Source organism: Aeromonas sp. 62-46, from assembly GCF_001898585.1.
Lineage (GTDB): Bacteria > Pseudomonadota > Gammaproteobacteria > Enterobacterales > Aeromonadaceae > Aeromonas > Aeromonas caviae.
Genome location: NZ_MKUI01000058.1, coordinates 573,872 through 618,297 on the forward strand (window position 1 = coordinate 573,872; position 44,426 = coordinate 618,297).

The following is a 44,426-nucleotide window of genomic DNA, read 5'->3' on the forward strand; positions in this document are numbered from 1 at the left end:
TGAAGCACCCAGCGAGTCGCTGCTCGGCAGCCCGCAGCACGAACTCGGCACAGTCGCGTACATCCAGGTATTGCAGCCTGTCTTCCCCCAGCCCCGGCAAGAGCCAGGGCCCGCCCCGCTGCACCCGCCTCACCCACCAGGCAAGACGAGCGGTCGGGTCAAAGGGGCCGCAGAGCACGCCGGGGCGCAGGGTGCACAGGCGATCTCCCCAGCGGGCGCGATACACCGACTCGCACAGCACCTTGAGGGGGCCGTAGTCGGTGGGCGTTCCTGCCATCTCGTGCAAGGGGGCCGACTCATCCATGCCGGGTTGGGAAAAATCGCGATAGACACTGATGGTGGAGATGAAGATGAGCCGATCGCAGCGCCCCAGCAGGGCGTCAGAGAGTCCTTCAGCCTGTTCGGGGCGATAGCAGCAGGTGTCGATGACCAGATCCCAGTGCCGCCCCTCGCCCCGCAAGGGGGCCAGGTCCCCGTCTCTGTCCCCGTGAAGCTGGGTCAGCTCCCGCCAATCCGGGTGCTGGCGGTGGCCGCGATTGAACAGCGTCACCTCGTGCCCCCAATCCAGGGCCAGCGTGGTCAGGTGGCGACCCAGAAAGCCGGTGCCGCCGATAATCAACAATTTCATCCCTGTCTCTCCTCTATGGCGCCCTCTCCTTGCAGCCCCTCCACGGGCAGCCGAAACGGCCATGGCCTGGCATGGTGAGCACACGCCCTGATGCCGCCAGGCATATCGTCATGGTGCGGGCAGCAGATTCCTTGTCCGCTCCCCCGCCACCCCTTTTGCCGCCCCACCCTACGCAAGTTGGCACCAGGACACAGCCCCCGGGCACCGGGTCTGGGATCGGGATCACAGGGGCTGCGTCCTGGTACTCCCCCTGCGTTTTCGGCGTGCCTGTGCTACATTGCCCGGGTTTTCAGCCAGGATCCGCCATGAAGTTCGATATCGATACCCTAGGGATCATCCGCTCTCCCTACAAGGAGAAGTTCGCCATACCCCGCCAGCCAGGCCTGGTCAGCGCGGCTCGCGCTCGCCTCGAACTGCTTCCTCCCTATGATCAGCCCGATGTGCTGCGCGGCATCGAGCAATTCTCCCATCTCTGGATCAGCTTCGTGTTTCACCAGACCATGGATCAGGGCTGGCACCCGACGGTGCGCCCGCCGCGCCTCGGCGGCAACGAGAGGGTCGGGGTCTTTGCCACCCGCTCCACCTTCCGCCCCAACCCCCTTGGCCTCTCCGTGGTCGAGCTGCACGGGGTGGGACGTGAGCGCGGCAAGCTCTGGCTCGAGCTGGGCGCCGTGGACTTGCTCGACGGCACCCCCGTCGTCGACATCAAGCCCTATGTCCCCTATGCCGACAGCCTGCCCCACGCCCGTGGCGGTTTCGCCCCCGATGCCCCCACCCCGCCGCTGGCGGTGAGCTTCAGCGCCCAGGCCGAGCAGCAGCTCGCCCCCTGGCTCAAGGCCCACCCGGAGCTGCGTGAACTGGTGAGGGAGGTGCTGGCTCAGGATCCCCGCCCTGCTTACAAGAAGGGCAAGCCGGATGACAAGGTGTACGGTGTCAGATTGTTCGATGTGAACGTGCGATTTCAGATAAAAGAACCGCAATGTCAGGTGCTGACCATCGAACCTGCTTGAAAAATGCCACCCTCCCGGGTGGCTTTTTTATGGGCAAAACAGGGTGCTCAGCGCCGCTGCAGCAGCAGGCTGCCGATGGAGTAACCGGCCCCAAAGGAGCAGAGCACCCCGCGAGCCCCGCTCGGCAGATCCTGGTTGAAGAGGTGGAAGGCGATGATGGAACCCGCCGAGCTGGTGTTGCCGTAGCGATCGAGGATGACAGGCGCCTCCTGCTGGCTGGCGTCATGGCCCAGCAACTTGCGGCCGATGAACTGGTTCATGGTGAGGTTGGCCTGATGGAGCCAGAGCCGGCTCAAGCCATCGGCCGCCCATCCCTGCTCCGCCAGCTGGGAGGCTATCTGCTCGCACACCAGAGGCAGCACCTCCTTGAACACCTTGCGCCCCTGCTGGCGAAACAGCTTGTCGTCGCCGTAGCGGGTGCGCGGGCTGAGCCGGTTCAGGAAGCCGAAGTTGTTGCGGATGTTGTTGGAATACTGGGTCACAAGCTTGCTGGCCACCAGTTGCCAGGGGTTGGCCACCTGGCAATCGGTCTCCCGCTCCAGCAGCACGGCGGTACAGGCGTCACCGAAGATGAAGTGACTGTCCCGATCGCGGAAGTTGAGGTGACCCGAGCAGATCTCCGGATTGACCACCAGCGCCAGCCGGGCGGTGCCTGCCGCCAGCATGTCTGCGGCGGTCTTGATCCCGAAGGTGGCGGAAGAGCAGGCCACGTTCATGTCGAATGCCAGGCCGCTGGCGCCGAGATAGTGCTGCAATTCAATGGCCAGCGCCGGGTAGGGGCGCGGCATGTTGGAGGCGGCGACGATGACAAGATCGATCTCCCCCGGTTCACGACCGGCGGCGATCAGCGCCTGCTCGGCGGCCGCCACCGCCATCTCCACCATGATGGAGGGCTGATCGTCCGGGCGCTCCGCCATGAGCGGTTGCATGATGTCGGGATCCAGCACCCCCTCGCTGCTCACCAGATAGCGGCTCTTGATGCCGGAGGCCTTCTCGATGAACTCGCAGCTCGAGTGCTGCTTGGCAGGCAGCTGCCCTGCATCGATGGCGGAGGCGTTCTCCTCGTTGTAGAGATCCACGTACTGGTTGAAGGCCGCCACCAGCGCTTCATTGCTGACGGCAAAGGGAGGGGTATAGAGGCCTGAGCCACTGATTACGATAGAGGTCATCTTTGCTCCTGGCCGGGTGCAATCCCGGCTTGTCTGTTTTTTAGGGTTCAGAGGGTCACAGCTGGTCGATGGCCGCAGCCAGACCCGCCAGGGTCAGCGGGTGCATCCGCCCGCCGATCAATTCGTTCATCAACTTGATGGAGGGGTGCCACAGCCACTCCTGCCTTGGCAGCGGATTGACCCACACCATCTTGGGGAAATGTTGTTGCAGGCGCCCGAGCCACACCTGGCCGGGCTCCTCGTTCCAGTACTCTACGCTGCCACCTGGCCAGGTGATTTCATAGGGGCCCATCTTCGCATCCCCCACCACCATCACCCTGTAGTCGCTGCCGTAGGTGCGCAGCAGCCGCAGGGTATCGAACCGATCATCAAGGCGCCTGGCATTGTCCTGCCAGACGAAGTCGTAGAGGCAGTTGTGAAAATAGAAGAACACCAGGTGCTTGAACTCGTGGCGCAGGGCCGAAAAGAGGCGCTGCACCTCGGCCACATGGGCATCCATGGAGCCCCCTACGTCGAAGAAGACCAGCAGTTTGACCCCGTTGTGGCGCTCGGGCCGCAGCTTCACATCGAGCCAGCCTTGCCTGGCCGAGCTTTGGATGGTGTCGTCGAGATCCAGCTCGTCGGGATTGCCCCGGCGCACCCAGCGTCTGAGCTTGCGCAGGGCGAGCTGGATGGCGCGCTGCCCCAGGGGCGAGTCGTCACTGAAGTTGCGAAAGTGGCGCGCTTCCCACACCTTGGTCGCCCGCCCGTGCTGGCCCTCTCCCCCCATGCGGATCCCTTCCGGGTGATAGCCGCCGTGACCGAACGGGCTGCTGCCCCCGGTGCCGACCCACTTGTTGCCGCCGGCGTGACGCTCCTTCTGCTCGCTTAGCCGCTGATTGAGGGTCTCCAGCAGCTTGTCCAACCCGCCAAGGGATTGGAGCAACGCCTTCTCCTCGGGGCTTAACAGTCGCTCGAACTCCTTGCGCAGCCACTCCTCGGGCAGGCTCTCCGGCAACAGGGGGATGGCGGCCAACCCCTCGTAATACTCGGCGAAGGCGCGATCGAAGCGATCGTAGTGCGCCTCGTCTTTCACCAGCAGGCAGCGGGATAGCTGGTAGAACTCGTCCATGTCGAGGCTGGCCAGTCTGGCTGCCAGCGCCGCGTGCAGGTCGAGCAGCTCCCGCAGGCTGCAAGGAAGCTTGTGGCGGCGCAGGTGAAGGAAGAAGTCGATGAGCATTCAGCCGCCGCGTCTGGCCAGAAAAGCGAGCTTCTCGAACAGATGCAGGTCCTGCTCGGTCTTGAGCAGGGCGCCGTAGAGGGCAGGCACCAGTTTGCCCGGCTCGCGGGTGCGCAGGGCTTCGGGGGCGATGTCGTCGGCCAACAACAGCCGGATCCAGTCCAGCAGCTCCGAGGTGGACGGCTTCTTGCGCAGCCCCTCTACCTCGCGCAGCTCGAAGAAGAGCTCCATCGCCTCACCAAGCAGGCTCTCCTTGAGGTTTGGGTAGTGGAGCTTGACGATGGTCTGCATCTCGGCCTTGTCGGGGAAGCGGATGTAGTGGAAGAAGCAGCGGCGCAGGAAGGCATCCGGCAGCTCTTTTTCGTTGTTGGAGGTGATGATGACCACCGGCCGCTGGCGGGCCTTGACTCGCTCGCCGGTCTCGTAGACATCGAACTCCATCCGATCCAGCTCCAGCAGCAGATCGTTGGGAAACTCGATGTCCGCCTTGTCGATTTCATCGATGAGCAGCACTGGCCGCTGCTCTGCCCTGAAGGCCTGCCACAGCTTACCCCGGCGGATGTAGTGGCCTATCTCCCCTACCCTGGGGTCGCCAAGCTGGGAGTCTCGCAGCCGGGCGACGGCATCATATTCGTAGAGCCCCTGCTGGGCCTTGGTGGTGGACTTGATGTGCCAGCTGATGAGCTCGGCGCCCAGGGATTCGGCCACCGCCTCCGCCAGCACTGTCTTGCCCGTACCGGGCTCACCCTTGATGAGCAGCGGCTTCTCCAGCACGATGGCGGCATCGACGGCCATCTTCAGTGCCTGTGATGCGAGATAGCGGTCGCTTCCTGCAAATCCCATGAGATCCCTTCCATTGGATGCCCAGGCAGCGGGAGCCCCCTCGGCAAGAGAGAATAAGTTCTATATGTTGTAATAACATATTGTTATAACGATTCGTCACTTCTCATTCAGAAACCACAGGGTAATCTTGTTTCATCGCCTTAACAAACACAGGGATAGCACCATGAGCAAAATTTTTGAGGACAACAGCCAGACCATAGGCAACACCCCGCTTGTTCGTCTCAACCGTGTTACCAAGGGCCGCGTGCTGGCCAAGATCGAGAGCCGCAACCCAAGCTTCAGCGTCAAGTGCCGGATCGGTGCCAACCTCATCTGGGATGCCGAGAAACGCGGCGTGCTGACCAAGGGCAAGGAGATCATCGAGCCCACCAGCGGCAACACGGGCATTGCCCTGGCATTCGTGGCTGCGGCCCGCGGCTATCCCATCACCCTGACCATGCCGGCCACCATGAGCCTGGAGCGCCGCAAGCTGCTCAAGGCCCTGGGTGCCAACCTGGTGCTGACCGAAGGTCCCCTCGGCATGAAGGGCGCCATCGCCAAGGCCAACGAGATCCTCGAATCCGAGCCGGGCAAGTACGTGCTGCTGCAACAGTTTGAAAACCCGGCCAACCCGGAAATCCACGAGCAGACCACTGGACCCGAGATCTGGGACGCCACCGATGGCGAGGTGGATGTGTTCGTGGCGGGCGTCGGCACCGGCGGCACCATCACCGGGGTCTCCCGCTACATCAAGAAGACCAAAGGCAAGGCCATCGTCTCCGTGGCGGTCGAGCCCAGCGAATCCCCCGTCATCAGCCAGAAACTGGCGGGTGAAGAGATAAAGCCCGGTCCCCACAAGATCCAGGGCATCGGCGCCGGCTTCATCCCGGGCAACCTGGATTTGAGCCTGCTGGACCGCGTCGAGCAGGTGAGCAGTGACGAAGCCATCGAGATGGCCCGCCGCCTGATGGAAGAGGAAGGGATCCTGGCCGGTATCAGCTCCGGCGCTGCCGTGGTCGCTGCCAACCGTCTGGCCGAGCAGCCGGAGTTCGAAGGGAAAACGATTGTCGTCATCCTGCCGAGCGCCGCCGAGCGTTACCTCTCCAGCGCCCTCTTCGCCGGTGTGTTCAGCGAGCAGGAATTGCAGCAGTAGTTGATCAGCCAACACCAAAACGACGGCGCTCCTCGGAGCGCCGTTTTCATTATGCGCTAAACTCTCTAGCCACCAGTGCCACTCGGCCCCTTATTTTTTGGGGTAAAATAACAAAATTGGATATGACAAAAAAAGCAGACATTCTGTGATAAATCTCATATCCTGTGCGGCGTCACGAGGTGTTTGCTGGCAAGGTATCACAAGGTAACAAAGTGTTATTTTTCGTTATAAAATAATTTCAGGCCAGTCCTGACGCGGCTTACAGCCTGATAGCGAAAAAATACCTGGCCACGACGCCGAATACTGCACAGAAAATTGACCTGGATTAAACCATTGCAGGTCTGATTTCGTTACTTTACAACATATCCATACTGACACGGTGAGACAGGAAGCCTCATTAGCGACCATCTCTCCAAACAATATCAATAATATGGGGTGAAACCATGTACGAGAAGTCTGTTGTTATTACTGCTGAAAACGGCCTGCACACCCGTCCTGCAGCTCAGTTCGTGAAAGAAGCCAAAGAATTCCAAAGCGAGATCACTGTGGTCTCCGGTGGCAAATCCGCCAGCGCCAAGAGCCTGTTCAAGCTCCAGACCCTGGGTCTGACCAAAGGCACCAACGTGACCATCCAGGCTGACGGCCCGGACGCTCAGAAAGCCGTTGAGAAGCTGGTTGCCCTGATGGACGAGCTGGAGTAATCCAGCTTTATTCCTCCCCCACAGTCGTTTTAATAGGAAGGATTATGATATCTGGCATTCTTGCGTCCCCCGGTATCGCATTCGGCAAGGCGCTTCTTCTGAAAGAAGATGAAATCGTTATCAATCAGGGCAAGATTCCCGCCGAACAGATTGATGCCGAGATCAACCGCTTCCTCGAAGCCCGCACCAAGTCAGCCGCACAGCTGGAAGCCATCAAAGAGATGGCCGGTCGCACCTTCGGTGAAGAAAAAGAGGCCATCTTCGAAGGCCACATCATGCTGCTCGAAGATGAAGAGCTGGAAGGGGATATCAGATCCTTCATCAAAGAACACAAAGCCTCTGCCGACAGAGCCGTTCACGAGGTGATCGAACAGTACGCCAAGATGATGGCCGATCTGGATGACCCCTATCTGCGTGAGCGCGCCACCGACTTCCGTGACATCGGCACCCGTCTGGTCAAGAACGTACTGGGCATCGCCGTTGTCAACCTGAGCACCATCGACGAAGAGGTCATCCTGGTCGCCAAAGACCTGACCCCGTCTGAAACCGCTCAGATCAACCTGAAATACGTGCTGGGTTTCGTCACCGACATCGGTGGCCGTACCTCCCACACCTCCATCATGGCCCGCTCCCTGGAGCTGCCGGCCGTCGTGGGCACCAACGACATCACCGAGCGCGTCAAGAACGGTGACATGCTGGTGCTGGATGCGATCAACAACCAGGTCATCATCAACCCGACCGCCGACCAGTTGAACGAAGCCAAGAAGTTCCAGGCCCAGTTCCAGGCAGAGAAGGACGAGCTGGCCAAGCTCAAAGACCTGCCTGCCATCACTCTGGATGGCCACCAGGTCGAAGTGTGCGCCAACATCGGGACCGTCAAGGATACCGAAGGTGCCATCCGCAACGGCGCCGAAGGCGTGGGTCTGTACCGTACCGAATTCCTGTTCATGGACCGTGACGCGCTGCCGACCGAAGACGAGCAGTTCAAGGCTTACAAGGAAGTGGCCGAAGCCATGCCGGATCAACCGATCATTGTCCGTACCATGGACATCGGCGGCGACAAAGAACTGCCCTACATGAATTTCCCGAAAGAGATGAACCCCTTCCTGGGCTGGCGTGCCGTGCGTATCTTCTTCGATCGCACCGACATCATGCACGCCCAGCTGCGGGCCATCCTGCGTGCGTCTGCCTTCGGCAAACTGCGCATCATGTTCCCGATGATCATCTCCGTCGAAGAGTTCCGCAGCCTGAAGGCTACCGTGGAGACGCTGAAAGCCGAACTGCGTGCCGAAGGCAAAGCCTTTGATGAATCCATCGAAGTGGGTATCATGATCGAGACCCCGGCCGCGGCCGTGATGGCTCATCATCTGGCCAAGGAAGTGGATTTCTTCAGTATCGGTACCAACGACCTGACCCAGTACACCCTGGCTGTCGACCGTGGTAACGAGATGATTTCCGCCATGTACAACCCGCTGTCACCCTCCGTCCTGACCCTGATCAAGATGGTGATCGACGCTTCCCATGACAATGGCAAGTGGACCGGTATGTGCGGTGAACTGGCTGGTGACGAACGCGCCACCCTGCTGCTGCTGGGTATGGGTCTGGATGAGTTCTCCATGAGCGCCATCTCTGTACCGCGTATCAAGAAGCTTATCCGCAACACCAACTTCGAAGATGTGAAGGCCATGGCCGACCAGGCGCTGAGCTTTGCCACCGCCGCCGAAATCGAAGCGTGCGTAGATAACTTTATTAAGCAGAAGGCAGTCTGCTAAGATCGGCTGCAAACAGCGACAATCATCTCTAGGAGCTTTTACTATGGGTCTGTTCGACAAACTGAAGAAACTGGTTTCCGACGACAGTTCTGACACTGGCGGCATCGAAATCTTTGCTCCGCTGTCCGGCGAAATCGTCCCCATCGAAGATGTGCCTGACGTCGTCTTCGCCGAGAAGATCGTCGGCGACGGCATCGCCATCAAGCCGGCCGGCAACAAGATGGTTGCTCCGTGCGACGGCACCATCGGCAAAATCTTCGAGACCAACCACGCGTTCTCTCTGGAGTCCGACTCTGGTATCGAGCTGTTCGTTCACTTCGGTATCGACACCGTCGAGCTGAAGGGTGAAGGTTTCACCCGTATCGCTCAGGAAGGTCAACAGGTCAAGCGCGGTGACACCATCATCGAGTTCGATCTGGCCGTTCTGGAAGCCAAAGCCAAGTCTACCCTGACGCCTGTGGTCATCTCCAACATGGACGAGATCAAAGAGCTGGTGAAAATGACTGGCGCCGTGACCGTGGGCGAAACCCCGGTGATCCGCATCAAGAAATAATGCGCCCTGGCCTGACGCCAGCGACCGCCAAAAACCGAAGCCTGGTGCTTCGGTTTTTTTTTGCCCCTTCCATCTCCTGATACTCCATGGGCTCCCGCACAGGTCAGCATGATGGCAAACAGGCAGAAATGTTATCGAGATCAACACGGGCATAAGCAAGCCGAGTACCCTCAAGAGGGATACCTGCGGGTCCTTTGGCTCGATACGAGACGGGATGAAAAGAGATAAGCCGCTTAAGTGGCGAGGAGACAACGATGCTGAGAAATACCGAACAACGTTATGGCAGCCTGAGCATAGGGCTGCACTGGTTGACCCTGCTGCTGATGATCGCCGTCTATGCGCTGATGGAGTTCAGGGACATCTTCCCCAAAGGGTCGGCCGGCCGCGACCTGATGAAGGAGTTTCACTTCATGGTGGGTCTGCTGATCCTGGCGCTGGTGGTCGTGCGCCTGCTGGTGCGCGTGGGTAGCCCTTCACCGCGTATCGTGCCCGATCTCTCCCCCCTGATGCTCACGCTGGCCAAGCTCGCCCACCTGGCGCTCTATGGCTTCTTGATCCTCACTCCGCTGCTGGGCTGGCTGCTGCTGAGTGCGGGCGGCAAGCCCATCCCCTTCTTCGGCCTGGCGCTCCCAGCCCTCATCGCCCCCGATGACGGCCTGAAGGGTACCATCAAGGAGCTGCACGAGACGCTGGCCAACATTGGCTATACCCTGATTGCCCTGCACGCGGCGGCAGCCATCTACCACCACCATGTGCTCAAGGACAACACCCTGACCAATATGCTGCCCGAGCGCAAATAACCAGCAACGAGTTGCACGCCAACAAAAAGGCCCCTGTGACAGGGGCCTTTTTGTTCATGGAGGGTCATGGGCGACACGTCGTCAGCAGGGCAACACCACCCGGCTTTCGCCGCCGCCGAGGGCCTCCACCCGCACCTGCACGCCGATCCGCTCCACCAGGGTCTGCACGTGGGAGATGACCCCGATCTGGCGACCGGCCGCCTGCAGGGAGTCGAGGCTGGCGAGCGCCAGATCCAGGCTGTCGGGATCCAGGGTGCCAAACCCTTCGTCGATAAACAGCGACTCGACCTGGGTCTGGCGTGATGACAGGCTGGAGAGGGCCAGCGCCAGCGCCAGCGACACCAGGAAGCTCTCGCCGCCGGAGAGGGAGTCCACCGAGCGCACCTCGTCCCCCATGTCGAGATCCACCACCTGCAGCGCCAGATCGGTACCGGGCACCCGCTCCAGCCGATAGCGGGGGGAGAGCTCGGCGAGCTGGGCGTTGGCCTCCAGCAGCAGCCGCTCCAGCGTGAGGCTCTGGGCGAAGGTACGCAGCTTGGCGCCGCTGGCCGAGCCGATAAGGTCACAGAGACGCTGCCAGTGATCCGCCACCGCCTGCTGGGCGGCCAGCTCCTCCTGCAAGGTACCCGCCTTGAGGGCCGCCGCCTCCGCCTGTGCCAGCGTGCTCTTGCACTGGAACAGCTGCTCGTCGAGGGCGCGGCAGTGCGCCTCCAGCGCCGTCAGCCGGCTGTCGAGCTCCTGTGGCGCCAACGCGGCCAGCTCGGGGTGATGCTCGCGGTAACGATCCCGCTTGCTCTCCTCCAGTGCCAGCGCCCGCTGCCGCTCGGTCAAACGGGTACGCGCCTCGGCGCGGGCATCCTCCAGCGCCTGCAAGGCGGCGCGGCGCCCCTTGAGCTCATCCGGGCTCATGGCCAGCAGGCGGCGCAGATCATATTCGGCGATGCCGAGGCTGCTGGCGTGGGCAGCCCAGCGCCCCAGCACCTCCCGTCGCCGCCGGCTGCTCACCTGCTTTTCCTGCTCCAGATGGCTGAGACGGGTCTTGAGCTCGGTCTGACGCTCGCGCAGGGCGTGGGCCGCCCCCTGCATCGTCTCCAGCTCGCTGGCCAGCTGCTGCAGCCGCTGCTGCCAGCGGCTCTCGACCAGGGCAATCTCCTCGCCCCCCAGACAGGCCGCGCGGCTGGTGACCAGCCCCTGTCGTTGCTGTTCATGCTCCTTGTAGTCACGCTCGAGCTTGTGCAGCAGCTCGCGCTGGGTCTGCAGACGCGCCTCCTGGGCGCTCAGGGCCGGGGTGAGGCTGGCAATCTCGCAGGTCAGCCGCTCCCACTCGCTCTGGCCGTGCAGCCAGGCCTCGCAGGCCCGCTGCCACTCGTGCCACTGCTGGCTGCCCAGCCACTGGCGCCAGGGCTGGCCTCCCATCTGCTCATCGAGCCGGCTACCTCCCTGCTCAAGGCGCTGGCGCAGGGTCGTTTCCTGCTCGCCCATTGCCTTCACCTCCCCTTCCAGGGCGATGCGCTGGCGGTCGGCCTCCTGCCACTGCTGCTCGAACTGCTGGTGCTGGCTGGCCAGCTGACTCAGCTGCTGGCGCACGGCCTGCAACTGCTGCTGCCCCTGCTGGGCCTCGCGCAGTTGCTGCTGGCTGCGGACCAGCCCCTGCTCCAGACTCTGGCCGCGACCGAGCAGGGTACTCATCAATTCGTTCCACTCGATCGGGCTCTGACGTAGCGGCAACGGATGGCCCAGCAGCTCGGCACCGCCGAGCTGCTGCCAGCGCTGGGTCAGCTGCTCGGCGCGCGTCTCCAGCTCAGGTAGATGTTGCTGACGCACCGCCAGCTGGCGGGCCAGCTCCTGGCGTTCACTCTCGCACTGAATGTATTGGTGATTGTGCCGCTCCCACTCGAGCTCGAGGCTGCGGACGCGCTCCGCCAGTTGCCCCAGAATGCCCGCCACCTGTGGCTGGCTCTGGTGATAGGGGTGCTCCTCGGCGCCGCAGAGCGGGCAAGGTTCACCGTCGCGCAGGATGTGGCGATGCTGCTCGAAACTGGCGATGGCACGGGACTGCTCCAGCGCGTGGCGTGCCTCGTCCCGTTGCAGGGCGAGCCGCTCACGGGCCGGCGTCAGCTCGTCGCCGAGGATGGCCAGCTTGCCGAGCGCCTGCTCCAGCTGGGCGATCTCCTGCTGCAGGCGACCATGCTGCTCACCGTGATTGCGGCCATAGTCGGCCAGCTCCAGCAACTGGCGCAGCTGGCCGAGCTGCTCGGTCTGCCCTTGCCACTGCTCCTGCGCCTTGGCCAGGCGCCCCTCCCACTGCTGCTCCTGCAGCTCGTGCTGCTGTTGCAGCAGCCGCGCCTGCTCGCGCTGCCAGTAGTCGCGCTCCTGCTGCCCCTGCTCCAGCTGGTGTTGCAGTTGCCTGAGGGCGCGCAGCTTGTGTTCGCGCAGGGTGAGAAGCTGCTGCAGCCTGTCGGCATCCTCGGCCCAATCCTGCATGGCGGTGAGCAGGGGCTGCCACTGGCGGGCCACCGGCGCCAGCTCCTTGTGCTCCTCAAGCCAGGCACCCCACTGCTGGTGCTGGCCCTTGAGCTGCTCCACCTGCTGGCACTGCTGGCGCCAGCCCTGCTCCAGGGTGAGCTGCACCTCCCGCTCCTGCGCCCCCTCCTGCTGGATCTTCTGCAGTTGCTGCTGCTTTTCCCGAATGCGGGTGTCGAGCTCCTGCGCCCGTTTGAGTTCAGGCTGCAGGGCGCCCCACTCGCGCTCGGCGGCGATCTTCTCCGCCAGCAGTTGCTGTTCGGTGAGGGCGCTCTGCTGGGTCTTCTCCTCCAGCTTGCCAAGTTCAGGGCCAAGCTCGGCCAGCGCCTTCTCCTGCTGCTGCACCTCCAGGGTGAGGCGGGCCAGCTCGTCGTGATCCGCGCGGGCCACCTGGGCCTGCTCAGCGCGGACGAACTCCTCGCGCTCGGGGGCGGCCGCAGCGTGGGCCGCCTCGGCCGCGGCAAGGGCCTCCTCTCCCTCCTGACAGGCCTGCAACTGGGCAGCGATACGGCCGTTGAGATCGCGCAAGTCCTGCATCAGCTGCTGTTGCTGCTGCTCGTGCTTGAGGCTGGTGGCGAGGCTGACCTGCTGGCTCACCCACTGCTCGCGGGTCGCCTCGTCCATCAGCGCCACGTCACCGAACCGCTGGCTGATGGCAGCCAGTTTCTGCTGCTCCTCCCGCGCCCGCTCATGGGTCTGGACCGAAATAGCGGAGTAGAGCTCGGTGCCGGTCATCCGTTCGAGCAGGGCCGAACGCTCGTCGGCGCTCGACTTGAGGAAGGCGGCAAACTCCCCCTGCGGCAGGATGACGGCGCGGCGAAACTGCTCCCAGGAGAGCCCCACCAGCTCATCGATGCGATCCTGCAGCTCCCGCTTGCTGCCACTGAACACCTGGCCCGACGCCACGTCGGTCAGGCTGCGCTCCTGGGCCTGAAAGCGCCCCTCGGCGCGGTTGCGGGCCCGGCGCACCGCCCAGCGGGCCAGCCAGATGCGGCCGTCACAGCCGCGAAACTGCACCTCGGCAAAACCGCTGGCATGGCCGCGGCTGAGGATGCCGCGCACGTCGTTGGCCTTGAGCTTCTCCTCGTCATCCATGCGGCCCACTTCGGCCACGTTCTTGCGATTGGCGATAAAGCGCGGCATCTCGTCGTAGAGTGCCAGACAGATGGCATCGAGCAGGGTGCTCTTGCCCGCGCCGGTATTGCCGGTGATGGCAAACAGACCGGCGGCCCCCAGGGCGCCACCGGCAAAATCGATGGTGAATTGACCGGTCAGGCTGGCCAGATTCTCCCCTGACAGCGACAAGATTTTCATTGGCTGGACTCCTTCACCTGCTCCAGGATCTCTTCAAACGACGCCACCAGCTCGGCCTCCGGCTCCCCGTCGAACTGACGCTGATAGCAGAGGCGAAACACCTCGGTGGGGGAGAGCTCATCGAGCCTGCGCTGGCCGGCACCATCCGCCAGCCCCAGGCCCGAGCCCTGATAACTGGTCGTGATACGGGCAAGGCGCACCGGCTTGTCGCCGATGGCGGCCAGCACGCGCTCGCGGATGCGGGCCTCGGGTTTGGGCAGCAGCAGCCGCACCTCGAGGAAGGGCTGGGCCTGCTGCGGGCAAGCGGGCAGCGCCAGCGCCTCGATGGCCTGGAGCGCCTCGTCAAGGCCGCTCTGGGGCAGCCGGATCATCTCCACCGTGCGGGGCACCGGGATCCGCTCAAGGCGGGCCAGTTTGCCCCCCTCAAACGTCACCTCCAGCACCTGATGGTTGTAGTTCGCCTCGGCCAGCGAGAGCGGCAGCGGCGAGCCGCTGTAGTGCACCCCCTCGGCCGGACTCTGGGCCAGGTGCAGGTGACCTAGCGCCGTGTAGTCGGCGGCGGCAAACAGCTCGGCAGGCAGGGCATGCTGGTTGCCGCCGAGCACCCGCCGCTCGGAAAGCTCGGAGAGCTGGCCCGTCGCCAGATAGGCGTGGCCCATGGCGATGAGGGCCTGATCCGGATTGCAGCGCGCACGCCCCTCGCTCAGCACCGCCTCATAGACCTGGCGTACCCCTTCGATGAGTCTGTCCTGCCCTTCACTGATCCCGTCGGGGCGCAGATCGCTGCTGCGCAGAAACGGCACGGCGGCGCACCAGGCGGCCACCTCGCCGTTCTTGCCTCGCAGCGGCACCAGCAGGCGCTCGGTCTCGAGGCGCCCCTCGTCGTCCCGGCTGATGCTGCCCACCAGATGGAGGTCGAAAGCGCGCAGCAGCTCGTGGGGGGCATCCAGCTTGGAGGGAGAGTCGTGGTTGCCGCCGATGAGCACCATCTCCAGTGCCGGGTGCTCGGCGCGCAGCCGCGCCAGGAAGCGGTAGAGCTGCTGCCAGGCACTGGCGGGAGGGTTGGCGGTGTCGAACAGATCGCCCGCCACCAGCAGGGCGTCGATGTCGCGGGTCTTGATGGTGTCGGCCAGCCAGTCGAGGAAGGCGTCGTGTTCGAAGCGGCGGTCGTGGCCGTGAAGCTGATGACCGAGGTGCCAGTCGGCGGTGTGCAGGATCTTCATGGAAAACGGCTCGATAAGGAGAAGAGAGCGGGGGCGAAGGCGCCCCGGGATGGAGACAAGATGAGGATGGTGCCCCCCGTTTTCAACCGGGGCAGCCCCAGACGTCAGATTCAGACGGCTTGGTAATGCATCTGGTACTGAAGATGGCCGGTGAGGGGATCGGGCACCTCCCCCCCGATTTCAAAGCCGTGGCGGCGGTAGAAACGCACCGCTGGCTCGTTCTCCACGAAGACCCGGGTATGCAGCTCGGCACATCTGGATCTGGCTTCCTGCAACAGGGCGTGCCCCACCCCCCGCCCCTGCCTATCGGGGCGCACGAAGAGTGCAGCCAGGTAATCATCCACCAGTGCCATGAAGCCGAGCAGATCCCCTCGCTCCTCGAACACCCAGATGCGGGCGTGATCGAGGTAGCGGGTACGCAGCTCCTCCTGAGCCTGCCACCAGCAGGAGGCATCGACGAAATCGTGGGCCTGCAGGGAGGCCAGGAGCCAGATTTCGACGATCTCTTCCATGTCTTCCGGCCGACTCTGTCTCAACATGGTCGCCTCCTTGTCAGCAATGTGAACACTCGCAGTCTAGGGGAGTTGGGCCCGCTCCCGGGGGATCAAGATGGGGCCCTGTGAGGTCGATCGCCCTTTATTTAGCGAGAATGATTGGCTGATCACAAAGCGCCTCTCTAGTACAATGCCCGCCGGACAATCTAGAGACCGAGGACGCCATGTGGTTTAAAAACCTGCAGATTTACCGCTTTACCCGCCCCTTCGACCTGACCGTTGAGCAGCTGGAAACCCAGCTGGAAGCCTGCGCCTTCACCCCGTGCGGCAGCCAGGACATCTCCCGGTTCGGGTGGGTCAAGCCCCTTGGCAAATTCGGCTCCACCCTGACCCACGCCGCCTCTGGCCACATCCTGCTGTGCGCTCGCAAGGAAGAGAAGATGCTGCCCGGTACCGTGGTCAAGGAGATGCTGGCGGAGAAGGTAGAGGCCATTGAATTCGAGCAGGGCCGTGCCCTCAAGAAGAAAGAGAAGGAGGCGCTGAAAGAGGAGATCATGCACACCCTGCTGCCCCGCGCCTTCAGCCGCACCAGCCAGACCTTCGCCTGGATAAACCCTGCCGACAACCTGATGGTGGTGGATGCAGGCTCCGCCAAGAAGGCGGACGATCTGCTGGCGCTCTTGCGCAAATCCATCGGCTCCCTGCCGGTAGTGCCGGTGGCCCTCAAGAACCCGCCCGAGATCACCATGACCGAGTGGCTCAATGAGGGCAACCTGCCCGCCGCCTTCACCCTGGAGGACGAAGCCGAGCTGCGCAGCGCCATGGAGCACGGCGGCATCATCCGCTGCAAGCAGCAGGATCTGATGAGCGAGGAGATCAAGAATCACCTGGCCAACGACAAGCTGGTGACCAAGCTGGCCCTCAACTGGGGCGAAACCCTGAGCTTCGTGCTGGGGGACGATCTCTCCATCAAGCGCCTCAAGTTCAGCGAAGAGCTGCGCGAGCAGAACGACGACGTCACCAGTGAAGATCCCGCCGCCCGCCTGGACGCCGACTTCGCCCTGGTCACCGCCGAGCTCTCCCAGTTCATCCCGGCCCTGTTTGCCGCCCTGGGTGGTGAAGAGCAGTCCATCTAAGCAAATTGGCTCAGCCTGATTGCAAAAAACCGCCTTCACGGCGGTTTTTTCATGTCTTCGGGCATTGTCGCCACGGGCTGGACGCCTCTGGAGTAGCGCCGTCGCCCTCCCGCCGCGCAATCTCCTGACCCCATAGGCTTTAGCAGCATGGCGCACTGCCACGGCAGCATGACACCTCGCTAGAGTGCCCCCCTTTCCTGCAACAGTCGATGAAGTCGCTGCGCCAGGGTGCGGTAACCCTCGGCATTGAAATGCACCGTATCGGACTTCAGGGCCGGGTCTCGCAGCAACTCGCCGATGCTGTCGTTGTCCAGCACCAGCCCGTACTGCTCTGCCAGCTCCTCGTAGAGGGGAGCGCCATCGGCAAACAGGGATTTTCGGGGCACCCCGACAAGCAGGATCTGGGCCCCGCTCCCCTGCACCGCCTCTATCATGGCGGCGAGATTGGCCTTGAGGGCCGCCTCCCCGCTGCCACGCAGGATGTCGTTGCCCCCCTCCAGCAGGATGACCAGAGCGGGTCTGTGCCGGGCCAGCAACCCGGGCAGGCGGGCCCTGCCGGCCTGGCTCAGCTCTCCGGACACCCCGCCATTGACCACGGGATGGCCGCTCAGGTTCGCCAGCACGCTGGGGTAGCTTTGGGACGGGCTCACCCCGCGCCCCTCGGTCAGACTGTCCCCGAAGGCGAGCAGGGTCTCCCCCTGGGCCAGCGGTCTGAAGGTCGGCTCCTCGCAGGCCGTCAGCAACAGGCAGAGCAGCCCCGCCATGCAAGGTTTCGCCAGCGTCCCCCGGTGTGTCATGAGCGCCTCCTTGATAGTTTTGTAACCATATGAGTATTAAGACAAACTTTTAATCAAGCTCCAAGTGTGACACATTTCGGCAGGTGAACAAGAAACCGACAAGGAGCCTGTCATGTCCCTCAAACCCCTCGGCCTGCTGGTCGCCCTCGGCCTGCTTGGCGGCTGCGCCTCCCAGGATGGCTTTCACTATGTCCCTCCTCCCCAGACCCTGATCGCCCCGGAGGCGGCCAGCGGCTGGATTGACAAACCGGGCTGGCAGGGCCGTGACTTCATGGTGGCGGCGGCCAACCCGCTGGCGGTGGACGCGGGCTACCAGATCATCAAGGCGGGGGGCAGCGCCGTCGATGCAGCCATCGCCGTCCAGCTGGTATTGACCCTGGTGGAGCCTCAATCCTCGGGCATCGGCGGCGGCTCCCTCATGCTGGTGTGGGACGGCAAGCAGGTGGCGGCGGTGGATGGCCGGGAAACAGCCCCCGCCGCTGCCACCGATCAGCTCTTCATGAAGGAGGGCAAACCCATGGCCTTCTATGAGGGGGTGGTGGGCGGGCGCTCCGTCGGCGCCCCCGGCACGGTGCGTGCCCTGGCCCTGGCGCACGAGCGCTATGGCAAGCTGCCCTGGGCCACGCTGTTCGAACCCGCCATCACCCTCGCGGAGCAAGGGTTCGTGATAAGCCCCCGCCTCGCCACCCTGCTGGCAAAAGATCCCTATCTGGCCGGGGATCCGGACGCCCGCGCCTACTTCTATCAGGCGGATGGCACTCCCAAGACGGCAGGTACCCGGCTCACCAACCCGGCCCTGGCCAGGGTGCTGCGTACCCTGGCAAGCGACGGCCCCGACGCCTTCTATCGCGGCCCGCTGGCCGAGGCCATGGTGGCCAAGGTGCACGCCCACCCGACCAACCCCGGGGTACTGAGCGCCGCCGATCTCGCCAGCTACCGGGCCAAGCTGCGGGACGGGCTCTGCTTTGACTATCGCCAGAGCGAGATCTGCGGCTTCCCGACCCCCTCCTCCGGCACCCTGGCCCTTGGCCAGATCTTCGGCATGCTGGAAAGCCGGGACATGGCCGCCCTCAAACCGGTACAGGGGGAGCAGGGCCAACTGGCCGCCTCCAGCGAGGCCATTCACCTCTACAGCTAGGCGGCACGCCTCGCCTTCGCCGATCGCAACCAGTACGTGGCCGACGGCGACGTCGTCGACGTGCCGGTGACAGGCCTGCTGGACAAGGGCTATCTGGCGCAGCGGGGGCACCTTATCGGCAACCGCTCCATGGGCGTCGCCCAGCCCGGCAACCCGCCACGGGCGCTGGCCAGGGGCCGGGACGCCACCCCGGAGCTGCCCTCCACCAGCCACATCTCCATCGTGGACAAGAGCGGTATGGCGGTGGCCATGACCAGCTCCATCGAGGATGGCTTCGGCTCGCGGCTGATGGTCAACGGCTACCTGCTGAACAACCAGCTCACCGACTTCTCCTTCACCTCGGTGGACGCCGTCGGCCTGCCGGTGGCCAACCGGGTGGAGCCCGGCAAGCGCCCCCGCTCCTCCATGTCTCCCCTGCTGGTGTTTAACAAGGCAAGCGGCGAGCTGGAGATGAGCCTGGGCTCCCCGGGAGGCTCGGCCATCATCAACTACGTGGGCAAGGCGCTGCTCGGCACCCAGGATTGGGGGCTCGACCTGCAGCAGGCCATCAACCTGCCCAATTTCGGCAGTCGCAACGGCCCCACCGAGCTGGAGCAGGGGCGCACGCCCGACGCCGTGGTTCAGGGGCTCAAAGCCAGAGGGCACGAGGTCCTGCTTAACGAGCAGACCTCCGGGCTGCAGGGCGTCCAGCGCCATGCCGGCGGCTGGCTGGGGGCCGCAGACCCCAGACGTGAGGGGGTCGCCAGGGGGGAGTGATGCCCCTTCAGCACCCTCGTTCACCATGGAGGAGGCCAGCCTCCTCCATGCCGTGTGCTCATAGGTGTTCTCCCTTGCCTCCCAATATCATCATCGATTGATTATTCCTGCCAATTTTTCTTTAACCGCACACTCTTTTCACCCAATCACAATGCATTAAAGATGCTTTTCATCAAAACCAACGCAAAAACTGGAACAGTGTTGCTCATGGCATATAAATGCATTACTTTTCAATAGAAACGGCATCTGTTGCCCTCAAGATTTCCCCTTGATACGGCCAACTTCTGTCTCTTTCGCCCCCTGCTCATTGACAGCTGCCCTCTTCACCTTCGGGTGATCTGGTAGCCCCTGACTGCCATTAGCGAGGTGACGACATGGACCACTCACTCCCCCTTATCACCACCCTGGTAGGCGGCCTCGTGCTGGCCTACCTCTTCGGCATGCTGGCAAGCCGCCTGCGCATCTCCCCCATGGTGGGCTACCTCGCGGCCGGCGTGGTATGCGGCCCCTTTACGCCGGGCTATGTCGCCGACCTGCGGCTCGCCCCCGAGCTGGCCGAAATCGGCGTCATCCTGCTGATGTTTGGGGTCGGCCTGCACTTTTCCGTGAAAGACCTGCTGTCGGTGAAACACATCGCCATCCCGGGAGCCATCGTCCAGATAACCCTTGCGACCCTGCTCGGCCTTGGCCTCTCCCAACTGCTCGACTGGACCGTGACCGCCGGCCTGGTGTTTGGCCTGGCCCTCTCCACCGCCAGTACCGTGGTGCTGCTGCGCGCCCTGGAGAGCCGCGGCCAGCTCGACACCAACGAGGGACGCATCGCCATCGGCTGGCTCATCGTGGAGGATCTGGTGATGGTGCTGGCCCTGGTACTGCTCCCCATCCTCGCCAACCTGCAGCAGGGGGGCGAGGCACTGACCCCGGCCCAGGTGATGGCGGATATCGGCCTGACCCTGGCCAAGGTGGCTGCCTTCATCGCCCTGATGGTCATCGGAGGGCGACGCCTCATCCCCTGGCTGCTGGCCCGCACCGCCGCCACCGGCTCCCGCGAGCTGTTCACCCTGGCCGTCCTCTCCTGTTCCCTGGGTATCGCTTTTGGCGCCGTCAAGCTGTTTGGCGTCTCCTTTGCCCTCGGCGCCTTCTTCGCCGGCGTCGTGATGAACAGCTCCCATCTGAGCCACAAGGCGGCCAACGACACCCTGCCCCTGCAGGACGCCTTCGCCGTGCTCTTCTTCGTCTCCGTGGGCATGCTGTTCGACCCCGTCATCCTGCTGCGCGAGCCCCTGGCCGTGCTGGCCACCCTGTTCGTCATCGTGATCGGCAAATCGGTGGCCGCCTTCGCCATCGTGCGGCTCTTTGGCCACAGCCAGCGCACGGCGCTGACCATCTCCGCCAGCCTGGCACAGGTGGGGGAGTTCTCCTTCATCCTGATGGGTCTCGGGGTCATGCTCGAGCTGGTCCCCGGGGTCGCCCGGGATCTGGTGCTGGTCGGCGCCTGTTTCTCCATCGTGCTCAATCCGCTGGTCTTCAACCAGGTGGAGCGCTGGCTGAGGCGCCATCCCGAACCACGCACCGATGGGTCACCTCACCTCTGCCCCTTGCAGGGCCATGTGGTGGTAGTGGGCGCCGACGAGATAGGTCAGCACCTCATCCGGCAGTTGCATGAACAAGGCAGGGAGATGGTGGTGATCGACACCGACGAGCGACTGCTGGCCCCCTGGCGCGCCATGGGGATCACCTGTCTGGCGGGCCATCCCATCCAGCAGGATCTGCTGACGGCGGCGCTGCCCAACGCCAGCTGGCTGCTGATCACGCTGGATGACAGCCTGCTGGCCGGTGAGATAGCCATCAGGGCGCAGGAATACGGCGCCCTGATGCGCATCGCCGCCTGTGCCCACCAGCACGAGGAGGTGCATCATCTGCGCGTGCGCGGCGTGCATCAGGTGGTCAAGAGCGAGGAGGAGGCTGCGCGGCGACTCTGTCACCTCGCCATGGAGATGGCCTGAAGCTCATCGGAAGTAACGAGTCCCCACGACGGGGCCAGACAAAAAGCCCGGGCCTGCTGCCCGGGCTTTTTGCATGACGGGGCGATACTGCCGTCCCCTCACAGCAGATCGTGCTTGTCCAGCAGGCGATAGAGGGTGGCCCGGGAGATATCGAGCGTGCGGGCCACCTCCTCGAGCTGATCGGGGAAGCGGGCCAGCGTCCGTTGCAAGGCCTGACGCTCCGCCGCTTCGCGCACCGCCTTGAGCGAGCCGTCGAGCAGCAGGCTGTCCATGTTGGTCAGCTCCATGTCATCGGCTTCGATGAAGGGGCCGCTGCACATGACCACCGCCCGCTGAACCCGGTTGCGCAGCTCCCTCACATTCCCCGGCCAGCCATAGGACTGCATGGCCTGGCGCGCCTTGCGGGTGAAGCTGAGCACCCGCCCGCCCCGCACTTCCGCCAGAATGTCATCGGCAAGGAGCTGGATGTCTTCCGCCCGCTCGCACAAGGCCGGGGTGCGCAGGCGCACCACGTTGAGCCGGTAGTAGAGATCCATGCGAAATCCGCCGCTGGCCACCGCCTGCTCCACATCGATATTGGTGGCCGCGATGATCCGCACATCCACACGACGCGTCAGGTGGCTGCCCACCGCCTCTATGCACTGCTCCTGCAAGAAGCGCAGCAGGGTTGCCTGATCCTCCAGTGGCAACTCCCCTATCTCGTCGAGAAACAGGGTGCCGCCATCGGCGGCCTCTATCTTGCCTATCTTGTGGTGCTGTGCCCCGGTGAAGGCCCCCTTGACGTGGCCGAACAGCTCGGACTGGATGAGCTGATGGGGCATGGCCCCGCAATTGACCGCCACGAAAGGGCTCTCCTCCCCGAACGTGCTGTAGTGCAGCTCCCGGGCCACCAGCTCCTTGCCCGTGCCGCTCGGTCCCGTCACCAGTACGGGCAGGCGGCAATGCTGCAACCGCACGATCTGGTCGCGCAACTGGCGGATGGGGGCGCTCTCCCCCTGGATGAAACGAAGCTGGGGTTGCAGTCGGGGGCGGTGTCGCCGGATGAGGCGCGCCATCCCCAGGGCATGTCCCAGGCTGTGGGAGAGCCTGTCTCTGTCCAGGGGAAAGGTGTGAAAATCATGAAAACAGGCTGCCAGCAAATTGCGAAGGGCTTCGCTGGCGAGACAGTCCCGCTGGATGAGGCCGATCCACAAGGCGCCGGAGTGCTGCGCAATCAGGTTGTAGAGGGCTTCGTGCTGCTGATGCTCGATCACCACCAGCACCAGGGGATAGTCCTTTTCCTGCAGTTTTTTCTCTGCCACCACCAGGGAGCTTGCCTGCTCCACCTGCCACTCGCCTTGTTCCAGCAGGCTTTCCAGTACGGCACATGAATTGATGAGCAACAATGCCGTTTCTGTCATAGGGACAACTCCTTGTTATCGCCACTGCACGAAGGAGTCTGACGACTTGTCCAGATAACTCCCTTTATCATCAAATGGCGCCATTTAATATGGCCAGACGATGATAACTATAAACCATCCCGCCTTTAGATTGATGGCACCACAATATTGAGACAGCCAAATTATCAGTGAGAAAAAATAAATCCATTGATAAATAAGCGCTTACTTCACGACATAATATGTCGCTCTCAATATTGAGACGTAAAAACAATTATATCAAATAAAAAACAACTAAAAATCATATAGTTGTAAATTGGCATGGTCGTTGCTCTCTCCAATAAGCCCTCCTGGCATATGGAGACAGAACATGAAAATATATATTGCATTGGCAGCATTTCCTTTTCTGGCATTTGCCACCCCCTCAATGGCACAAAACCGGGTCGATCTCGGTACTCAGGCATTGAGCAATATTCGTGGTTCCATGGGCGTCAATATGGTTGCCGGCAATAACAACCAACAAGGCAATCTTGCAGCCATCGCCATTTCGGGTCCGGCCGTCATTCAATTTGGTCAGCTGAATCAATCCACCACCAATCTGAACGGCAGCCAGAGCGTCGCCATCCTGGGCTCGGCCCTGAGCCAGAACCGGGGACTGGTCGGCATCAATCAGGGGGCGGGTGAGGGCAACCAGCAACTGAACGCCTTCGCCCTGTCCCTCGATGACAGCGGCCTGGGTGTCGTGACCGACATCAATCTCAGCTCCAGCGTCGCGAAGACCCCAGGGGGAAAGCCCCCCGCCAACACCACTACCAGCATCTATCTGGATGACACCGCCCTCACGGGCAGCAAGGGGGTCATTCAGGTGAACCAGGTCACGGGACAGGGAAACCAGTCAGTCAACATGGTTTCCCTGCCCCTGGCTGGCGCAGTAACGGCATCCCCATGATGCCGCAGGGATAGGAAGCCAGGCCCGGGGGTATCAGCCGATGGGCATATCTTCCGCTGAAAGTTCAATGGAGAGACTCATTATGCGTGGACTTATTTATAGCTCATTAGCCGCCGCGGTCATCATGGCCATGTCGGGCACTGCATCCGCCGATTACCGCGGTGACAGAGATGAGACAGGGGCAACCTTGACCAAGAAGGTCAAGGCAGAGGTAGATGTGGAATACGAAGGCAGGGTCAATGTCGGCGGCTACATCAACGTCAACAAACTCGGCATGGCCGTCGTGGACAACCAGCAATCCAGTTCCATGATAGGCACCGCCAATACAAGAACGGAGAACACGAGCAAGATCGACGGCTCGTTCAAGGGTGCATCCGGTAACATCGGCGCCAACGTCGCAGCCGGTGACTCCAACGTACAGGGCAACAGCGCTTCCCTGGCCGCCTATGACGAGGTCGATGCCGAGTTCATCATGGGTCGTGGTCAACAACAACATGGCGCCCCTGGCGGATCGTCGGATGCCGAGGTCTTCTCCACCCAGAGCGCCAGCAACAACTGGACGACCAATCACGGCCATCAGAACAAGGCCGGTGTGGGCGATGGGGCCTTCAAGGATGCCGCAGGCAACATCGGGGTCAACGTGACCTCGGGCTCGGGTAACGTCCAGGCCAACAACATGGCAGCGTCCGTGTCCACCGGCAACATGGCCGTGGCCACTGTGGCCAACAGCCAGAGCGTCTCCAAGAACATGACCGAAAACCAAAGCCTGAGTGCAACCAAGACGGTTGACAAGGCGGGTGTGTTCCTCGGTCTCAAGGCTTGGGGCGATTACGAGGGGGGCGGTACCGGTCATGATGTCAAGAAAGGACATGGCCACGACAATGACAACGACAGGTACGGCAACAACAACCCGAAAGATGATGGCAAGTTCGAGTTCAAGGAAGAGGGTGACATCAAGCTCAGTGGGTACGCCGTCGGGTATATTCCCGTGGTCAACACCTACACCAGCCGCGAAACCTTCAACCGGGCAACCATCGATGGCGGCGCCTTCAACGGTGCCGTGGGCAACATCGGGGTGAACGTCTCCTCGGGGACCAACAACCTGCAAGCGAACAATCTCTCGCTGGCCACAGGGTTTGCCAAGTAAGTCGATGCGAGGGGGCCCAGTGCCCCCTTTTTCCCTGACACTGGAGGTCTGAATGCGCTGGCTGTTGCTGTTGCTGTGCTGTCCTGCCGTCTGGGCAGGCTCGGTGCCACTGGGGGAGCATCTCCCGGCGCTGGGGGATCTCAACAAACCGGTACAGAGCATTCTGGAGCGCCGGTACGCCAACATCGAGCGCCAACATACGGATTTCAGTTGCGGGGCCGCCGCCGTCGCCACCATCTTGCGCTACGCCTACGGCCATGCAACCAATGAACGCTGGGTCATGGATGGCATGCTTGCCATGGCAGACCCGGAGCAGGTCAAGCACTACGGCTTCTCCATGCTCGACATGAAGCAGTACCTGCAAATGCTCGGCATGCGGGTCAGAGGGTATCGACTGGGCGATGAAAAACTGCGCCAGGTGAGGGTGCCCACCATCGTCCTGCTCAACATTCGCGGCTATCAGCACTTTGCCGTGCTGCGGGCCATCGATCGCCACGATCGCGTCTATCTGGCAGACCCGGCCCTCGGCAACCGGGTGATCACGTTCAAGGAGTTCAAGGAGAGCTGGAACGGCATCCTCCTCGCCGTCATCGGCGCGGGCTATCGTCCCGATGCCCCCCTTGCCAACCCCTCTCCCCCGCTCTCTGTCAGAGGCAAGGATGGGCTCTTCGCCCCGGTCAATGAAACATCCCTGCTGGAATTCGGTTTTCAGCACAAAGAGCTAATGTGAGGTCATCATGAATACCCGACCCGCCCTATGCCTCCTCTGCAGCCTGGGTGGCATCGCCTCTCCGCTGCTGGCAGCACCGGACCCGCTGGCCCATCTGTCAGACCACTTTGCGCCCGAACTGGCGGACGGGGAGCTGGCCCACCTGCGCGGCCGCTATGTCAGCAGCCATGGCATCAGCTACTTCGGCATCGAGTTCATCTCGTCACTGACCACGGCCCAGGCCCAGCAGACGGCGGCCATGAACCTGGCGCTGAGCATTGTGCAAAACAAACCCAAGCTGGATGTGCGCGTCAAGGATGAGGTCAAGCCCGCGGCCACGCCCGCCAAGGAGGCCCAGGTGCAGGGGGCCGGGCTGGTGCAGGTCGTTCAACTGGAGGGGAGCGGCAACAGCTCGGTCAACCAGACCGGTATTGAACTGACCACTCCGACCATGACGGGACACCTGGTTCAGGCGGGCAGCTACGAGCACCAGGGCGATCTTGGCACCGCCACTTATCGGGTCTCGGGGAATTATGCCGGCTTGCAACTACACTCTTCCGACGGCCGGGTCCTGCTGGAGCAGAGCCTGCGCGGTACCGACTTCAGCCGGGGGCTGCTGCAGTTCAACAAGGTCAGAGGGGACGGTTTGCAGACGCTCAATCAGACCCGCATCTGGTTTTCGCGCTGAGCACCGGTGAGCCCGGGGGCTGAACCATCAGAAAGGATGATAAACAACAAGGACGTATCCCGATGAAACAGTCTCGCATGCTGTTGATTGCCCTCGCCCCCTTCGCCTGCTGGGGGGCCACGGCCGAGGAGGAGGCCCTGCAACAACAGCTGGATCTCCTGCGCCAGCAACTGATCCAGCAAAATCAGGCCCTTCATCAGCTCCAGGCCCGCCTGGAGGCCGTCAAGGCCGCCGGTGCCACGACGGCAACCGCCGGGGTCGGAGTCGGAGCCGGGGCCGCCGTCGCCTCCACCCAGCAGGACGCCTCACGGCGCACGCCGGAAGTCGGCCGCAGTACCGAAGACCTGATGATCGAACAGCACAATGTGTTCGACCGCGCCCTGACCGTCGATGTGGGCCTCTCCTATCAGCACTACAACCGCAAGGATCTCGCCCTGCGCGGCTTCCTCGCCCTGGACGCCATCTTCCTTGGCGAAATCAACCTGGATCGGGTGCGCTCCGATCAGTGGACGGCGGATGTCATCACCCGCTACACCCTCAACGATCGCTGGCAACTGGAGCTGGCCCTCCCCTACATGTTCCGCAACACCAACTACCAGAGCACCGGCAAGGAGAACTCCAGCCGCGACTTCGAGGAGCAGAGCGTCAGCGATGGCGGTCTGGGGGATCTCAGCCTCGCCATCTACTACAGGGTCATGGCCGAGAGCGAGGATTGGCCGGATCTGGTGTGGAACTTCCGGGCCAAGGCGCCGACCGGCAAGGATCCTTACGGCATCGAGATCAACACCTCGGAATCGGGCAACCTGGTGACCCCCAAGGAGCTCGCCACCGGCAACGGGCTCTGGCAGCTCTCCACCGGCTTCTCCCTGGTCAAGACCATGGATCCCGCCATCCTGTTTGCCAGCCTCAACTATGGTCACAGCCTCAAGCAGGACTTTGACGATATCTCCTACCAGCCCGGCAACCAGCCCGGCAGCATCCAGCTGGGGGACTGGTATGAATATGGCCTGGGGGTCGCATTCGCCCTCAACGAACGCTTCAGCCTCTCCTTCAACATCAACCAGCGCGTCACCATGGAGTCCGAGCAGGGGTCCGAAGGCTTTGCCATGGAGAAGGTCACCGGCTCCGATGCCAACGCCGCCAGCTTTGGCATGGGGTCGACCTGGGCCATCACCGACAACCTCTCCATGGCGGTCAACTGGTCTGCCGGGCTCACCACGGATGCACCGGACTACACCATCGGGATCCGCTTCCCCTACCGCTTCTAGCCCCGTCAGGGCCCCGGCAGGTTGACGGCAAAAAACGAGGGAGGCATAACGCCTCCCTCTGCTTGTTGTCGCCAGCCAGCCTGGCGGGCCATCGGTGACATCACACCCCCAGGCGATCGCGCAGGGTGTACCAGGCGGCGCCGGCGGCGGTGAAGGGGATGCGCAGCAGGCGGCCACCCGGGAAGGGGTAGTGCGGCAGCCTGGCGAACGCATCGAAGCGCTCCGCCTGACCGCTCAGCACCTCGGAGAGCAGCTTGCCCGCCAGATGGGTACAGGTGACGCCGTGGCCGCTGTAGCCCTGCATGTAGTAGATGTTGTGACCGATGCGGCCAAACTGCGGCAGGCGCGACAGGGTGAGCAGGAAGTTGCCGGTCCAGGTGTACTCCACCTTGACGTCGGCCAGCTGCGGGAAAGTCTTGAGCATCTTGGGGATGATCAGCCGCTCGATGTCCGCCGGATCCCGCGCCCCGTAGACCACGCCGCCGCCATAGATGAGCCGGTGATCGCCGGAGGTACGGTAGTAGTCGAGCAGGTAGTTGCAATCCTCCAGACAGTAGTTCTGTGGCAAGAGTGAACGGGCCCGCTCCTCTCCCAGCACTTCGGTGGCGATCACCTGGGTGCCGCAAGGCATGCTCTTGCTGGCCAGTTCCGGCACCAGATTGCCAAGGTAGGCGTTGCCGGCCACCACGATAAAGCGTGCCTTCACCGCCCCTTTGGCGGTCTTGACCAACGCCGGCTGACCCGGAGTAATGCTGGTGACGGCGGACTGCTCGAAGATAAGCCCCCCCTGCATGCGGATGGCTTCCGCCTCCCCCAGCGCCAGGTTGAGGGGATGGATATGGCCGCCGCTCTTGTCCAGCAGGGCGCCGACGTAACGATCGCTCGCGACCACCTGGCGCACCCCGTCGGCATCGAGCAGCTCCAGCTGGTCGTTGCCCCACTTCTCCCAGCGCGCCTTCTGCGCCTTGAGTTCGTGAAGCTGCTTCTCGGTCTCGGCGGCAAAGACCCCGCCCTCCTGCAGATCGCACTGGATGTTGTAGCGTTTGATCCGCTCGCGGATGATCTGGCCCCCCTCAAACAACATGGAGCCGAGCAGCCTGGCCTGATCCGGCGGGCAGTTCGCTTCGATGGTGTCGATGTCGCGGCTGTAGGAGTTGACGATCTGGCCGCCGTTGCGGCCGCTGGCGCCAAAGCCGACCCTGGCCGCCTCCAGCACCACCACCTTGTACCCCTTCTCCACCAGATGCAGCGCACTGGAGAGGCCGGTGTAGCCTGCGCCTATGACGCAGACGTCGCACTCCAGCTGCTCGGTGAGCGTGGGATAGGGCGCGTGTTTGTTGGCACTGGCTGCGTAGTAACTCTTTACATGTTCGGTCATGATCCCTGTTTCCTTACCGGTTCGTTTCCAACACAACGGGTTGTTCACATTAAAAGCTGGCCGGGGTGTGGGCGCTGACGATGCGGCAGACCTGCCCCGAGGGATTGCTGAAACTGTGGGGCTCGCCGGTGTCGATGACATAGCTGTCCCCGGCGCACAGTTCATAGGTCTGGCCGGCCAGGGTCAGCAGCACCGACCCTTCCAGCACGGTGCCCACCTCTTCCCCCTGATGCTTCACCACGCCGCCGGTGTCGGTGCCGGGGGCATAGGTCTCCAGCATGAAGCCGAGCTGGCGCCGATTGTTGCCGTTGTGCACCAGCTTCATGGAGACCCCCTGGCTGCCGAGCTCGATGAGCTGCTCCGCCTTGATCACCACGCTGGGCGTGCTCGCCACCTCCTCTTCGGCGAAGAAGCGCGACAACGGCAGCTCATAGACGCTCAGCAGCTTTTGCAGGGAGGCCACCGAGGGGCTCACCTTGTTCTGCTCTATCATGCAGATGGCGCCGTGGGTCAGGCCGCTCAGCTCCGCCACCCGGCGCTGGGAGAGCCCGAGCTCCCTGCGGATCCGGGCAAGCCGCTCCCCCATGTTTCTCTCGTGCTCCGCCAGGGGGTTGTCCGTCATGGTCCGCCACCGGACCTCGCCACGGGATTGCTCCATCGCCCACCTCCTTCCATGGTCATTCGAATACCTGGGGCCGACTGGTCAATATAGTGAGTCAGGAACGTCAGCCCCGTTCACTATCCTGCACAACCCAGAGCGTTCATTATTTTGCACACCCTGCGCAATGAAAACCGCTACAATCGCGCTAACAGCCCCATTTCTAGCATGTGACGCCCAGTTCACTCAAATATATTTAACACTTGAAAAACATTTCGGCTCATTTTATGGTCGTTACGTGCTTATTATTCTATACGGCGGTGCCCACATAAACGCGCCACCCAGACCCACTATCGAGGCCCCTTACTTATGTCAGCATCACAACCTGCTCTCTCCCTGATCAAATCCCTGGCCTATGTCGACGGCCGCTGGTGCGAGTCCCTGGGCGGGCGCCGGTTCGAGGTCCTGAACCCGGCCACCGGCCAGGTCATTACCCAGGTGCCCGACATGGACGGGGAGGATACCCGCCTCGCCATCGCGGCCGCCCACGCGGCGCAACCCGCCTGGGCGGCCCTCACCGCCAAGGAGCGCAGCAGCAAACTCTACGCCTGGTTCGAGCGCATCATGGCCAACCAGGAGGAGCTCGCCCGTATCATGACCTGCGAGCAGGGCAAGCCGCTGGCGGAAGCCAAAGGAGAGGTGGCTTACGGCGCCAGCTTCATCCAGTGGTTCGCGGAAGAGGGCAAGCGTGCCTATGGCCGCACCATCCCCGGCTTCTCCGCCGATCGGCGCCTGGCCACCATCAAGCAGCCGGTGGGGGTCGTGGCCGCCATCACCCCCTGGAACTTCCCCATCGCCATGATCACCCGCAAGGCGGGTCCGGCGCTGGCCGCCGGTTGTACTATCGTCATCAAGCCCGCCGCCGAAACGCCCCTCTGCGCCCTGGCGCTGGCGGTACTGGCGGAGCAGGCGGGCATTCCCGCCGGGGTCATCAACATCGTCACCTCCCATCAGGCGAGCGCGGTGGGCAACGAGCTGTGCAGCAACCCCGTGGTGCGCAAGCTCTCCTTCACCGGCTCCACCCGCATCGGCAAACTGCTGATGCGCCAGTGCGCCGACACCATGAAGCGCCTCTCCCTGGAGCTTGGCGGCAACGCCCCCTTCATCGTCTTTGACGACGCCGACCTCGACGCCGCCGTGGCCGGGGCCCTGGCGTCCAAATACCGCAACGCCGGCCAGACCTGCGTCTGCGCCAACCGCATCCTGGTGCAGGCCAGCGTCTATGACGCCTTCGCCGAGAAGCTCGCCGCCGCAGTCAAGGCCTTCAAGGTGGGAGACGGCATGGGCGAGGGCGTCCAGATCGGGCCCCTCATCAACCCGGCCGCCGCCAGCAAGGTGGCCGAGCTGGTGCAGCAATCGGTCGCCGCCGGTGCCCGGGTGCTGGTGGGGGGCGACGCCCACCCCGCCGGTCCCCTCTTCTATCACCCCACCATCCTGACCGGGGTCACCCGGGGCAACCCCATTCTGGACGAGGAGATCTTCGGGCCCGTCGCCCCTCTGGTGCGCTTCGAGACGGAAGCCGAGGCCATTGCGCTTGCCAACGACACCCCCTATGGCCTGGCCGCCTACTTCTATGGCCGCGACATCGCCCGGGTGTGGCGGGTGGCCGAGGGGCTCGAATACGGCATGGTGGGGATCAACGAGGGGATCATCTCCACCGAACTGGCCCCCTTTGGCGGGATCAAGGAGTCGGGACTGGGCCGGGAAGGGGCGGCCGAAGGGCTGGAGGAGTACCTGGAGACCAAATACCTCTGCTTTGGCGGCATTCGCTGAGGGAAATGAAAGGGCAATCGCATCGTTAAAACAGATGCGTTATGACACAGCCCATCGCTTTTACAGATAGAAAGAGGGGGTCGCCGGTCACGACCGAGCGCCTTGTGGGCCCTGAGGGCACGCCCGGGGCCCCCTTTTGCGAACAGGCCGCCCTGCCCGAAGGCAGTTGGCGGCACACATATGGCCAGATGGCACAGGAACAGCGGGGGCCCATGCCCCTCAGGGAGGAAAGATGAGTCATTCAAGCAACAACCAGCAGTGGCAGGCCCGCCGCGAAGCGGCCGTGGTCCAGGGGGTCGGCACCCTGCTGCCGGTCTTCATCGACCGGGCGCACAACGCCGAGCTGTGGGACGTGGAGGGCAACCGCTACATCGACTTTGCCTCCGGCATCGCCGTGCTCAACACCGGCCACAACCACCCCAAGGTGGTGGCGGCGGTGCGCGAGCAGCTCGAGAAGTTCAGCCACACCTGCTTCCAGGTCACCCCCTACTCCGGCTATATCGAGCTGGCGGAGAAGCTCAACGCCCTGGTGCCCGGCCCCACCCCCAAGCGCACCCTCTTCCTCTCCACCGGCGCCGAGGCGGTGGAGAACGCCATCAAGATCGCCCGCGCCCACACCGGTCGCAGCGGCACCATCGCCTTCAAGGGGGGCTTCCACGGCCGCACCATGATGGGCATGGCCCTCACCGGCAAGGTGGTGCCCTACAAGACCGGCTTCGGCCCCTTCCCGGGGGAGGTCTATCACCTCCCCTTCCCCGCCGATTACCTGGGTGTGAGTGAAGACGATGCCCTGGCCGCGCTGGATCTCTGCTTCAGCGCCGACATCGAACCCACCCGGGTGGCCGCCATCATCATCGAGCCGGTGCAGGGGGAAGGGGGCTTCTACCCCGCCTCCGCCAGCTTCATGCAGCGCCTGCGCCAGGTGTGCGACCAGCACGGCATCCTGCTCATCTGCGACGAGATCCAGACCGGTTTCTGTCGCACCGGCAAGACCTTCGCCACCGAATACAGCGGTGTCGAACCCGACATCATGACCCTCGCCAAGAGCCTGGCCGGCGGCTTCCCGCTCTCTGCCGTGGTGGGCAAGAGCGAGGTGATGAATGCCGCCAAGCCCGGTGGCCTGGGGGGCACCTATGCGGGCTCCCCCATCGCCTGCGCCGCCGCCCTGGCGGTGCTGGAGGTGATCGAGGAGGAGCGCCTGAACCAGAAGGCCCTGGCCCAGGGGGAGCAGATCAAGGCACGCCTGCACCAGCTGGCGACACGGTTTGACTGCATCGGCAACATCCGTGGCCCCGGCGCCATGGTGGCCATGGAGCTGGTGAAGGAGGGAGATGCCGCCAGACCGGACCCGGATCTCACCAAGCGGCTGGTGGCCGAGGCGGGCAAGCGGGGGCTGGTGCTGCTGGCCTGCGGCGTGCGTGGCAACGTGATCCGTTTCCTCGCCCCCCTGACCGCCCCGGTGGCCATCATCGACGAGGGACTCGACCTGCTGGAGCAGGCCCTGTCCGCCTCCCTGGCCTGATCCGGAAGACCGCGTTCGCCCACGTGCAAAAAAATGCGTTTTTGCTCCCTTGATATGCTTGTCAAGGGGGCATCACGAATGCACAATGCGCCGCCGTATTCAAGGACCGTCCGCTCATCGGAGCCCGGTTCTTTTTTTGCGCCAAACAAATCCATAACGAGGCCGGAACAGACCGGAAATGATAACGAGGTGGCACGCCATCTCACGACACCCGCTTCTTAGTGAGGAACTCCATGGGGCATATCATCGCTTTCCTGCCGGCCCGCGCCGGTCTGCGCCATCCGTCCGCATCCCGGACTGGCGCCCCCACCGTGCAGGATGACCTCACCGTCAGCCTGATCCCGTCAGCCAGCCTGCGGGGGATCGCCTGATGCACCCGCACCCCGCCGGTCTGAAAAAAAGCCTGAAACTCTGGCACGTGGTCATTATGGGGCTGGCCTATCTCACCCCCATGGCGGTGTTCGACACCTTCGGCATCGTCACCGAGATCACCGAAGGCCATGTGCCGACCGCCTACCTGCTCGCCCTCATCGGCATGCTGTTCACCGCCATGAGCTACGGCCACCTGGTGCGCAAGTTCCCCTCGGCAGGCTCCGCCTACACCTATGCCCAGAAGGTGTTCCACCCCTATGTGGGCTTCATGGTGGGTTGGGTCTCCCTGCTCGACTACATGTTCATGCCCATGATCAACATGCTGCTGGCCAAGATCTACATGGAGGCCCTCTTCCCCGGCGTGGCCCCCTGGACCTACATCCTGGCCCTGGCCGCCGTCATGACCTTCCTGAACCTGCGGGGCATCAAGCTGGTGGCGAACTTCAACAGCCTGATCGTCATCATGCAGTTCAGCATCATCGCCGTCTTCATCGGCCTCATCGCCTGGGGCGTGAGCCACGGCGAGGGGCTCGGCACGGTGGCGAGCAGCCGTCCCTTCTTCTCCGAGCAGATGCACATCAATCCCCTGCTGACCGGCGCCTCCATCCTCTGCCTGTCGTTCCTCGGGTTTGACGCCATCACCACCCTGTCGGAGGAGACCCCGAACGCGGATCGGGTGATCCCCCGCGCCATCGTGCTCACCGCCCTCATCGGCGGCGTGCTCTTCATCTCGGTCTCTTACTTCCTGCAGCTCTTCTTCCCGGACATCTCCCGCTTCCAGCAGCCGGATGCGGTGCTGCCGGAGATCGCCCTCTATGTGGGTGGCAAGCTGTTCCAGGCGGTGGTGCTGGTCTGCACCACGGTGGCGGTGCTCGCCTCGGGGCTCGCCTCCCACGCCGGGGTGTCGCGCCTGCTCTACGTGATGGGCCGGGATCGCGCCCTGCCGAGCCGCGTCTTCGGCTACATCCACCCCACCTGGCAGACCCCGGCTCTCAACGTGCTGCTGGTGGGCATGCTGGCCCTCTCGGCGGTGGCCTTCGATCTGGAGATGGCGCTGGCGCTCATCAACTTCGGCGCCCTGGTGGCCTTCACCTTCGTCAACCTGGCGGTGATTGCCCACTTCTATCTCAGGCTGGGTCACAACAAGACCCTGAAGGATCACCTGCTGTTCCTCGCCCTGCCCCTGTGCGGCGCCGCCTGCATCGGGGTGCTCTGGCTCAACCTGGAGCCCGCCTCCTTCGAGCTGGGGCTGATCTGGGCCGCCCTCGGCGCCATCTACCTGCTGCTGCGCCTCACCGTGTTCCGGGTCCGCCTCGGCCGCCCCGAGCAGGACGCCTCCTGAGCGAAACCGGCGCCCCCAGGGCGCCGGTTTCGCATGGTCGCAAAGCAGGACCCCGTCTGATGACAAGGTTGTCATCGACTTTCCGGCAGCGGTGGCGAAGTGATCGCTCACGGGGGGAACAAATTCCCCGCTGGCGGCCTTTTTCGCTTGTCTCCTCCCCCCCCTGAGGGCACAATACGGCGCCCCTTGAGAGCCGATGTTTCAACAACATCGGTTCTTTGCTTTTCTGGGGCACACCACCATTCACCAAGAGGCCGGCCATGTGCCGGAATTGATACCCAGATTGCCAAGCAATCTCCCGACGTTGTGAGGAAAAACATGGGGCATTTCACTGCTTTCCTGCCGGTCCCCGCCGGCGTGCGCCACGCATCTGTGCCACAGATGGGCGCCCCCTGTGTCCAGCGACGCGTTCCCGCGTCCCTGATCCCGTCCCATCTCGCCCACGGGGCCTGTGCAGAGGAGAAAGCGTGATGGCCGGTGCCAAGCTGCTCAAGACCCTCACCCTGTTCCAGGTCGTGGTGATGGGTCTGGCTTACCTCACGCCCATGGCGGTATTCGATACCTTCGCCATCGTCGGTGACATCACGGATGGTCGCGTGGCCACCGCCTACCTGCTGGCGCTCGGCGGCATCCTGCTGACCGCGTTCAGCTACGGCCACCTGGTGCGCCGCTTCCCGTCCGCAGGCTCCGCCTACACCTATGCCCAGAAGGTGTTCCACCCCTATGTGGGCTTCATGGTGGGCTGGTCTTCCCTGCTGGACTACATGTTCATGCCGATGATCAACATTCTGCTGGCCAAGATCTACCTGACCGCCATGTTCCCCACCGTGGAGCCCTGGATCTTCATCTTCGGTCTGGTGACCGTGATGACCTTCCTGAACCTGCGCGGCATCAAGCTGGTGGCGAACCTCAACGGCTTCATCGTCTTCATCCAGATCGCCATCATCGTCACCTTCCTCGGCCTCATCGCCTGGGGCCTGAGTCACGGTGAAGGGGCCGGCACCCTGATGAGCAGCCGTCCGTTCCATGTGGAGTCTGCCAGCATGCTGCCGCTGTTCACCGGCGCCACCATCCTCTGCTTCTCGTTCCTGGGCTTCGACGGCCTGAGCTCTCTCTCCGAAGAGACCCCGAATGCCGGCAAGGTGATCCCCCGTGCCATCGTGCTGACGGCCCTCATCGGCGGCATCATCTTCGTCACCGTCTCCTACAGCCTGCAGCTGTTCTTCCCGGATCTGGCCCGCTTCAAGGAGCCGGACGCCGTGCTGCCGGAGATCGCCCTCTACGTGGGTGGCACCCTGTTCCAGAGCGTGGTGCTGGTGTGCACCACCGCGGCCGTGCTCGCCTCCGGCATGGCGGCCCACGCCGGCGTGTCGCGCATCCTCTACGTGATGGGGCGCGATCGCATGATCCCGGAGCGGGTGTTCGGCTATATCCACCCCACCTGGCGCACCCCGGCCATCAACGTGCTGCTGGTGGGGGCCCTGGCCCTCTCCGCGGTCTCCTTCGATCTGGACATGGCCCTGGCCCTGGTGAACTTCGGCGCCCTGGTGGCCTTCACCTTCGTCAACCTCTCGGTGATCGGCCAGTTCTGGGTGCGCGAGAAGCGCAACAAGAGCCTCAAGGAACACCTGCTGTTCCTGGTGCTGCCGCTGCTGGGGGCCGCCACCATCGGCGCCCTCTGGATCAACCTGGAGCAGAGCTCCCTGGAGCTTGGCCTCATCTGGGCGGGGATCGGGGTCACCTACCTCTTCCTGCGCCTCGCCGTGTTCCGCATCCCCTTCCGTCAGTACGAGGAAGCGGCCGACGGCCAGTAAGGCGGCACACACGCCCAAACAGAAGGGGAGCCCATGGCTCCCCTTCTTGCATTCAGACGTCCGGTGCGCGGACCCTCACCCCTGATTGAGCACGGCCGTGGCGGCCGCCTTGACCGGATCCCTGGTCACGGCGTTGACATCCTTGCGGGTCTGGTTGACCTTGTCCTGCGCCTGCTTCACACCGGCACTCTGCTTGTTCAGGGCCGCATTGGTGTGCTGCCTGGTCTCTTTCAGTCCCGCCGTCTTCTTGTCCAGCACGTCCGTGGTGTGTTTCTTCACCTCGGCATTGGCCTTCTCCTTCTGCTTGCGCACCAGCTTGTCGGCATCGCAGTTGCCCTTGACCCCCAGGGTGGCGTTCATCGCCTCGTTCCTGACCGCCTTGTCGAGGTTGCACTCGGACTTGAACACGCTGGCCTGCGCACCGGCAGACAGCAGACCCAGGGAGAGGCACAAAACCCATGCACGCATCATCACTTCCTCAGTTTCAAGACAGGAAAGTCCGGCAGCATATAACCCTGGGATCCCAGTGCAAGGGCGGGGGCCGGTGATGAGCCGGATGGCGTCATATCGGCGTTTGCTCCGACACCTTTTGTCTGCGACGCCCCCTGCCGCCCTGTCACCAAAGCATCATAAAAGTGTCACGTTGTCATATTTCTGTCATGGAGCCTTGTTGTAATGCGCCCGTCCATTTTCAACGCAGAACGACCCCAAGAGGCCATATGCACAGCACCGCATCTTCCGCACCCCAGCAGATCCGTCGTCCCGGCCCCCTGTTCAACTGGCTCGCGGTGATCACGCTGATCTACCTGATCCTGGTCGCCGTTGGCGCCGTCTCCCACGGCTTCAAGGGCTTCTCCGGCGGCGCCGAGGGCGCGGCCCAGATCTTCGCCTTCGCCAACAACCCCTTCGTCGCGCTGCTGCTCGGCATCCTGGCCACCGCCCTGGTGCAATCCTCCAGCACCGTCACCTCGGTGATCGTCGGTCTGGTGGCAGGGGGCCTGCCCATGGCCATGGCCATCCCCATGGTGATGGGGGCCAACCTCGGCACCACCATCACCAACACCATCGTCTCCCTGGGGCACATCCGGGACCGAGGCGAGTTTCGCCGCGCCTTCGCCGCCGCCACCGTGCACGACTTCTTCAACCTGCTGGCGGTCTTCATCTTCCTGCCCCTGGAGCTGATGTTCGGTCTGCTGCAAAAGAGTGCGGAAGGGATTGCCAGCCTGCTGCTGGGCTCCGCCGACATGTCGATGAAGGGGATGGATTTCATGAAGCCCCTCATCTCCCCGTCCCTGGATCTCATCGACGGTGCCGTCGCCTTCCTGCCGGGCAAGGGGGGCGCCATCGCCACCATTCTCATCGGGATTCTGCTCATCCTGTTCTGCGTCACCGCCCTTGGCAAGGTGCTGCAACAGGTCATGGTGGGCCGTGCCAAGGAGCTGCTGCACAAGGCCCTGGGCCGTGGCCCGCTCACCGGCATCGCCTCCGGCACCCTGGTCACCGTGATGGTGCAGTCCTCCTCCACCACCACCAGCCTGATGATCCCCCTGGCGGGAGGCGGCGTGTTCAGCACCCGCCAGCTCTACCCCTTCACCCTGGGGGCCAACATCGGCACCACCATCACCGCCCTGCTGGCCGCCACCGCCATCAGCGGTGCCGGTGCCCAGCTCGCCCTGACCATCGCCCTGGTCCACGTGCTGTTCAACCTCTTCGCCGTGGTGCTCATCTACGGGGTGCCCTTCCTGCGGGAGCTGCCCATCAAGGCCGCCGAAGCCCTGGCCCGGGTCGGCAGCGAGAACAAGCTGCTGGCGCTGGGTTACGTGGCCGGGCTCTTCTTCGCCCTGCCCGCCCTGATGATGGTGGCCGTCAAGTAAATCCGAACCGGGGGCATCATGCCCCCGGTGCCTTGCCCGTCCGGTCACATCCTCCGGCATCCCCCCTCGCCCTCCCTCCCCGGCTGGGATAAGATGCCCCTTCATTGCACTCTGATTTCAAGGAACAGGAAAAACCGATGAAATTCATTCTGATAGCCCTTCTTATCGCCGGCGCCGCCTACTACTTCTACTCCAGCAGCAACAACCGGAAGCTGGCGGAAGAGAACGTGCGCAAGGGGGCCGAGTTCCTCGCCAGCAACCAGGAAAAACCCCTGGTGACCACCACCGCCTCCGGCCTGCAGTACGAAGTGCTGACCCCGGGCACCGGTACCGTTCACCCCACCGCCACCAGCAAGGTGAAGGTGCACTACGAGGGCAAGCTGCTGGACGGCACCGTGTTCGACAGCTCCGTCGCCCGTGGCGAACCCATCGAGTTCGGCCTCAACCAGGTGATCAAGGGCTGGACCGAAGGGGTGCAACTGATGGTGGAAGGGGAGAAGACCCGCTTCTACATCCCCGCCAACCTGGCCTATGGCGATCGCGCCGCCGGCAAGATCCCGCCGGGCTCAGTCCTCATCTTCGACGTGGAGCTGCTGGGCATTCAATAAACCCGCTAGGGGCCTGCGTTGATCTTGGAGGCGGCGCTGCGGGGCATCCCCTCAGAGGCCACGTCCGACGGACCCTGATCACAACGCCGGCGCACTGCGCCGGCGTTGTCGTTTCTGCCCCGGTCTCCCTCGCCCTGATGCCAGACTATCAACCAAAAGTGAAGAGTGCTTATCCTTAAAGCCTGATTGTTAACCCATCAATAGGGGCAGATAATGACCACATCGTCAGCGGCATGTCGCCCTGGCCTCGGGTTGTCGGTGCGCCGCGCGCATCGGCACAACGCATATGGAGTCTGTCATGTCTATCGCCCCTGTCTGGTTCATCTCCCACGGCGCCCCGGATCTGGTCCTGCGCGATCAGCCCGCGACCCGGTTCCTGAAGCAACTGCGCCTCGAGGGTGCCAGAGGGCTGGTGGTGATCTCGGCCCACTGGTTCAGCCGAAGCGAGCTGCAGATCAACGTCGAGCCCAGCCCGGCCCTGATGTACGACTTCTACGGCTTCCCCGAGCCCCTCTACCAGATCCGCTGGCCCGCGACGAGCCCGCAATGGTTGCAGGAAGCGGTGAGCGATCAGCTGCTGCTGGCCGGCCTGCCCACCACCCCGGTGCGCCGCGAGCTGGATCACGGGGTCTGGTCCCCCCTCTCCCTGATGGATCCGGACAGTGAACTCCCCCTGGTGCAGATCGCCATCCCGGCCAGCTTCACCCCGGCCCAGCTGTGGCAACTGGGGGAGGCATTGCAGGGGCTGCGCGAGCAAGGGATCGGCATCCTCGCCTCCGGCGCCATCACCCACAACCTGCGTGCCCTCGGGCCGGACGGCTCGCCGGTTCCCCAGTGGGCCAGTCAGTTTGCCCGCTGGCTGGAGCAGACCATGGCAGAGGGAGACAGGGGGGCGCTGGAAGATTACCGGGCCCGGGCGCCGGGCGCGGTGGAATCCCATCCCCACGACGATCACCTGCGCCCCCTGTTTGTGGCGCTCGGCGCGGCGGGGGCCGACAGACCCCGAAAGCTGCACGACAGCTGGGATTACGGCAGCCTCTACATGGGGGCCTACCAGTTCGGTTGAGGGCGGGCGGCCAGGCCGCCCTGCTTGACGTGCTCTCGCCGACGCGCGTGGAGAAATAGCGGACTCGTTATAGCCATTTTCCGGTAGAATGGCCGCCATTGGATGAGGCTTGGCAGGGATGGCTGTCGCGTCGGGTGGCTAGATGAACCTATATCGAACACTGATCCTGCTCTGTCTGCTCTGCCTTCAACCTGTGCAGGCCCTGACCCTGCACAGCCGCTACGATCCCGCCCCGCTGCCTCCCCGCTGGTCGGAGGCGGAGCTCGGATGGCTGCGCCAGCAGTCCCAACTGCGGGTCGGCATCCTGCAAGAGGACTACCGCCCCTTCACCATGATCGCTCGCCAGCGCGTCGAGGGGCTCAGTGCCGACTACATCGACCTGCTGGCCCGGATGCTGGACAAACCCGTTGCCCTGAGCGCCTTCCCCGACAAGGCGCACCTGCTCCGTGCCCTGGCACGGGGGGAGATACACCTCGCCAGCCTCGGCAATCTCACCCTGGCGGACAGTGACACCCGGGCCATCCGCCTGAGCAACCCCTATTTCAGCAGCCCCCTCGTCTTCTCCGTGCCCAGACGTTATCGGGGGGCACTGCTCACACCGGGACAGCGGGTGGCCGCCGTCCGGGATCAGATAGACAGGGCGCGCTTTGGCCGCTACTACCCCACCCTCACCCTGGTGACCTATCCCTCCAACATGGAGGCGTTCGATGCGGTCTTCTTCGGCCGCGACGACATCCTGCTGGGGGATGCCCACGCCACCCACTACCTCAACAGCGAGCGCTTCGACAACCTTCGCCAGCGGGGCGAGGCCCCGCCCGATCTGGCGCCTGCCGAGTTCCGCTTTGCCGTCCCGGCCACCGAGCCCGCCCTGCTCAGCCTGGTCAACCGGGGGCTGGCGGCCATCGACGACCGGGCGCGCAATACCCTCTTCACCCAGTGGAACGGGCCCATCCGCGACATGAGCGAGCGAAGCGCCGATCTCTATGATGCCGCCGAGCGGGCCTGGATGCGGCAAGCGCCCCCCATCAGGGTGTGGCTGATGGACAACCTCTACCCCTATGGCGCCCTGGATCATGACGGCCAGCTGGTCGGCATGACGGTGGACATGCTGGACAAGATCCGCACACGCACCGGCCTCACCTTCGAGTTCGTGCGGGCAGACTCCGAGCGTCAACTGGCAAAAGCCATGCAGTCAGGCGCCATCGACCTCATCGGCGCCATCTCCCAGCAGGTGGCTGAACACTACGGGCTGCGCACCTCGGTGCCCTACGCCACCGACAACATCTATGTGATCCTCACCCGCCAGGAGGAACAAGGGATCGACACCCTCCGGCGTCTGGCGGGCAAGACGGTGGCGATGACGCACCATGTGCCCCTCGCACAGAGACTGGAGGGCAGCCGCATCACCCAGGTGGAGAGTGCCGCAGAAGCGATGGAGGTGCTCGCTCCGCCAACGGCCTGCTGGATCTGCTGGGGGACAGCCTGGATATCGCCTCCATAGAGGCGGGCCAGATGACCCTGACTCCCACCCCCTGCGATCTCGCTCCCCTGCTCTCGTCCGTCACCCGGGTCTTTGCGGGCATGGCCGAGCAGAAGGGGCTGCTCTATGAGGTCAGGCTGCCCGACACCCCCATGCCAAGGGTGCTGATCGATCCCCTTCGCCTGCGCCAGATCCTCTTCAATCTCATCGGCAACGCCATCAAGTTCACCGAGCAGGGCCGGGTCGCCATTACCGCCACCCTGACCGGGGGCGAGCAGCCTCCTGTGCTGCACCTCACCATCACCGACACCGGAGCCGGCATTCCCGCGGACAAGCTGCCCCGGCTCTTCACCCCCTTCTATCGCGCCCACGGCCAGGGCCAGTTCCCCGGCAGCGGGCTGGGCCTCAACATCGCCCGCATCCTGTGCCAGATGATGGGGGGGGAGATAGCCGTTCACAGCCAGGTCGGCGAAGGCACCCGGCTCGAGATAAGGCTGCCCCTCACGCTCGCTCAGCAACCCCCCGCCCCGATCACGGCAATGCCGGCGCCCCAGCCCCACCAGGCTCAACCCCTCCCCCATCGGCTGCATATCCTGGTGGTCGATGACAATCACGCCAACCAGATCCTGCTGCGCCAGCAGCTCAAGCACCTGGGACACGACGTCAGTGTGCGCAGCAATGGCCTGGAGGCCCTGCGCGCCCTCGCCAGCCACCCCTTCGATCTGGTCATCACCGACTGCCAGATGCCGGTGATGGACGGCTTCGAGCTGACCCGCAGCCTGCGTGCCCTTGGCCATGACCTGCCCGTCTGGGGCTTCACCGCCCATGCCCAGCCTCGCGAGCGGGAGCTTTGCCTCGCCGCCGGCATGAACGACTGCCTGTTCAAGCCCATCGGCCTCGCCCGTCTGCGCGCGGCGCTGGCCACCCTGGGGCCAGCGCCCTGAGTACCGCCAGTCCCTCCTCCCGTCATGTCGCACGGGCGCAACTGAGAATGTGGCTGAGAGTGCGGCATAAAGGGTCGCCCACAGGGACAAGAGACAACGTGGACCGGCCATGGATACAAGGCCGGTGGCGGTTCGAGCCCCATAAAAAAAGGCGCTGTCCCAATTATGTGTTGGAAGGCTAATCTGGAAGTAGGTCATCACCGCGAGGACCTTCATCATGGATACGCCAGCCTTCCAACACCTGTTGTCCCTCTTTCCATTACTTACTCTGCGTCAGCGCCGTGTCGCTCAGCATGAGCTCGCCGCTCCACACCCGATTACGTCCCTCCATGCCCAGTTACCCACATGCTGCGGCTGTCCCCACTGCCAGGCGGATGCCACCCAGCTGGCCCCCTGGGGCTGGAGCCGTGGGCTGCGTCGTTACCGTTGTAAGCAGTGTCGGCGAACCAGCTCCCTCCTCACCAAGACGCCTTTGGCCAGATTACGTAAGGCTGAGCATTGGGAGGACTACGCCCAGGCTCTCATCGACGGGCTCACTGTCCGCCAGGCCGCCGTCCGCTGCGGTGTTTGCAAGAACACCGCCTTCTTGTGGCGTCACCGCTTCCTGAAGGCGATGGCAAACCACCAGGCAACATGGGAAGAAGGCATTGTGGAAGTGGATGAAACCTTCTTCCTCGAATCGTTCAAGGGGCAGCGAGGGTTGCCTCGTCCGGCAAGACATCGTGGCGGGAAAGGGCGTACCCGGGGGACCGGGCGGGATTACATCCCGGTGATGGTGGTGCAGGACAGGGCGGGCCATCAAGCCGACTTTCAGCTGGAAAGGCTGGATGCGCAGACGGTGAAAGCGGTGTTGCAGCCACTCATCGCGCCCGATGCAGTGCTCTGCAGTGATGGTGCAGGGGTGTATGCCAGTTTCAGCCAAGCTCGGGGCATAACACATCAGGTGGTGTACAACCGTCGAGGTGAGCGAGTCATTGGGGCATACCACATCCAGCATGTGAACGGATATCACCGGCGGTTGAAGGAGTGGATGGAACGATTCCATGGAGTCGCAACCCACTACCTGAGGAATTATCTGGGCTGGCGCAGGATGCTGGAACGTTACGGCAGGGAGGTAAATACCAAGATGTGTTTGCATGAGGCGCTAGGGCACCCGATGCAACACGTAATTGGGACATAGCCTAAAAAAACCGACACCAGGGTGTCGGTTTTTTTATATCGGGAGGTGCGCCCTGCCTGTCACGCCAGTCTGGCGCCGGGTGAAACGGGCGTCACGGGGAGGATCAGTAGAAGATCCGCTCCCCTCGCTCGCTCATCTTGAGCCAGACCGGCTTGGTGCTGGTCTTGCTCCAGATGCGGTGCAGGTAGCTGTAGAAACGGGCGCGATCCCGGCGAAACAGCATCACCGGGAAGGCGAGCAGACCCGCCATCAGGACGAAGATGCGGCGAAGGATTATCTGAGTCAGGGAGAAGGGATGAAACATGATGTAACGCCTCACTGGTAAGACCACTGAACAAAGATTACGCCAATCATTGTAGGATTACTACACCGACAGCGCCATTTTTTGATAAAAAATGGGTCTAAAAGCCTAAAAATGAAACCGGGTTACATTCTTTAACTAAAAAACAACAAAGGTGGCAAAACGCGGCCCCTGTTCCAGAGTTAACGAGGACTGGACCAGAACGGGAGAACACAGGATGAAACTTGTGGATGCAGTGCTGCTGGGGGCATTGGGCGTGCTCGCCTGGAGCCAGTGGCAGGAGTGGCGGCTCAATCGTGACGATGCCATCGACATCCCCTATCACGGGGTCCCCACCGCCAGCCTGTGGCAATGCGGTTTGCTGATAAAGGAGATGGCCGCGCTGGCAGAACAGGGGGGCGAAGAGAGGTCCGGATCCAGGGGCGAGGCATTGGCCGAGATGGATCTACATCTGCACAAAACGTGGCAACGGGAAGGTTGTTCACGGCTGACTGACATGCAATGAAGCATCATCCTGGGCCGCCAGGGCGGATGGACAACGTCAGGGATATGGAAAACAGGGAGAAAATGGAGGCACGTTCCGGAGTCGAACCGGACTAAACGGATTTGCAATCCGCTGCATAACCGCTTTGCTAACGCGCCATGCTGACAAGGCATTGCCTTGAGAGTGATGTCCATGGTTGGTGCCATGGAATATTGGAGCGGGAAACGAGACTCGAACTCGCGACCCCGACCTTGGCAAGGTCGTGCTCTACCAACTGAG

The 44,426-nt window shown here is 63.3% G+C and carries 38 protein-coding genes, 1 tRNA gene and 1 pseudogene (1 of these 40 cut by a window edge); 26 read left to right on the plus strand and 14 right to left on the minus strand.

The genetic code is table 11. The features are described from left to right. Positions 1-628, minus strand: the 5' portion of a protein-coding gene (locus tag BGO64_RS20390; protein WP_286701275.1) for an NAD-dependent epimerase/dehydratase family protein. It extends 368 nt beyond the left edge of the window; the window shows 628 of its 996 coding nt (coding positions 1-628); the start codon lies at positions 626-628; its stop codon lies off the left edge, out of view. A gap of 305 nt (positions 629-933) precedes the next feature. Here BGO64_RS20390 and tsaA point away from each other — a divergent pair, with 305 nt between their 5' ends. Next, positions 934-1,638 carry a tRNA (N6-threonylcarbamoyladenosine(37)-N6)-methyltransferase TrmO gene (tsaA, locus tag BGO64_RS20395; protein WP_041213296.1) on the plus strand — a complete coding sequence of 235 codons (705 nt, stop codon included), beginning with the start codon at positions 934-936 and terminating at the stop codon, positions 1,636-1,638. 47 nt (positions 1,639-1,685) lie between these two features. On the opposite strand, the gene BGO64_RS20400 is transcribed toward tsaA, so the two are convergent. From BGO64_RS20400 to BGO64_RS20410, 3 genes are read right to left on the minus strand one after another with little or no spacing between them, the layout of a single operon-like run. Further along, on the minus strand, positions 1,686-2,807 hold the full coding sequence (locus BGO64_RS20400) for a beta-ketoacyl-ACP synthase III (protein WP_151028672.1): 1,122 nt from the start codon (positions 2,805-2,807) through the stop codon (positions 1,686-1,688). A gap of 55 nt (positions 2,808-2,862) precedes the next feature. After that, the gene (locus tag BGO64_RS20405; protein ID WP_253585260.1) at positions 2,863-4,026 is read right to left on the minus strand and encodes a vWA domain-containing protein; all 1,164 of its coding nucleotides are present in this window, start codon (positions 4,024-4,026) and stop codon (positions 2,863-2,865) included. Further along, entirely contained in the window at positions 4,027-4,869 is an 843-nt protein-coding gene (locus tag BGO64_RS20410) for an AAA family ATPase (protein WP_286701276.1), read from the minus strand. A 163-nt stretch (positions 4,870-5,032) separates the two neighbouring features. On the opposite strand from BGO64_RS20410, the gene cysK reads away from it, so the two are divergent. The 5 genes from cysK (at position 5,033) to BGO64_RS20435 (ending at position 9,827) form a co-directional block, all read left to right on the plus strand. Next, positions 5,033-6,001 carry a cysteine synthase A gene (gene cysK / locus BGO64_RS20415; protein ID WP_010673571.1) on the plus strand — a complete coding sequence of 323 codons (969 nt, stop codon included), beginning with the start codon at positions 5,033-5,035 and terminating at the stop codon, positions 5,999-6,001. A gap of 443 nt (positions 6,002-6,444) precedes the next feature. Continuing rightward, entirely contained in the window at positions 6,445-6,702 is a 258-nt protein-coding gene (locus BGO64_RS20420) for an HPr family phosphocarrier protein (RefSeq protein WP_005303128.1), read from the plus strand. Between the two features lie 44 nt (positions 6,703-6,746). Next, positions 6,747-8,474: a phosphoenolpyruvate-protein phosphotransferase PtsI gene (gene ptsI, locus BGO64_RS20425; protein WP_041213301.1), complete on the plus strand. Its 1,728-nt coding sequence runs from the start codon at positions 6,747-6,749 to the stop codon at positions 8,472-8,474. A 43-nt stretch (positions 8,475-8,517) separates the two neighbouring features. After that, entirely contained in the window at positions 8,518-9,027 is a 510-nt protein-coding gene (gene crr / locus BGO64_RS20430; RefSeq protein ID WP_010673569.1) for a PTS glucose transporter subunit IIA, read from the plus strand. A 254-nt stretch (positions 9,028-9,281) separates the two neighbouring features. Next, positions 9,282-9,827 (plus strand): cytochrome b, encoded by a 546-nt coding sequence (locus tag BGO64_RS20435; RefSeq protein WP_286701277.1) that lies wholly within the window; start codon positions 9,282-9,284, stop codon positions 9,825-9,827. An 81-nt stretch (positions 9,828-9,908) separates the two neighbouring features. Here BGO64_RS20435 and BGO64_RS20440 read toward each other — a convergent pair whose 3' ends face one another. The 3 genes from BGO64_RS20440 to BGO64_RS20450 all read right to left on the minus strand — a co-directional run bounded on the left by BGO64_RS20440 (position 9,909) and on the right by BGO64_RS20450 (position 15,426). Beyond that, a complete protein-coding gene (locus tag BGO64_RS20440; protein WP_286701278.1) occupies positions 9,909-13,664 on the minus strand; it encodes an AAA family ATPase in 3,756 nt (1,251 codons plus the stop codon). Beyond that, positions 13,661-14,887 (minus strand): exonuclease SbcCD subunit D C-terminal domain-containing protein, encoded by a 1,227-nt coding sequence (locus BGO64_RS20445; protein WP_286701279.1) that lies wholly within the window; start codon positions 14,885-14,887, stop codon positions 13,661-13,663. The genes BGO64_RS20440 and BGO64_RS20445 overlap by 4 nt, the downstream gene beginning before the upstream one ends. A gap of 110 nt (positions 14,888-14,997) precedes the next feature. Then, a complete protein-coding gene (locus tag BGO64_RS20450) occupies positions 14,998-15,426 on the minus strand; it encodes a GNAT family N-acetyltransferase (protein WP_010673565.1) in 429 nt (142 codons plus the stop codon). Between the two features lie 179 nt (positions 15,427-15,605). Here BGO64_RS20450 and rdgC point away from each other — a divergent pair, with 179 nt between their 5' ends. Then, a complete protein-coding gene (gene rdgC, locus BGO64_RS20455) occupies positions 15,606-16,517 on the plus strand; it encodes a recombination-associated protein RdgC (protein WP_010673564.1) in 912 nt (303 codons plus the stop codon). A gap of 179 nt (positions 16,518-16,696) precedes the next feature. On the opposite strand, the gene BGO64_RS20460 is transcribed toward rdgC, so the two are convergent. After that, positions 16,697-17,314 carry an arylesterase gene (locus BGO64_RS20460; protein ID WP_286701280.1) on the minus strand — a complete coding sequence of 206 codons (618 nt, stop codon included), beginning with the start codon at positions 17,312-17,314 and terminating at the stop codon, positions 16,697-16,699. Between the two features lie 112 nt (positions 17,315-17,426). Between BGO64_RS20460 and ggt the strand changes: the two are divergent. Both ggt and ybaL read left to right on the plus strand, forming a co-directional pair. Then, a pseudogene (gene ggt, locus BGO64_RS20465) lies at positions 17,427-19,208 on the plus strand (gamma-glutamyltransferase). 374 nt (positions 19,209-19,582) lie between these two features. Beyond that, on the plus strand, positions 19,583-21,214 hold the full coding sequence (gene ybaL, locus BGO64_RS20470; protein ID WP_043155825.1) for a YbaL family putative K(+) efflux transporter: 1,632 nt from the start codon (positions 19,583-19,585) through the stop codon (positions 21,212-21,214). Positions 21,215-21,312: 98 nt separating this feature from the next. Here ybaL and BGO64_RS20475 read toward each other — a convergent pair whose 3' ends face one another. Next, positions 21,313-22,614, minus strand: coding sequence for a sigma-54 dependent transcriptional regulator (locus BGO64_RS20475; protein WP_010673560.1), 1,302 nt, complete (start codon positions 22,612-22,614; stop codon positions 21,313-21,315). 346 nt (positions 22,615-22,960) lie between these two features. Here BGO64_RS20475 and BGO64_RS20480 point away from each other — a divergent pair, with 346 nt between their 5' ends. The 5 genes from BGO64_RS20480 (at position 22,961) to BGO64_RS20500 (ending at position 27,351) form a co-directional block, all read left to right on the plus strand. Then, complete coding sequence (locus BGO64_RS20480; RefSeq protein ID WP_286701281.1) at positions 22,961-23,539, plus strand: FapB/FapC family functional amyloid domain-containing protein; 579 nt, start codon at positions 22,961-22,963, stop codon at positions 23,537-23,539. Between the two features lie 187 nt (positions 23,540-23,726). Continuing rightward, positions 23,727-24,686 carry a FapB/FapC family functional amyloid domain-containing protein gene (locus tag BGO64_RS20485; RefSeq protein ID WP_286701282.1) on the plus strand — a complete coding sequence of 320 codons (960 nt, stop codon included), beginning with the start codon at positions 23,727-23,729 and terminating at the stop codon, positions 24,684-24,686. 52 nt (positions 24,687-24,738) lie between these two features. Beyond that, complete coding sequence (locus tag BGO64_RS20490) at positions 24,739-25,416, plus strand: C39 family peptidase (RefSeq protein ID WP_039039335.1); 678 nt, start codon at positions 24,739-24,741, stop codon at positions 25,414-25,416. Between the two features lie 7 nt (positions 25,417-25,423). Then, on the plus strand, positions 25,424-26,083 hold the full coding sequence (locus BGO64_RS20495) for a hypothetical protein (RefSeq protein WP_010673556.1): 660 nt from the start codon (positions 25,424-25,426) through the stop codon (positions 26,081-26,083). Positions 26,084-26,145: 62 nt separating this feature from the next. After that, entirely contained in the window at positions 26,146-27,351 is a 1,206-nt protein-coding gene (locus tag BGO64_RS20500; RefSeq protein ID WP_043155822.1) for a transporter, read from the plus strand. Positions 27,352-27,451: 100 nt separating this feature from the next. On the opposite strand, the gene BGO64_RS20505 is transcribed toward BGO64_RS20500, so the two are convergent. Next, on the minus strand, positions 27,452-28,729 hold the full coding sequence (locus BGO64_RS20505; RefSeq protein ID WP_286701283.1) for an NAD(P)/FAD-dependent oxidoreductase: 1,278 nt from the start codon (positions 28,727-28,729) through the stop codon (positions 27,452-27,454). A gap of 49 nt (positions 28,730-28,778) precedes the next feature. Next, positions 28,779-29,387, minus strand: a complete 609-nt coding sequence (gene puuR / locus BGO64_RS20510; protein ID WP_029314011.1) for an HTH-type transcriptional regulator PuuR — start codon at positions 29,385-29,387, stop codon at positions 28,779-28,781. Between the two features lie 309 nt (positions 29,388-29,696). On the opposite strand from puuR, the gene BGO64_RS20515 reads away from it, so the two are divergent. The 5 genes from BGO64_RS20515 (at position 29,697) to BGO64_RS20535 (ending at position 36,210) form a co-directional block, all read left to right on the plus strand. Beyond that, entirely contained in the window at positions 29,697-31,160 is a 1,464-nt protein-coding gene (locus tag BGO64_RS20515; protein ID WP_010673552.1) for an NAD-dependent succinate-semialdehyde dehydrogenase, read from the plus strand. 232 nt (positions 31,161-31,392) lie between these two features. Continuing rightward, positions 31,393-32,682: a 4-aminobutyrate--2-oxoglutarate transaminase gene (gene gabT / locus BGO64_RS20520; RefSeq protein WP_286701284.1), complete on the plus strand. Its 1,290-nt coding sequence runs from the start codon at positions 31,393-31,395 to the stop codon at positions 32,680-32,682. A gap of 233 nt (positions 32,683-32,915) precedes the next feature. Continuing rightward, positions 32,916-33,053 carry a hypothetical protein gene (locus BGO64_RS20525; RefSeq protein ID WP_164882979.1) on the plus strand — a complete coding sequence of 46 codons (138 nt, stop codon included), beginning with the start codon at positions 32,916-32,918 and terminating at the stop codon, positions 33,051-33,053. Further along, the gene (locus BGO64_RS20530; RefSeq protein WP_041214747.1) at positions 33,053-34,396 is read left to right on the plus strand and encodes an APC family permease; all 1,344 of its coding nucleotides are present in this window, start codon (positions 33,053-33,055) and stop codon (positions 34,394-34,396) included. The genes BGO64_RS20525 and BGO64_RS20530 overlap by 1 nt, the downstream gene beginning before the upstream one ends. A 470-nt stretch (positions 34,397-34,866) precedes the next feature. Beyond that, positions 34,867-36,210: an APC family permease gene (locus BGO64_RS20535; RefSeq protein ID WP_039039328.1), complete on the plus strand. Its 1,344-nt coding sequence runs from the start codon at positions 34,867-34,869 to the stop codon at positions 36,208-36,210. A 75-nt stretch (positions 36,211-36,285) separates the two neighbouring features. Here the strand turns inward: BGO64_RS20535 and BGO64_RS20540 are convergent, their stop codons facing one another. After that, positions 36,286-36,678: a hypothetical protein gene (locus BGO64_RS20540; protein WP_029314009.1), complete on the minus strand. Its 393-nt coding sequence runs from the start codon at positions 36,676-36,678 to the stop codon at positions 36,286-36,288. Between the two features lie 251 nt (positions 36,679-36,929). Between BGO64_RS20540 and BGO64_RS20545 the strand changes: the two genes are divergently transcribed. The 6 genes from BGO64_RS20545 to BGO64_RS20570 all read left to right on the plus strand — a co-directional run bounded on the left by BGO64_RS20545 (position 36,930) and on the right by BGO64_RS20570 (position 43,362). Next, entirely contained in the window at positions 36,930-38,084 is a 1,155-nt protein-coding gene (locus BGO64_RS20545; RefSeq protein WP_042881131.1) for a Na/Pi symporter, read from the plus strand. 137 nt (positions 38,085-38,221) lie between these two features. Next, entirely contained in the window at positions 38,222-38,692 is a 471-nt protein-coding gene (bamJ, locus tag BGO64_RS20550) for a BamJ family beta-barrel-assembly machinery protein (protein ID WP_010673545.1), read from the plus strand. Positions 38,693-38,990: 298 nt separating this feature from the next. Continuing rightward, the gene (locus BGO64_RS20555; RefSeq protein WP_286701285.1) at positions 38,991-39,758 is read left to right on the plus strand and encodes a DODA-type extradiol aromatic ring-opening family dioxygenase; all 768 of its coding nucleotides are present in this window, start codon (positions 38,991-38,993) and stop codon (positions 39,756-39,758) included. A 142-nt stretch (positions 39,759-39,900) separates the two neighbouring features. Further along, positions 39,901-41,259: a transporter substrate-binding domain-containing protein gene (locus BGO64_RS20560; protein WP_286701286.1), complete on the plus strand. Its 1,359-nt coding sequence runs from the start codon at positions 39,901-39,903 to the stop codon at positions 41,257-41,259. Positions 41,260-41,270: 11 nt separating this feature from the next. Then, positions 41,271-42,182 (plus strand): ATP-binding protein, encoded by a 912-nt coding sequence (locus BGO64_RS20565; RefSeq protein ID WP_286701287.1) that lies wholly within the window; start codon positions 41,271-41,273, stop codon positions 42,180-42,182. Between the two features lie 217 nt (positions 42,183-42,399). After that, the gene (locus BGO64_RS20570) at positions 42,400-43,362 is read left to right on the plus strand and encodes an IS1595 family transposase (RefSeq protein ID WP_244060821.1); all 963 of its coding nucleotides are present in this window, start codon (positions 42,400-42,402) and stop codon (positions 43,360-43,362) included. A 103-nt stretch (positions 43,363-43,465) separates the two neighbouring features. On the opposite strand, the gene BGO64_RS20575 is transcribed toward BGO64_RS20570, so the two are convergent. Then, entirely contained in the window at positions 43,466-43,666 is a 201-nt protein-coding gene (locus BGO64_RS20575) for a YbfA family protein (RefSeq protein ID WP_010673543.1), read from the minus strand. Positions 43,667-43,880: 214 nt separating this feature from the next. Here BGO64_RS20575 and BGO64_RS20580 point away from each other — a divergent pair, with 214 nt between their 5' ends. Continuing rightward, positions 43,881-44,168, plus strand: a complete 288-nt coding sequence (locus BGO64_RS20580) for a hypothetical protein (protein ID WP_286701288.1) — start codon at positions 43,881-43,883, stop codon at positions 44,166-44,168. A gap of 63 nt (positions 44,169-44,231) precedes the next feature. Here BGO64_RS20580 and BGO64_RS20585 read toward each other — a convergent pair. After that, a tRNA-Cys gene (locus BGO64_RS20585) sits at positions 44,232-44,305 on the minus strand. Between the last annotated feature and the right edge of the window lie 121 nt (positions 44,306-44,426).

Bases quoted from the DNA above. Each gene is read 5' to 3' on its own strand.
- BGO64_RS20410 (WP_286701276.1), bottom strand. From the start codon at position 4,869: ATGGGATTTGCAGGAAGCGACCGCTATCTCGCATCACAGGCACTGAAG.
- BGO64_RS20525 (WP_164882979.1), top strand. From the start codon at position 32,916: ATGGGGCATATCATCGCTTTCCTGCCGGCCCGCGCCGGTCTGCGCCAT.
- BGO64_RS20460 (WP_286701280.1), bottom strand. From the start codon at position 17,314: ATGACACACCGGGGGACGCTGGCGAAACCTTGCATGGCGGGGCTGCTC.
- BGO64_RS20475 (WP_010673560.1), bottom strand. From the start codon at position 22,614: ATGACAGAAACGGCATTGTTGCTCATCAATTCATGTGCCGTACTGGAA.
- BGO64_RS20445 (WP_286701279.1), bottom strand. From the start codon at position 14,887: ATGAAGATCCTGCACACCGCCGACTGGCACCTCGGTCATCAGCTTCAC.
- ptsI (WP_041213301.1), top strand. From the start codon at position 6,747: ATGATATCTGGCATTCTTGCGTCCCCCGGTATCGCATTCGGCAAGGCG.
- BGO64_RS20560 (WP_286701286.1), top strand. From the start codon at position 39,901: ATGAACCTATATCGAACACTGATCCTGCTCTGTCTGCTCTGCCTTCAA.
- BGO64_RS20450 (WP_010673565.1), bottom strand. From the start codon at position 15,426: ATGTTGAGACAGAGTCGGCCGGAAGACATGGAAGAGATCGTCGAAATC.
- crr (WP_010673569.1), top strand. From the start codon at position 8,518: ATGGGTCTGTTCGACAAACTGAAGAAACTGGTTTCCGACGACAGTTCT.
- tsaA (WP_041213296.1), top strand. From the start codon at position 934: ATGAAGTTCGATATCGATACCCTAGGGATCATCCGCTCTCCCTACAAG.
- BGO64_RS20555 (WP_286701285.1), top strand. From the start codon at position 38,991: ATGTCTATCGCCCCTGTCTGGTTCATCTCCCACGGCGCCCCGGATCTG.
- BGO64_RS20440 (WP_286701278.1), bottom strand. From the start codon at position 13,664: ATGAAAATCTTGTCGCTGTCAGGGGAGAATCTGGCCAGCCTGACCGGT.
- BGO64_RS20490 (WP_039039335.1), top strand. From the start codon at position 24,739: ATGCGCTGGCTGTTGCTGTTGCTGTGCTGTCCTGCCGTCTGGGCAGGC.
- BGO64_RS20580 (WP_286701288.1), top strand. From the start codon at position 43,881: ATGAAACTTGTGGATGCAGTGCTGCTGGGGGCATTGGGCGTGCTCGCC.
- rdgC (WP_010673564.1), top strand. From the start codon at position 15,606: ATGTGGTTTAAAAACCTGCAGATTTACCGCTTTACCCGCCCCTTCGAC.
- BGO64_RS20495 (WP_010673556.1), top strand. From the start codon at position 25,424: ATGAATACCCGACCCGCCCTATGCCTCCTCTGCAGCCTGGGTGGCATC.
- BGO64_RS20405 (WP_253585260.1), bottom strand. From the start codon at position 4,026: ATGCTCATCGACTTCTTCCTTCACCTGCGCCGCCACAAGCTTCCTTGC.
- cysK (WP_010673571.1), top strand. From the start codon at position 5,033: ATGAGCAAAATTTTTGAGGACAACAGCCAGACCATAGGCAACACCCCG.
- BGO64_RS20535 (WP_039039328.1), top strand. From the start codon at position 34,867: ATGGCCGGTGCCAAGCTGCTCAAGACCCTCACCCTGTTCCAGGTCGTG.
- BGO64_RS20545 (WP_042881131.1), top strand. From the start codon at position 36,930: ATGCACAGCACCGCATCTTCCGCACCCCAGCAGATCCGTCGTCCCGGC.
- BGO64_RS20530 (WP_041214747.1), top strand. From the start codon at position 33,053: ATGCACCCGCACCCCGCCGGTCTGAAAAAAAGCCTGAAACTCTGGCAC.
- BGO64_RS20570 (WP_244060821.1), top strand. From the start codon at position 42,400: ATGGATACGCCAGCCTTCCAACACCTGTTGTCCCTCTTTCCATTACTT.
- BGO64_RS20565 (WP_286701287.1), top strand. From the start codon at position 41,271: ATGACCCTGACTCCCACCCCCTGCGATCTCGCTCCCCTGCTCTCGTCC.
- BGO64_RS20420 (WP_005303128.1), top strand. From the start codon at position 6,445: ATGTACGAGAAGTCTGTTGTTATTACTGCTGAAAACGGCCTGCACACC.
- BGO64_RS20515 (WP_010673552.1), top strand. From the start codon at position 29,697: ATGTCAGCATCACAACCTGCTCTCTCCCTGATCAAATCCCTGGCCTAT.
- BGO64_RS20480 (WP_286701281.1), top strand. From the start codon at position 22,961: ATGAAAATATATATTGCATTGGCAGCATTTCCTTTTCTGGCATTTGCC.
- BGO64_RS20505 (WP_286701283.1), bottom strand. From the start codon at position 28,729: ATGACCGAACATGTAAAGAGTTACTACGCAGCCAGTGCCAACAAACAC.
- gabT (WP_286701284.1), top strand. From the start codon at position 31,393: ATGAGTCATTCAAGCAACAACCAGCAGTGGCAGGCCCGCCGCGAAGCG.
- BGO64_RS20435 (WP_286701277.1), top strand. From the start codon at position 9,282: ATGCTGAGAAATACCGAACAACGTTATGGCAGCCTGAGCATAGGGCTG.
- BGO64_RS20540 (WP_029314009.1), bottom strand. From the start codon at position 36,678: ATGCGTGCATGGGTTTTGTGCCTCTCCCTGGGTCTGCTGTCTGCCGGT.
- bamJ (WP_010673545.1), top strand. From the start codon at position 38,222: ATGAAATTCATTCTGATAGCCCTTCTTATCGCCGGCGCCGCCTACTAC.
- ybaL (WP_043155825.1), top strand. From the start codon at position 19,583: ATGGACCACTCACTCCCCCTTATCACCACCCTGGTAGGCGGCCTCGTG.
- BGO64_RS20400 (WP_151028672.1), bottom strand. From the start codon at position 2,807: ATGACCTCTATCGTAATCAGTGGCTCAGGCCTCTATACCCCTCCCTTT.
- BGO64_RS20500 (WP_043155822.1), top strand. From the start codon at position 26,146: ATGAAACAGTCTCGCATGCTGTTGATTGCCCTCGCCCCCTTCGCCTGC.
- puuR (WP_029314011.1), bottom strand. From the start codon at position 29,387: ATGGAGCAATCCCGTGGCGAGGTCCGGTGGCGGACCATGACGGACAAC.
- BGO64_RS20575 (WP_010673543.1), bottom strand. From the start codon at position 43,666: ATGTTTCATCCCTTCTCCCTGACTCAGATAATCCTTCGCCGCATCTTC.